The 57,671-nt window shown below is 40.0% G+C and carries 64 protein-coding genes and 1 pseudogene (2 of these 65 cut by a window edge); 18 read left to right on the forward strand and 47 right to left on the reverse strand.

Annotated elements, in window-relative coordinates:
- From F938_RS18200 to F938_RS18330, 28 genes and pseudogenes are all read right to left on the reverse strand, one after another.
- Positions 1–999 carry the 5' portion of a DNA-directed RNA polymerase subunit alpha gene (locus F938_RS18200; RefSeq protein ID WP_004650465.1) on the reverse strand. Its footprint begins 9 nt before the window's first position, so 999 of the gene's 1,008 nt are visible here — the first part of the coding sequence; it begins with the start codon at positions 997–999; the stop codon falls past the left edge of the window.
- 17 nt (positions 1,000–1,016) lie between these two features.
- Positions 1,017–1,640: a 30S ribosomal protein S4 gene (gene rpsD, locus F938_RS18205; RefSeq protein ID WP_004825175.1), complete on the reverse strand. Its 624-nt coding sequence runs from the start codon at positions 1,638–1,640 to the stop codon at positions 1,017–1,019.
- Between the two features lie 12 nt (positions 1,641–1,652).
- The gene (rpsK, locus tag F938_RS18210; protein ID WP_001040166.1) at positions 1,653–2,039 is read right to left on the reverse strand and encodes a 30S ribosomal protein S11; all 387 of its coding nucleotides are present in this window, start codon (positions 2,037–2,039) and stop codon (positions 1,653–1,655) included.
- A 19-nt stretch (positions 2,040–2,058) separates the two neighbouring features.
- The gene (gene rpsM / locus F938_RS18215) at positions 2,059–2,415 is read right to left on the reverse strand and encodes a 30S ribosomal protein S13 (RefSeq protein WP_004825176.1); all 357 of its coding nucleotides are present in this window, start codon (positions 2,413–2,415) and stop codon (positions 2,059–2,061) included.
- Between the two features lie 107 nt (positions 2,416–2,522).
- A complete protein-coding gene (rpmJ, locus tag F938_RS23975) occupies positions 2,523–2,639 on the reverse strand; it encodes a 50S ribosomal protein L36 (RefSeq protein WP_000867907.1) in 117 nt (38 codons plus the stop codon).
- Between the two features lie 21 nt (positions 2,640–2,660).
- Positions 2,661–3,980, reverse strand: coding sequence for a preprotein translocase subunit SecY (gene secY, locus F938_RS18220; RefSeq protein WP_171064902.1), 1,320 nt, complete (start codon positions 3,978–3,980; stop codon positions 2,661–2,663).
- Positions 3,981–4,025: 45 nt separating this feature from the next.
- Positions 4,026–4,466: a 50S ribosomal protein L15 gene (gene rplO, locus F938_RS18225; RefSeq protein WP_004825179.1), complete on the reverse strand. Its 441-nt coding sequence runs from the start codon at positions 4,464–4,466 to the stop codon at positions 4,026–4,028.
- Between the two features lie 3 nt (positions 4,467–4,469).
- Positions 4,470–4,646 (reverse strand): 50S ribosomal protein L30, encoded by a 177-nt coding sequence (gene rpmD / locus F938_RS18230; protein WP_004825182.1) that lies wholly within the window; start codon positions 4,644–4,646, stop codon positions 4,470–4,472.
- A 6-nt stretch (positions 4,647–4,652) separates the two neighbouring features.
- Complete coding sequence (gene rpsE / locus F938_RS18235; protein WP_004825184.1) at positions 4,653–5,150, reverse strand: 30S ribosomal protein S5; 498 nt, start codon at positions 5,148–5,150, stop codon at positions 4,653–4,655.
- A 2-nt stretch (positions 5,151–5,152) separates the two neighbouring features.
- On the reverse strand, positions 5,153–5,503 hold the full coding sequence (gene rplR / locus F938_RS18240; RefSeq protein WP_004725713.1) for a 50S ribosomal protein L18: 351 nt from the start codon (positions 5,501–5,503) through the stop codon (positions 5,153–5,155).
- Positions 5,504–5,517: 14 nt separating this feature from the next.
- Positions 5,518–6,051: a 50S ribosomal protein L6 gene (gene rplF, locus F938_RS18245; RefSeq protein ID WP_004725711.1), complete on the reverse strand. Its 534-nt coding sequence runs from the start codon at positions 6,049–6,051 to the stop codon at positions 5,518–5,520.
- 13 nt (positions 6,052–6,064) lie between these two features.
- A complete protein-coding gene (gene rpsH / locus F938_RS18250; protein ID WP_004725709.1) occupies positions 6,065–6,460 on the reverse strand; it encodes a 30S ribosomal protein S8 in 396 nt (131 codons plus the stop codon).
- Between the two features lie 13 nt (positions 6,461–6,473).
- Positions 6,474–6,779 carry a 30S ribosomal protein S14 gene (gene rpsN, locus F938_RS18255; protein ID WP_004825185.1) on the reverse strand — a complete coding sequence of 102 codons (306 nt, stop codon included), beginning with the start codon at positions 6,777–6,779 and terminating at the stop codon, positions 6,474–6,476.
- Between the two features lie 9 nt (positions 6,780–6,788).
- The gene (gene rplE, locus F938_RS18260; protein ID WP_004825186.1) at positions 6,789–7,325 is read right to left on the reverse strand and encodes a 50S ribosomal protein L5; all 537 of its coding nucleotides are present in this window, start codon (positions 7,323–7,325) and stop codon (positions 6,789–6,791) included.
- A gap of 16 nt (positions 7,326–7,341) precedes the next feature.
- Positions 7,342–7,659: a 50S ribosomal protein L24 gene (gene rplX, locus F938_RS18265; RefSeq protein WP_004825187.1), complete on the reverse strand. Its 318-nt coding sequence runs from the start codon at positions 7,657–7,659 to the stop codon at positions 7,342–7,344.
- An 11-nt stretch (positions 7,660–7,670) separates the two neighbouring features.
- On the reverse strand, positions 7,671–8,039 hold the full coding sequence (gene rplN, locus F938_RS18270; protein ID WP_004725701.1) for a 50S ribosomal protein L14: 369 nt from the start codon (positions 8,037–8,039) through the stop codon (positions 7,671–7,673).
- A 92-nt stretch (positions 8,040–8,131) separates the two neighbouring features.
- A complete protein-coding gene (gene rpsQ, locus F938_RS18275; RefSeq protein WP_004725698.1) occupies positions 8,132–8,389 on the reverse strand; it encodes a 30S ribosomal protein S17 in 258 nt (85 codons plus the stop codon).
- Complete coding sequence (rpmC, locus tag F938_RS18280; RefSeq protein ID WP_004825188.1) at positions 8,386–8,583, reverse strand: 50S ribosomal protein L29; 198 nt, start codon at positions 8,581–8,583, stop codon at positions 8,386–8,388. Before rpmC ends, rpsQ begins: the two co-directional genes overlap by 4 nt.
- Entirely contained in the window at positions 8,583–8,996 is a 414-nt protein-coding gene (gene rplP, locus F938_RS18285; protein ID WP_004825189.1) for a 50S ribosomal protein L16, read from the reverse strand. The genes rpmC and rplP overlap by 1 nt, the downstream gene beginning before the upstream one ends.
- A pseudogene (rpsC, locus tag F938_RS18290) lies at positions 8,936–9,752 on the reverse strand (30S ribosomal protein S3). Before rpsC ends, rplP begins: the two are co-directional and overlap by 61 nt.
- 1 nt (position 9,753) lies before the next feature.
- Complete coding sequence (rplV, locus tag F938_RS18295) at positions 9,754–10,083, reverse strand: 50S ribosomal protein L22 (protein WP_001982638.1); 330 nt, start codon at positions 10,081–10,083, stop codon at positions 9,754–9,756.
- 11 nt (positions 10,084–10,094) lie between these two features.
- Positions 10,095–10,370 (reverse strand): 30S ribosomal protein S19, encoded by a 276-nt coding sequence (gene rpsS, locus F938_RS18300; RefSeq protein ID WP_004281508.1) that lies wholly within the window; start codon positions 10,368–10,370, stop codon positions 10,095–10,097.
- 19 nt (positions 10,371–10,389) lie between these two features.
- Entirely contained in the window at positions 10,390–11,214 is an 825-nt protein-coding gene (gene rplB / locus F938_RS18305) for a 50S ribosomal protein L2 (RefSeq protein ID WP_004825191.1), read from the reverse strand.
- A gap of 11 nt (positions 11,215–11,225) precedes the next feature.
- Positions 11,226–11,546 carry a 50S ribosomal protein L23 gene (rplW, locus tag F938_RS18310; protein WP_004825192.1) on the reverse strand — a complete coding sequence of 107 codons (321 nt, stop codon included), beginning with the start codon at positions 11,544–11,546 and terminating at the stop codon, positions 11,226–11,228.
- Positions 11,543–12,145 (reverse strand): 50S ribosomal protein L4, encoded by a 603-nt coding sequence (gene rplD / locus F938_RS18315; RefSeq protein ID WP_004816870.1) that lies wholly within the window; start codon positions 12,143–12,145, stop codon positions 11,543–11,545. Before rplD ends, rplW begins: the two co-directional genes overlap by 4 nt.
- A gap of 11 nt (positions 12,146–12,156) precedes the next feature.
- Complete coding sequence (gene rplC, locus F938_RS18320; protein ID WP_005034134.1) at positions 12,157–12,795, reverse strand: 50S ribosomal protein L3; 639 nt, start codon at positions 12,793–12,795, stop codon at positions 12,157–12,159.
- Positions 12,796–12,854: 59 nt separating this feature from the next.
- Positions 12,855–13,166: a 30S ribosomal protein S10 gene (gene rpsJ / locus F938_RS18325; RefSeq protein WP_004725677.1), complete on the reverse strand. Its 312-nt coding sequence runs from the start codon at positions 13,164–13,166 to the stop codon at positions 12,855–12,857.
- A gap of 274 nt (positions 13,167–13,440) precedes the next feature.
- Positions 13,441–14,166 carry a type 1 glutamine amidotransferase gene (locus F938_RS18330; RefSeq protein WP_004825194.1) on the reverse strand — a complete coding sequence of 242 codons (726 nt, stop codon included), beginning with the start codon at positions 14,164–14,166 and terminating at the stop codon, positions 13,441–13,443.
- 180 nt (positions 14,167–14,346) lie between these two features.
- Here F938_RS18330 and F938_RS18335 point away from each other — a divergent pair, with 180 nt between their 5' ends.
- The 7 genes from F938_RS18335 (at position 14,347) to F938_RS18365 (ending at position 21,463) form a co-directional block, all read left to right on the forward strand.
- A complete protein-coding gene (locus F938_RS18335) occupies positions 14,347–15,537 on the forward strand; it encodes a PLP-dependent transferase (RefSeq protein WP_005034145.1) in 1,191 nt (396 codons plus the stop codon).
- Positions 15,538–15,728: 191 nt separating this feature from the next.
- Positions 15,729–17,288 carry a helicase HerA-like domain-containing protein gene (locus tag F938_RS18340; protein WP_005034147.1) on the forward strand — a complete coding sequence of 520 codons (1,560 nt, stop codon included), beginning with the start codon at positions 15,729–15,731 and terminating at the stop codon, positions 17,286–17,288.
- Positions 17,289–17,577: 289 nt separating this feature from the next.
- Positions 17,578–18,339, forward strand: a complete 762-nt coding sequence (locus F938_RS18345; protein WP_005034149.1) for a globin domain-containing protein — start codon at positions 17,578–17,580, stop codon at positions 18,337–18,339.
- A gap of 163 nt (positions 18,340–18,502) precedes the next feature.
- Complete coding sequence (locus F938_RS18350; protein WP_004825198.1) at positions 18,503–18,850, forward strand: hypothetical protein; 348 nt, start codon at positions 18,503–18,505, stop codon at positions 18,848–18,850.
- Between the two features lie 73 nt (positions 18,851–18,923).
- The gene (locus F938_RS18355; protein WP_004825199.1) at positions 18,924–19,364 is read left to right on the forward strand and encodes an RrF2 family transcriptional regulator; all 441 of its coding nucleotides are present in this window, start codon (positions 18,924–18,926) and stop codon (positions 19,362–19,364) included.
- A 155-nt stretch (positions 19,365–19,519) separates the two neighbouring features.
- Positions 19,520–20,374, forward strand: a complete 855-nt coding sequence (gene yihA / locus F938_RS18360; RefSeq protein ID WP_004825201.1) for a ribosome biogenesis GTP-binding protein YihA/YsxC — start codon at positions 19,520–19,522, stop codon at positions 20,372–20,374.
- Positions 20,375–20,515: 141 nt separating this feature from the next.
- Positions 20,516–21,463, forward strand: a complete 948-nt coding sequence (locus F938_RS18365) for a metal-dependent hydrolase (protein ID WP_004825204.1) — start codon at positions 20,516–20,518, stop codon at positions 21,461–21,463.
- A gap of 458 nt (positions 21,464–21,921) precedes the next feature.
- Here the strand turns inward: F938_RS18365 and F938_RS18370 are convergent, their stop codons facing one another.
- Positions 21,922–23,160: a dicarboxylate/amino acid:cation symporter gene (locus tag F938_RS18370; RefSeq protein WP_010590770.1), complete on the reverse strand. Its 1,239-nt coding sequence runs from the start codon at positions 23,158–23,160 to the stop codon at positions 21,922–21,924.
- Between the two features lie 156 nt (positions 23,161–23,316).
- Positions 23,317–24,192, reverse strand: coding sequence for an acyl-CoA thioesterase (locus tag F938_RS18375; RefSeq protein ID WP_005034152.1), 876 nt, complete (start codon positions 24,190–24,192; stop codon positions 23,317–23,319).
- A gap of 290 nt (positions 24,193–24,482) precedes the next feature.
- Here F938_RS18375 and plsB point away from each other — a divergent pair, with 290 nt between their 5' ends.
- The gene (plsB, locus tag F938_RS18380) at positions 24,483–27,068 is read left to right on the forward strand and encodes a glycerol-3-phosphate 1-O-acyltransferase PlsB (RefSeq protein ID WP_005034154.1); all 2,586 of its coding nucleotides are present in this window, start codon (positions 24,483–24,485) and stop codon (positions 27,066–27,068) included.
- A gap of 504 nt (positions 27,069–27,572) precedes the next feature.
- Here the strand turns inward: plsB and F938_RS18385 are convergent.
- Positions 27,573–28,349: an NAD(P)H-binding protein gene (locus F938_RS18385; protein ID WP_005034156.1), complete on the reverse strand. Its 777-nt coding sequence runs from the start codon at positions 28,347–28,349 to the stop codon at positions 27,573–27,575.
- Positions 28,350–28,395: 46 nt separating this feature from the next.
- On the opposite strand from F938_RS18385, the gene recG reads away from it, so the two are divergent.
- A complete protein-coding gene (gene recG, locus F938_RS18390) occupies positions 28,396–30,441 on the forward strand; it encodes an ATP-dependent DNA helicase RecG (protein ID WP_005034158.1) in 2,046 nt (681 codons plus the stop codon).
- Between the two features lie 175 nt (positions 30,442–30,616).
- Positions 30,617–31,258, forward strand: a complete 642-nt coding sequence (locus F938_RS18395; protein ID WP_005034159.1) for a ComF family protein — start codon at positions 30,617–30,619, stop codon at positions 31,256–31,258.
- A gap of 45 nt (positions 31,259–31,303) precedes the next feature.
- Here the strand turns inward: F938_RS18395 and F938_RS18400 are convergent, their stop codons facing one another.
- Both F938_RS18400 and F938_RS18405 read right to left on the reverse strand, forming a co-directional pair.
- Positions 31,304–31,699 carry an NUDIX hydrolase gene (locus F938_RS18400; protein WP_010590771.1) on the reverse strand — a complete coding sequence of 132 codons (396 nt, stop codon included), beginning with the start codon at positions 31,697–31,699 and terminating at the stop codon, positions 31,304–31,306.
- A 120-nt stretch (positions 31,700–31,819) separates the two neighbouring features.
- Positions 31,820–32,416 carry an LOG family protein gene (locus F938_RS18405; protein WP_005034160.1) on the reverse strand — a complete coding sequence of 199 codons (597 nt, stop codon included), beginning with the start codon at positions 32,414–32,416 and terminating at the stop codon, positions 31,820–31,822.
- Positions 32,417–32,574: 158 nt separating this feature from the next.
- Here F938_RS18405 and F938_RS18410 point away from each other — a divergent pair, with 158 nt between their 5' ends.
- Complete coding sequence (locus F938_RS18410) at positions 32,575–33,588, forward strand: magnesium and cobalt transport protein CorA (protein ID WP_004825220.1); 1,014 nt, start codon at positions 32,575–32,577, stop codon at positions 33,586–33,588.
- Between the two features lie 119 nt (positions 33,589–33,707).
- Here F938_RS18410 and F938_RS18415 read toward each other — a convergent pair whose 3' ends face one another.
- The 9 genes from F938_RS18415 to dxs form a co-directional block, all read right to left on the reverse strand.
- Positions 33,708–33,995, reverse strand: coding sequence for a hypothetical protein (locus tag F938_RS18415; protein WP_005034161.1), 288 nt, complete (start codon positions 33,993–33,995; stop codon positions 33,708–33,710).
- 34 nt (positions 33,996–34,029) lie between these two features.
- Positions 34,030–34,653: an MlaC/ttg2D family ABC transporter substrate-binding protein gene (locus F938_RS18420; protein ID WP_005034162.1), complete on the reverse strand. Its 624-nt coding sequence runs from the start codon at positions 34,651–34,653 to the stop codon at positions 34,030–34,032.
- A gap of 20 nt (positions 34,654–34,673) precedes the next feature.
- Positions 34,674–35,351 carry an outer membrane lipid asymmetry maintenance protein MlaD gene (gene mlaD / locus F938_RS18425; protein ID WP_005034163.1) on the reverse strand — a complete coding sequence of 226 codons (678 nt, stop codon included), beginning with the start codon at positions 35,349–35,351 and terminating at the stop codon, positions 34,674–34,676.
- Positions 35,351–36,130 carry a lipid asymmetry maintenance ABC transporter permease subunit MlaE gene (gene mlaE, locus F938_RS18430; protein WP_004725633.1) on the reverse strand — a complete coding sequence of 260 codons (780 nt, stop codon included), beginning with the start codon at positions 36,128–36,130 and terminating at the stop codon, positions 35,351–35,353. The genes mlaD and mlaE overlap by 1 nt, the downstream gene beginning before the upstream one ends.
- A complete protein-coding gene (locus tag F938_RS18435) occupies positions 36,127–36,945 on the reverse strand; it encodes an ABC transporter ATP-binding protein (protein WP_004825229.1) in 819 nt (272 codons plus the stop codon). Before F938_RS18435 ends, mlaE begins: the two co-directional genes overlap by 4 nt.
- 428 nt (positions 36,946–37,373) lie before the next feature.
- Positions 37,374–39,242: a DEAD/DEAH box helicase gene (locus F938_RS18440; RefSeq protein ID WP_005034166.1), complete on the reverse strand. Its 1,869-nt coding sequence runs from the start codon at positions 39,240–39,242 to the stop codon at positions 37,374–37,376.
- Positions 39,243–39,588: 346 nt separating this feature from the next.
- Positions 39,589–39,912: a hypothetical protein gene (locus tag F938_RS18445; protein WP_005034169.1), complete on the reverse strand. Its 324-nt coding sequence runs from the start codon at positions 39,910–39,912 to the stop codon at positions 39,589–39,591.
- A 250-nt stretch (positions 39,913–40,162) separates the two neighbouring features.
- On the reverse strand, positions 40,163–40,993 hold the full coding sequence (locus F938_RS18450) for an inositol monophosphatase family protein (RefSeq protein ID WP_004825232.1): 831 nt from the start codon (positions 40,991–40,993) through the stop codon (positions 40,163–40,165).
- A gap of 130 nt (positions 40,994–41,123) precedes the next feature.
- Positions 41,124–43,028, reverse strand: coding sequence for a 1-deoxy-D-xylulose-5-phosphate synthase (gene dxs / locus F938_RS18455; protein ID WP_005034172.1), 1,905 nt, complete (start codon positions 43,026–43,028; stop codon positions 41,124–41,126).
- Between the two features lie 317 nt (positions 43,029–43,345).
- On the opposite strand from dxs, the gene ribA reads away from it, so the two are divergent.
- Entirely contained in the window at positions 43,346–43,948 is a 603-nt protein-coding gene (gene ribA / locus F938_RS18460; RefSeq protein ID WP_010590772.1) for a GTP cyclohydrolase II, read from the forward strand.
- A gap of 193 nt (positions 43,949–44,141) precedes the next feature.
- On the opposite strand, the gene hemN is transcribed toward ribA, so the two are convergent.
- The gene (gene hemN, locus F938_RS18465; RefSeq protein WP_005034174.1) at positions 44,142–45,506 is read right to left on the reverse strand and encodes an oxygen-independent coproporphyrinogen III oxidase; all 1,365 of its coding nucleotides are present in this window, start codon (positions 45,504–45,506) and stop codon (positions 44,142–44,144) included.
- A 276-nt stretch (positions 45,507–45,782) separates the two neighbouring features.
- On the opposite strand from hemN, the gene hemF reads away from it, so the two are divergent.
- From hemF to aroE, 3 genes are all read left to right on the forward strand, one after another.
- The gene (hemF, locus tag F938_RS18470; protein ID WP_005034177.1) at positions 45,783–46,724 is read left to right on the forward strand and encodes an oxygen-dependent coproporphyrinogen oxidase; all 942 of its coding nucleotides are present in this window, start codon (positions 45,783–45,785) and stop codon (positions 46,722–46,724) included.
- A 238-nt stretch (positions 46,725–46,962) separates the two neighbouring features.
- Positions 46,963–47,169 (forward strand): hypothetical protein, encoded by a 207-nt coding sequence (locus tag F938_RS23980; protein WP_004825243.1) that lies wholly within the window; start codon positions 46,963–46,965, stop codon positions 47,167–47,169.
- A gap of 157 nt (positions 47,170–47,326) precedes the next feature.
- Complete coding sequence (gene aroE, locus F938_RS18475) at positions 47,327–48,115, forward strand: shikimate dehydrogenase (protein ID WP_005034179.1); 789 nt, start codon at positions 47,327–47,329, stop codon at positions 48,113–48,115.
- 105 nt (positions 48,116–48,220) lie between these two features.
- On the opposite strand, the gene F938_RS18480 is transcribed toward aroE, so the two are convergent.
- The gene (locus F938_RS18480) at positions 48,221–50,620 is read right to left on the reverse strand and encodes a hypothetical protein (protein WP_005034181.1); all 2,400 of its coding nucleotides are present in this window, start codon (positions 50,618–50,620) and stop codon (positions 48,221–48,223) included.
- 232 nt (positions 50,621–50,852) lie between these two features.
- On the opposite strand from F938_RS18480, the gene F938_RS18485 reads away from it, so the two are divergent.
- On the forward strand, positions 50,853–52,676 hold the full coding sequence (locus F938_RS18485; RefSeq protein WP_004825249.1) for an acyl-CoA dehydrogenase C-terminal domain-containing protein: 1,824 nt from the start codon (positions 50,853–50,855) through the stop codon (positions 52,674–52,676).
- 482 nt (positions 52,677–53,158) lie between these two features.
- On the opposite strand, the gene F938_RS18490 is transcribed toward F938_RS18485, so the two are convergent.
- The 3 genes from F938_RS18490 to hemW all read right to left on the reverse strand — a co-directional run bounded on the left by F938_RS18490 (position 53,159) and on the right by hemW (position 56,603).
- Positions 53,159–54,415 carry a transposase gene (locus F938_RS18490; protein ID WP_005034183.1) on the reverse strand — a complete coding sequence of 419 codons (1,257 nt, stop codon included), beginning with the start codon at positions 54,413–54,415 and terminating at the stop codon, positions 53,159–53,161.
- Positions 54,416–54,829: 414 nt separating this feature from the next.
- Positions 54,830–55,318: a hypothetical protein gene (locus tag F938_RS18495; RefSeq protein WP_005034185.1), complete on the reverse strand. Its 489-nt coding sequence runs from the start codon at positions 55,316–55,318 to the stop codon at positions 54,830–54,832.
- A gap of 88 nt (positions 55,319–55,406) precedes the next feature.
- A complete protein-coding gene (hemW, locus tag F938_RS18500) occupies positions 55,407–56,603 on the reverse strand; it encodes a radical SAM family heme chaperone HemW (RefSeq protein ID WP_005034189.1) in 1,197 nt (398 codons plus the stop codon).
- Positions 56,604–56,681: 78 nt separating this feature from the next.
- Between hemW and F938_RS18505 the strand changes: the two genes are divergently transcribed.
- Positions 56,682–57,143: a DMT family transporter gene (locus F938_RS18505; RefSeq protein ID WP_005034196.1), complete on the forward strand. Its 462-nt coding sequence runs from the start codon at positions 56,682–56,684 to the stop codon at positions 57,141–57,143.
- A 43-nt stretch (positions 57,144–57,186) separates the two neighbouring features.
- Positions 57,187–57,671, forward strand: partial view of an MATE family efflux transporter gene (locus F938_RS18510; protein WP_004825259.1) — the 5' end (the start) only. The gene runs 871 nt beyond the window's last position; the window shows 485 of its 1,356 coding nt (coding positions 1–485); it begins with the start codon at positions 57,187–57,189; the stop codon falls past the right edge of the window.

Genomic DNA, 57,671 nt, shown 5'->3' on the forward strand with positions numbered 1-57,671 from the left:
ACGATAGGCGAAACGATCGTCCATACGGAGACTAGCTGGTGGCCAGTTCTCTAAACGCATGCCGAGCTGTAAGCCCTTAGAAGCCAGAACATCTTTGATCTCAGTAAGCGATTTTTTACCAAGGTTAGGAGTTTTAAGCAACTCAACCTCAGTACGCTGTACTAGATCACCAATGTAGTAAATATTTTCTGCTTTCAAACAGTTAGCAGAACGAACAGTAAGCTCTAGATCATCAACTGGACGAAGCAAGATTGGATCAACTTCTTCACGTGGCTCTTGAGCAACTGGAGCTTGATCTTTCTGAAGATCAACAAAAATTGCAATTTGTTGTTGCAAGATTGTTGCCGCTTTGCGGATCGCTTCTTCAGGATCTACTGTTCCATTTGTTTCAAGATCAATGATCAGCTTATCAAGGTCAGTACGTTGTTCTACACGAGCGTTTTCAACTGTGTAAGACACACGTTTGATTGGGCTATAAGAAGCATCTAACTGTAGACGACCTACAGGACGCGTTTCACCTTCAGGGAAACGTGAGTCAGAAGTTTCATAACCACGACCTTGAGAAACTTTCAAGCGCATTTTTAATGAGCCTGAAGCACTTAAAGTACCGATCAAATGTTCAGGGTTAACCACTTCAACATTATGCGGTAAGCGAAGATCAGCAGCAGTTACATCGCCAGGACCTTGCTTTTCCAATGTTAAATATGCTTCGTTTTGATCGAACAGCTTAATAGACAATCCTTTTAGGTTCAGCAAGAGCTCGACGATGTCCTGCTGCAAGCCTTCTAAAGTACTGTACTCGTGCTCGACACCCTCTATTTCAACTTCTACCACAGCAGCGCCAGGTAAAGAAGACAATAGGATGCGACGTAAAGCATTACCAAGAGTATGACCGAAGCCACGCTCTAATGGTTCAAGAATCACTTTTGCCGAGGTCCCGCTTGCCGCTTCGACCTTGATCGCTTGCGGAGTTAGAAACTCGTTTGCAGTACGCGTCATTATTGCTACCTCAAGGATTATTTAGAATACAATTCTACAATCAAGCTTTCGTTGATTTCAGCAGGTAAATCAGAACGATCAGGTGCAGCTTTAAATGTACCTTCAAGTTTTGAATGATCTACGTCAATCCAAGCAGCTGTGCCACGTTGAGCAGCTAATTCAATTGCGTTTTTGATACGTAATTGTTGTTTAGCGCTTTCGTGAACTGCAATCACGTCACCCGCTTTAACTTGGATAGACGCGATGTTAACACGACGACCATTTAAAGTGATTGAACGGTGAGATACCAGCTGACGAGCTTCTGCACGTGTAGAACCAAAACCCATGCGATAAACAACGTTATCGAGGCGGCTTTCAAGCAATTTCAACAAGTTTTCACCAGTTGCGCCTTTAACACGAGCAGCTTCTTTGTAGTAATTACTAAATTGACGCTCTAAAACACCGTACATACGACGTACTTTTTGTTTTTCACGTAATTGTAGTGAATACTCAGATTGTTTAGCACGGCTTTGGCCATGTTGACCAGGAGCTTTAGCAGATTTTTTTGTTTTGACGTCAAAAGGTTTAACGCCAGATTTTAATTGCAGGTCTGTCCCTTCGCGGCGAGAGAGTTTGCATTTTGGACCAATATAACGAGCCATGAATGTTTCTCCTTACACGCGACGTTTTTTAGGTGGACGGCAACCGTTGTGCGGAATCGGAGTCACATCGGTAATGCTGTTAATTTTATAACCCACTGCACCTAATGCACGAACCGCAGATTCACGACCTGGACCAGGACCTTTAACAAGGACGTCCAAGTTTTTCAAACCGTAATCTAAAGCAGCTTTACCAGCAACTTCAGCAGCTACCTGAGCAGCAAACGGAGTTGATTTACGTGATCCACGGAAGCCTTGTCCACCTGAAGTAGCCCAAGCCAATGCATTACCTTGACGATCAGTAATCGTAACAATGGTGTTATTAAAAGAAGCGTGAATGTGTGCAACACCTTCAGAGACGGTACGAGTGACCTTCTTGCGTGTGCGAGTATCTTTAGCCATCTTTTAGCTTCCAGAAATCTTATTTCTTAATAGGTTTGCGCGGACCTTTACGGGTACGTGCGTTAGTTTTGGTGCGTTGTCCACGAACAGGCAAGCTGCGACGATGACGAAGACCGCGGTAGCAGCCTAAATCCATTAAACGTTTAATGTTCATGGAAATTTCGCGACGTAAGTCACCTTCGGTAGGAACCTTAGCAACTTCAGCACGAATCGCATCAAGCTGAGCGTCATCTAATTCACGGATTTTAGTCGTAGTTGCAATACCAGCAGCAGCTAAGATGCTCTTAGCAGTGTGGCGACCAATACCAAAAATATACGTGAGAGAGATAACAGCATGCTTGTTATCCGGAATGTTTACACCGGCAATACGAGCCATTCAAATTTCTCCAAAAAGGCAGTAGAGATAATCAACCGCCCCACAAAAATCTTGAGGGGCGGATAATAACCTAATTAGCCTACTGAAATCAACAGGTCTTAATTAAATTAACCTTGACGCTGCTTATGACGAGGTTCTGCGCTGCAAATTACGCGAATAACCCCATTACGACGGATAACTTTACAGCTACCACAAATTTTCTTTACAGAAGCTTGTACTTTCATGATGAAACCTTCTAAGTGCGCTTATCCCTTAGGATGAGCAGTCGTTTTTCTCATTAACGATTGATTGTCATATTGATGCGAAGTGAGATGGGCTTGAAGCTGAGCCATAAAGTCCATCACAACCACAACCACGATAAGCAATGAGGTACCACCCAAATGGAATGGAATACCGAAAGAGCTTTGTAAAATCATCGGCATTAAACAGATGACCGTGATATAGATTGCACCAATAAACGTCAAACGATTAAGAATATGATCTAAGTAACGAGCAGTTTGCTCACCTGGGCGAATACCAGGTACGTAAGCTCCACTGCGTTTCAAGTTCTCTGATACTTCTTTCGGGCTAAATACAAGCGCCGTATAGAAATAACAGAAAAAGATAATTAACGCACCGAAGAGCACTAAATACAACGGTTGTCCAGGCGATAATACCAATGCCAAATCTTGTAGGCTACGTTTTACAATTCCTGCATTTGGATCAGCACTGCCTAACCATTGTCCTAAACTTGCAGGGAACAACAATAACGAACTTGCGAAAATTGCTGGAATTACCCCTGCCATGTTGATTTTCAATGGCAAATGCGTTTGCTGTGCAGTAAATACACGACGACCTTGCTGTTTTTGTGCATAGTTTACAGGTATGCGACGTTGAGCTTTCTCAATAAACACAATTGCGGCTAAAACAGCAACTGATAGCAATCCAAATACAGCCAAACCAATAAGACTGGATTGACCATTATCTACCGAAGTAAATGCTTGAATCACTAAGTTCGGTAAACCAGCAACAATACCTGCAAAGATAATCATTGAGATACCATTACCGACACCACGTTCAGTAATCTGCTCACCTAACCACATCAGGAACATAGTACCTGCAACCAACGATGTTAGTGCTGGAACGTAAAAAGCCAGTCCTGAAGTCAAAGTAATCCCTTGACTAATCAGACCAGCACACATCCCGATACCTTGAACCAATGCAAGCAATAGAGTGCCGTAACGCGTATATTGATTGATCTTACGCTTACCTTGCTCGCCTTCTTTCTTCAATGCTTCTAACGAAGGAACCACTGTAGACATTAACTGCACAATAATGGATGCAGAAATGTATGGCATGATCCCCAACGCAAGAATGGACATTCGTTCTAATGCTCCACCCGAGAACATATTAAACAAACCTAAGAAAGTACCTTCATTAGCTTTGAAAAAACGTTCTAGAGCAACATTATCAATACCTGGCAGCGGAATATGCGCTCCTAGTCGAAAGACCACCAATGCGCCAATCAAGAACATTAATCGGCGAATAATTTCACGGTATTTCACGTGAAATGGCTGACCTTTCATCATGTTAACATGACCTGTAGAACTAGGAGACATAGTCACTCGCGATTACTCCTCGACTTTACCGCCAGCAGCTTCAACAGCAGCTTTAGCGCCTTTAGTCAATGCAACACCTTGAACAGTGAATGCACGAGTGATTTCACCAGAAAGAACGACACGAGCACGTATCATATCTTTACGTACTACATTCGCAGCTTTCAAAGTTTCAAGTGAAACGATATCACCTTCAACTTTAGCAAGTTCAGACAAACGTACTTCAGCAGTTTTCAAAGCCAATTGGCTTGTGAAACCGAATTTAGGTAAACGACGATATAACGCAGTTTGACCACCTTCAAAGCCTGGACGAACGCCACCGCTTTTACGTGATTTTTGACCTTTGACACCACGGCCACCAGTCTTACCAACGCCAGAACCGATACCACGGCCTAAACGACGGTTTTCACGTTTTGCACCTTCAGCAGGTGCAAGCTCATTTAAACGCAGAGTCATGGCTTATTCCTCTACACTAACCATATAGTAGACTTTGTTGATCATACCACGGTTAGAAGGAGTATCTACCACTTCTACTGTATGACCAATACGACGCAGACCTAAACCTTGTAGGCAAAGTTTGTGATTTTTCAAACGATGCGAAGAAGATTTAGTCTGGGTAACTTTAATCGTTTTCATGATTGATTACCCTAAAATTTGTTCTACTGAAAGACCACGTTTCGCAGCAACTTTCTCAGGAGAAGTCATATCACGCAAACCGTTAAAAGTCGCGTTTACAACGTTAGCTGCGTTAGTAGAACCATAGCACTTCGTCAATACGTTACGTACACCAGCAGCTTCTAAAACCGCACGCATAGAACCACCAGCGATTACGCCAGTACCTTCTGATGCAGGTTGCATGTAAACACGGCTAGCGCCATGACGAGCATTAATAGGATGTTGTACAGTACCATCAACAAGATCAACAGTGATCATGTTGCGGCGTGCAGCTTCAAGTGCTTTAGAAATAGCAGCTGGAACTTCACGCGCTTTACCGCGACCAAAACCTACACGACCATTACCATCACCCACAACAGTTAATGCTGTGAAAGAGAAGATACGACCACCCTTAACAACTTTGGCTACACGATCAACGGCAACCAGCTTTTCAACAAGACCTTCGTTTTGTTCAACTTTAGCCATGATTAGAACTCCAAGCCGTTTTCACGAGCAGCATCAGCCAAGGCTTTGATACGACCATGATATTTAAAACCAGAACGGTCAAATGCAACTTTAGTTACACCAGCAGCTTTTGCACGTTCTGCGATTAAAGCACCTACTTTAGTAGCTGAATCTACATTACCAGTAGTTCCGCTACGTAAAGATGCATCCAAAGTAGAAGCTTGCGCTAATACTTTGCCACCATCTGCAGAAATAACTTGAGCATAGATGTGACGCGGCGTGCGGTTTACACACAAACGAGTCGCACCCAATGCACGAATGTGCAAGCGTGTGCTTTTCGCACGACGCAAACGGGATTGTTTCTTTTCGTTCATAAGAACCTCGCGCCTTATTTCTTCTTAGCTTCTTTACGAAGTACAACTTCGTCAGAATAACGAACACCTTTACCTTTATAAGGCTCTGGCGGACGATAACCACGGATTTCTGCAGCAACTTGACCTAACAATTGCTTGTTAGCTGATTTCAAAATGATTTCAGTAGCAGTCGGAGTTTCAGCAGTTACACCTTCTGGAAGAGCGTAATCGATTGGATGAGAATAACCAAGGTTAAGGTTTACAACAGTACCTTTAACCGCAGCTTTATAACCAACACCGATCAGTTGTAACTTACGTTCGAAGCCTTCGTTAACACCTTTAACAAGGTTATTAAGAACAGCGCGAGCAGTACCAGCTTGCATCCAAGAATCACGAGATTCTTTAACTGGAGCAATATGAAGTTGACCTTCTTCCTGTTTAAGCTCGACCAGCGCATGCAGGTTGAAAGACAACGTACCTTTGCTGCCTTTCACTTCGACCTGCCGGCCGTTCTGAGTAACTGCTACACCGTTAGGTACAGTTACTGGGGCTTTAGCCACACGAGACATGAGGAATCACCTATTAAGAAACAAAAGCAATAACTTCACCACCAACGCCCGCAGCACGTGCAGCGCGATCAGTCATGATGCCTTTGCTTGTAGAAACAATTGCAATACCTAAACCTTGCTTAACGCTCGGAAGTGCATCTTTACCGCGATACTGACGTAGACCTGGACGGCTTACGCGCTTCACAGTTTCGATAACTGGTTTGCCTTCAAAATATTTTAAAGTAATTGTCAAAGTAGCTTTGCCTTCAAGATCAGCAACTTCTACATTTGAAATGTAACCTTCTTGTTGAAGTACGTTTGCAATTGCAACTTTCAACTTAGAATTAGGCATAGAAACAGTTTGTTTCTTTGCCATTTGTGCGTTACGAACACGAGTTAACATGTCGGCAACGGTATCTTGCATACTCATTTATAGTCGCTCCTTACCAGCTTGCCTTAACAACGCCCGGTACATCACCTTGCATTACTGTGTCACGTAATTTGTTACGGCTTAAACCGAACTTACGGAAGTAACCATGAGGACGACCAGTTAAACCACAACGGTTACGAAGACGTACTGGAGACGCATTACGTGGTAATGCTTGTAACTTCATCATCGCTTCGAAACGTTCTTCATCAGAAGCATTTACGTTTGCAATTGTTGCTTTTAATTCAGCACGTTTTGCAGCGTATTTAGCAACTGTAGCTTCGCGTTTCAATTCGCGATTAATCATACCTTTCTTAGCCATATCGACCTCTTATTTGAACGGGAAGCCGAATGCACGGATTAGCGCACGGCCTTCGTCATCGGTGCGAGCAGTCGTAGTGATAGTAATATCCATACCACGAATACGATCGATCTTATCAAAATCGATTTCAGGGAACATGATTTGTTCCTTGAGACCCATTGAGTAGTTACCACGACCATCGAATGATTTCGCAGAAAAACCGCGGAAGTCACGAATACGAGGAATCGCAATAGAGATCAAACGATCTAAGAATTCGTACATTTGTTCGCCGCGTAAAGTTACTTTACAACCAATCGGCCAACCATCACGGATTTTAAAACCAGCGATTGATTTACGCGCTAATGTAAGAACTGGTTTTTGACCAGCAATAGCTTGCATATCCGCCAAAGCGCCATCTAACAATTTCTTGTCAGCTGAAGCCGCACCAACACCCATGTTGATGGTGATTTTAGTGATGCGAGGAATCTCCATCACATTAGCCAAACCAAGTTCTTCTTTTAACTTAGCTCGGATTTCGTCGTTATAACGTGTTTTAAGTCTGGCCATAGCCTATTTCAACCTATTACTTCGCTACCGCCACTGATTCACCATTTGATTTGTAAACGCGAGTTTTCACGCCTTCAATCACTTGGTAACCAACACGGTCAGCCTTTTGGGTTGTAGCATTTAAAATTGCCACGTTTGAAATATGAAGCGAAGCTTCTTGTGTAACGATAGCGCCTTCAGCACCTGTTGCACGGTTCGGCTTTTGATGCTTCTTAACTAAATTAAGGCCTTCAACCTTAACTTGGTCATTTGAAACAGACAAAACAGTACCCTGTTTGCCTTTTTCTTTACCTGCGATCACAATTACTTGATCGCCTTTTCTAATCTTAGCCATGATTGCCTCTATTATAGAACTTCAGGAGCCAATGAAATGATTTTCATGAACTGTTCAGTACGAAGTTCACGAGTCACTGGTCCGAAAATACGAGTGGCAATCGGAGCCTTGTTGTTGTTCAAGATAACTGCAGCATTATCATCGAAACGGATCACAGAACCGTCTGGACGACGAATACCGAATTTAGTACGAACTACAACTGCATTCATCACGTCGCCTTTTTTAACACGACCACGCGGAATTGCTTCTTTTACAGTAACTTTAATAATGTCGCCAACAGAAGCATAACGACGATGTGAACCACCAAGTACTTTAATACATTGTACGCGGCGAGCACCACTGTTGTCTGCTACGTCTAGCATACTTTCGGTCTGAATCATTGCCCTACTCCAAAACCGAGCATCACCGGTCGCAATTTCGAAAGGCTCAAAGAGTACTCGAAATTGACCGATGATGCAACAAGAACGTCTAATTACTCAGCAGCTGCTTCAATAACTTCCACTAAAGTCCAAGCTTTAGTTTTTGAAATTGGGCGGCTTTCTTTAATGGTTACAACATCACCAGTTTTAGCAGTGTTGTTCTCATCATGAGCGTGTAATTTTGTTGAACGGCGGATTGATTTGCCATACAACGGGTGTTGAACGCGGCGTTCGATAAGTACAACAATAGACTTGTCCATTTTGTCACTTACTACTTTGCCTGTTAACGTGCGAACTGTTTGCTCACTCATTGTGCGTTCCCCTGTTTTTCGGTAAGGAGGGTCTTGATACGAGCAATAGTCTTACGAGTTAACGCAACTTCATGCGATTTACCCAATTGACCTGTTGCTTTCGCCATACGAAGACGGAATTGGTTCAACTGTTGCTCATCAAGCAAAGCTGTCAACTCTTCTACCGACTTTTCACGTAGATCTTTAGTTTTCATTACATCACCGTCTTAGTAACGATAGTGGTTTTAAATGGAAGCTTAGCAGCTGCAAGCGTAAACGCTTCGCGTGCCAATTCTTCACTAACACCATCCATTTCGTACAAGATCTTACCTGGTTTGATTTGGCAAACCCAGTATTCCACAGAACCTTTACCTTTACCCATACGAACTTCTAATGGTTTTTCAGTAATTGGTTTGTCTGGGAAAACACGGATAAAGATCTTACCACCACGTTTAACACGACGGCTAATTGTACGACGCGCAGCTTCAATTTGACGTGCAGTCATTTGACCACGTTCAATAGATTTAAGTGCGATTGTACCGAAAGATACTGTGCTACCACGATGCGCTAGACCAGTGTTACGGCCTTTTTGCACCTTACGGAATTTAGTACGTTTAGGTTGCAACATGGATTATTCTCCTTTTTCAGCAGAACGATCATTGCGACGACCACGACGCTCTTGACCTTCACCACGACCGCGACCGCGTTTAGCTGGACGTTCTTCAGCAGGAGCAGGGTTCATGACTTGTTTCATGCCACCTAAGATCTCACCACGGAAAATCCAAACTTTAACACCAATCGTACCGTAAGTAGTTTCAGCACGCATAGTTGCATAGTCGATATCAGCACGAAGTGTATGCAAAGGTACACGACCTTCACGATACCATTCAGTACGTGCAATCTCTGCACCGCCTAAACGACCAGAAACTTCAACTTTGATACCTTTAGCACCAGCACGCATCGTATTTTGAACCGCACGCTTCATAGCACGACGGAACATTACACGTTTCTCTAATTGAGAAGCGATTGCTTCAGCAACTAAACGAGCGTCTAAATCTGGGCGATCGATTTCGTTGATGCTTACTTGCGCTGGAACACCCATAATAGTGGTGAGTTCACGCTGTAATTTTTCAATGTCTTCGCCTTTTTTACCGATCACGATACCTGGACGAGCAGTGCTAATTGTTACTTTAGCAGCGCCTGTAGGACGTTCGATAAGAATATTGCTGATCATCGCGCTTTTAAGTTTTTTAGTTAAAAACTCACGAACTTGAAGATCTTTAAGCAAATATTCAGCGTATTGTTTCGGACTCGCATACCAGTTGGCGTTATGACGTTTTACAACACCAAGGCGGATACCGATTGGATGAACCTTCTGACCCATATCAAACCCCTACCTTAACGGTAATGTGACAAGTACGCTTAGTAATACGATCTGCACGGCCTTTAGCACGTGGCATAATACGTTTAAGGCTCATGCCTTCATCAACGTAAATCGTAGATACTTTAAGATCGTCAACATCTAAACTGTTATTGTGTTCAGCGTTTGCAATCGCAGATTCCAAAGCTTTTTTAACTAAAACTGCAGCTTTTTTGTTGCTGAAGTTCAAGATATTTAAAGCATGCGCAACAGATTTGCCGCGAATTAGGTCTGCAACCAAACGTGCTTTTTGTGCCGAGATAGCGGCACCGCGTAATTTAGCAGTTACTTCCATCATAGCACCTATTAACGTTTAGACTTCTTGTCAACACCGTGACCACGATAGGTACGAGTTGGCGCGAATTCACCTAATTTATGACCAACCATATGTTCAGATACGATCACTGGAACATGGTTACGGCCATTGTGTACAGAAATTGTTAAACCAACAAAATCCGGGAGGATCATCGAACGACGCGACCAAGTTTTGATCGGCTTACGGTTATTAGCCGCGATTGCCGCTTCAACCTTAGCGAACAAGTGCGCATCGACGAATGGGCCTTTTTTCAGAGAACGAGGCATTGTCAGATTCCTTTACTTGTTACTTAACGCGACGGTCGCGAATGATCATCTTAGTCGTACGCTTATTGGTACGAGTCTTGTACCCTTTAGCTTTTTGACCCCATGGGCTTACAGGTTGAATACCTTTGTTACGCCCTTCACCACCACCATGTGGATGGTCTACTGGGTTCATCGCCATACCACGAACGGTAGGACGAACGCCACGCCAGCGTGCAGCACCTGCTTTACCAAGTGAACGAAGGTTGCTTTCTGAGTTAGATACTTCACCTAACACAGCACGACATTCAACGTGTACTTTACGCATTTCGCCTGAACGAAGACGAATGATTGCGTAAGAACCGTCACGACCTAACAACTGAGCAGAAGTACCAGCTGAACGCACTAATTGTGCACCTTTACCGATTTTAAGCTCGATGTTATGTAGTGTAGAACCGATAGGCATGTTACGAAGTGGCAAGCAGTTACCTGGACGAATTGGAGCATCGTTACCAGACTGTACTTTATCACCAGCACGTAAACCTTTAGCAGCGATAATATAACGACGTTCACCGTCAGCATATTTCAATAAAGCAATATGAGATGTACGGTTAGGATCGTATTCAATACGCTCAACTACAGCAGGAATGCCATCTTTGTTACGTTTAAAGTCAACGATACGGTAGTGTTGTTTATGACCACCACCAACGTGACGAGTAGTAATGTGACCGTTGTTATTACGACCACCAGTACGTTTTTTAGCTTCAACCAACGGTGCATAAGGCGCGCCTTTGTGAAGGTGATCATGAACCACTTTCTCTACAAAGCGACGTCCTGGAGACGTTGGCTTACATTTTTGAATCGGCATAATTTTCGTCCTTATTCCGCTGCGCTTTCAGCGGTATCGCCCAAGTCAGCCATTTCAACATCTTGGCCAGCTTTCAGGGTGACGTATGCTTTCTTAACATCAGAACGACGTCCTAATGTACGACCAAAGCGCTTAGTCTTACCTTTAGTGATAGTCGTGTTAACTTTAACAACTTCCACACCAAATAATTGTTCTACTGCTTTTTTGATTTCAAGCTTGTTTGCATCAAGTGCAACTTTAAATACTTGAACACCAGCAGTTTCACCTAAAACTTGTGCTTTTTCTGAGAATACAGGTCCTTTTAGGACTTGATAGATACGTTCGTTGTTCATCCGAGTTCTACCTCAATTTTCTTAGCAGCAGCAACAGACATAACAACTTTATCGAACGCAATCAAACCAACAGGATCGATCCCAGCAGCATCAACCACATCAACGTGTGGAAGGTTACGTGCAGCTAAGTATAGATTTTCATCTACAGCTTCAGTAACGATTAATGCGCGAGTAGCGTTCAAGCCGTTTAGTTTTGCAAGCAATTCTTTAGTTTTTGGAGCTTCAACTGCAAACTCTTCAACCAATACAAGACGATCTTGGCGAACAAGTTCAGCTAAGATACATTGCATTGCACCGCGGTACATTTTACGGTTAACTTTTTGAGACCAATCTTGTGGACGAGCAGCAAAAGTTTTACCACCACCAACCCAGATTGGGCTACGAATAGAACCAGCACGAGCGCGGCCAGTACCTTTTTGACGGAATGGTTTTTTACCACCGCCAGAAACGTCTGCACGTGACTTCTGAGCTTTAGAACCTTGACGACCACCAGCTAAATAAGCTGTAACAACTTGGTGTACAAGAGCTTCATTAAATTCACGTCCGAAAGCAACTTCAGACAATTCAACAGCAGAGCCGGAAACAGTTTTTAAATTCACGTTATTTCCCCTCAGGCCTTGATCGTAGGACGAACGATAACGTCGCCACCAGTAGCACCAGGAACCGCACCTTTAACAACAAGAACTGAACGTTCTGCGTCAATAGATACAATCTCAAGACCTTGTACAGTTACGCGATCATCACCTAAGTGACCAGGCATTTTTTTACCTTTGAACACGCGACCAGGAGTCTGGTTTTGACCTGTAGAACCGATTACACGGTGAGATACAGAGTTACCATGTGTAGCATCTTGCGTACGGAAGTTCCAACGCTTAACACCACCTTGGAAACCTTTACCTTTTGATTGACCAGTAACATCAACAACTTGACCTACTGTGAACAAATCAACACCGATAGTTCCACCAACTTCACGACCTTCAAGATCAGCTTCTGCAACGCGGAATTCTTTAACCAAACGACCAGCAGCAACACCAGCTTTCGCAAAGTGACCTTTTTGAGCGTTAGTTACGCGAGATTCGCGACGTTCACCAGTAGTGATTTGAATCGCTTGATAACCATCAGTTTCAAGCGTTTTGATTTGAGTGATACGGTTAGGATCAACCTCAATCACTGTTACAGGCACAGAAACACCAGCATCTGTAAAGATACGTGTCATACCGCACTTGCGACCGACTAAACCAATAGCCATGTGCATAAACCTCTAAAAAAGCGGCTTAATTAACTTAGAGCGTTAATTAACCGAAAGCCTTAACCCAATGCGATCTGAACATCAACACCAGCTGCAAGATCCAACTTCATCAATGCATCTACAGTTTTGTCTGTAGGTTGAACGATGTCGATCAAACGTTTATATGTGCGGATTTCATATTGGTCACGCGCATCTTTGTTCACGTGTGGTGATGTCAAAACGTTAAAACGTTCGATGCGAGTAGGCATCGGAATTGGACCACAAACTTGTGCGCCAGTACGTTTTGCTGTTTCTACGATCTCTTGAGAAGATTGATCAATTAAACGATGATCAAAAGACTTAAGACGGATACGAATTCTCTGGTTAGACATACCAGTTAACTCCAAGCCAAATATATAAAGAATCACCCTTGACGCATCTCACCCCACTAAATAAGGCAAGTGTCAAAGGCAGTGAAAATCACTAAGGTCGTGATCGATGCCACGACTGTAACGATCTGAATGACTTTCTTCGCCATTCATCCCTTCATATCGAAGGGTCGCCCATTATAACGATTGTTTAACGCTTAAGCAAATAAATTTAGATTTTTTTCGCAGTATTCCAATATTGGTAAAGAAATAAAATGTTTAAGATTTAAACAAAGGTTTAAACCCTTAAAACATAGTCAATTGCATGATTCAGCAACTGGTTTCCAATGACATAATCTGCGTTTGGCGTTTTTTTCAAATTGGAGAGTGACTGATTATGTATATCGCTAAATACCATTCCTTCCTCTTCATGCTCGATAAATATGTTTAAGCTATGCGGTGTAATTTCTGGATGAAACTGGAAACCCAAAACATTTTTACCAATTTGATAGAGTTGATTTGGACATGCTTGATTTTCTGCCAAACGAATCGCACCTTTAGGAATATCAAAAGTCTCACTATGCCACTGCATGACACTGATTTGCTCAGGAAGTTGAAAGTATTCTGCTGGCACATGATCACTTTTGTTGACAAAAGTCCAGCCTAACTCTTGCACATTATTACGGCGCACATTTGCACCAAGTGCATTAGCAATTAACTGCCCACCCAAGCACAAGCCAATTGCCGGTTTCTCAGATGCCAAATAACGTCTAATCCAGCGTTTTTCCACTTTTAACCAAGGAAAGTTTGCTTCATCATTTACACTCATTTCCCCACCCATAATAATGAGCAAATCCACATCATTGACATGAGGTAATGCATCTATATCTAATGCTGAATCTGTCGGTAAAGCAAAAAACTCTGTTGCAGTAATTTCGGCACCCATTGCCTTTAAATATTCATAGCAACTACCAAAGCCTTCACCTGCAATATGTTGAAAATAATGCACTTTAAGTTTTTTCATGTTATCACCTATTCTTGTTGTATCGACTACGCTACAAATCAAAAAACACAGTTCAACAAATGCAAAAATGAAGCCAATATCAGTTTTATTTATTATTTTTCACAAATTATTGCTTTTCGTCACCGAGTGATTATGTTTTCCTTATTTTAGTCCTGATATTTACAAAATTTGAGTATTCTTGTGAAACTAAAACCACAAACAGCTTTAATTCATTCTCCAAGACAAGCGCCACAGTACATCCATACAGTTCAACCTCCCTTATTTCGTGCATCGACAATCATATTCGAAAATACCGATGCACTATTTAATCGCCATTGGACTGATGATTATGACTATAGTTATGGTACCCACGGCACTCCAACAACTTTCACGCTGGGTGACAACATTGCAAAAATAGAAGGTGGTCAATATTGCTTGCTTACTCCAAGTGGGTTATCAGCCATCAACCTTGTGAACTCATGTTTTTTAAGCCATGGTGATGAAGTTTGGGTTGCAGACAATATCTATGGTCCAAATATGGAACATTTGCGCAATCTTGAACAACGCTATGGGATCATCGTCAAAGTTTATGACCCTATTTGTGCTGACTCATTTCAACCGTCTGAACAAGCAAAATTAATCTGGCTCGAAGCCGCAGGTTCAGTCACGCTTGAATTCCCAGATTTGATTAATTTAGTGAAAAAAGCAAAAGCCAAAAATATACTGGTCGCTTTGGATAATACTTGGGGCGCAGGACTGGCATTTAATGCTTTTGATTTTAGCCAAGAACATTTAGCCGTTGATATCAGCATACATGCACTCACCAAATACCCTAGTGGTGGGGGCGATATTTTGATGGGTTCTGTGGTTACACAAGATCGGGCTTTACATCATCAGTTGTATCGTATGCATGCAATACAAGGAATCTCCATATCAGGTGATGATGCTGCCCAAGTACAACGTAGTCTAGCGTCAATGCAATTGCGTTATCAGCATCAATCTCAAAGTACCTTAAAACTCTTAAACTGGTTAAAACAACAAGCGGTCTTTGCACAGGTTTTACATCCAGCGGACCCAGACAATGTGAGTCACGCTTATTGGAAAGAAACTTGTGAAACTCAGCAAAGTGCTGGACTCGTCAGCGTGATCTTCAAATCCGAATTCGATCTCGCGGCAGTTCGTAAATTTTGCGATCAGCTTCAACTATTTAAGCTCGGATTTAGCTGGGGCGGTCCAGTAAGCCTTGTGATGTTGTATCAACTTGACCAGATGCGTCAGCTAGAACGTCCACATTTACAACAAGGAATCTTGGTGCGTTTTTGTATTGGATTAGAGGATCCAGAAGATTTAATCTATGATATTCAAACAGCTCTTCAAGCGATTTCAATTTAATTTATATCTGATATTTTTTTAATATAGCGCTTTAATGACTTCACGTATCGCTTTTGATACGTGAAAACTTTTTATCACTGAACACAGATTTACAACATCATCATTTTATGCAATTTTGTATAACAATAAGCATATAAATACCGAGTCAAATGAATAAGATTCGAACTTAGATCAAAGCTATAGGAATAACAATGGGCACACCAATCGTCATTGCAAAAAAGACCTCAGATTCCACTCAAGATATTGTTCTACACTCACAATTTGCCAATCGTCACGGACTCATTGCAGGTGCGACAGGTACTGGTAAAACCGTAACCCTAAAAGTGCTCGCTGAAAGTTTTTCCAGAATTGGTGTTCCAGTATTTCTTGCTGATGCCAAAGGTGATGTATCCAGTATTGCCAAAGCTGGCTCAAGCAATCCTAAATTCGATGAACGCATTAAAAGCTTAGGGATAGACAGTATCCCTTTTGCCGCATCACCAACCATTTTTTGGGATTTATTTGGTGAACAAGGACATCCAATTCGCACCACCATTTCAGAAATTGGTCCCTTATTGTTGGCACAAATGTTGAATTTAAATGATACCCAAGAAGGTGTGCTTTCAGCTGTGTTCCGTGTTGCAGACGACCAAGGTTTATTATTGATTGATTTTAAAGATTTAAAAGCCATGTTGACTTATGTCAGCGAAAATGCTGCTGACTTAAAAGCTGAATATGGCAATCTCTCTCCTGCCAGCTTAGGTGCAATCCAACGTAATTTATTGGCTTTAGGAGATCAAGGCGGACAGCGTTTTTTTGGTGAACCAAGCCTAGACATTATGGATTTTATTCAAACTGATTCAAATGGGCATGGCTACATCAACCTATTGGCTGCGGATAAGTTGATGAATACGCCAAAGCTTTATGCAACCTTTTTGCTGTGGATGCTTTCAGAGTTATTTGAGAAATTGCCTGAAGTCGGTGATTTAGACAAACCTAAATTGGTATTCTTTTTCGATGAAGCTCATTTATTATTCAATAATGCCAGTCCAACATTGCAAGAAAAAATCCAACAAGTGGTTCGTCTGATTCGTTCAAAAGGCGTGGGTATTTATTTCATCACTCAAAGCCCACTGGATATTCCTGAAAATGTATTAGGGCAATTGGGAAATCGAGTACAACATGCCTTACGTGCATTCACCCCCAAGGACCAAAAAGCAGTAAAAACAGCTGCAGATACTTTCCGTGCCAACCCTGAATTCAAAGTTGATCAAGCCATTACAGAGCTGGCAGTTGGTGAGGCATTAATTAGTTTTCTGGATGAGCAAGGCACCCCCCAAATTGTAGAGCGTGGTATGGTTATGCCACCCTACTCCTCTTTTAGCCCAATCACACCTGAAGAACGTAAAGCTCTGATGGCACAAAGTATTGTGGCGGGTGTTTATGACAATGAAGTGGATCGTGACAGTGCCTATGAAATGCTTCAACGTAAAGTGACCGACAACACACAGCAACAAGTTGCCTTTGAAGCTGCCGCACAACAAGCCAAACAATTGGAAGAACTCGCAAAACAGCAACAAGTCCTAGACAAACAACAAGCCAAAGAGCAAGAACGTTTACAAAAAGAAGAAGCCAAAGCCGCCGCTGCTCGTGCCAAACTGACGCAGGATGTCATTGGTACATTTGCCAAGAGTGCAGCCAGAACACTTGGCGGTCCAACAGGACAAAAACTGGTACGTGGCTTATTAGGTTCGTTATTTGGTGGACGTTAATTCTTTTAAACACATCTATGAGGAGCGTTAACGCTCCTTTTTATTTCCCATGCTTTAGCCACATATATTACTTATTTTGATATTTGCTTTTTTCTTATCATTTGCTCCGAACTCATATAAGAACTTTCAGAAAATCTAAAAATAAATTCATTTATTTCAAGCAATAAGGCTTAATCTTAAAATAAACCATAATTATTTTATGTCTTTTTCAAATAGATGTATTGCAAATATTTTTAATAAGATGTATTTTAAATACATCTTATAAAGCCAGATAAAAAAGGTCTAGCCAATGACTCCACAGCATATTGAACTTGTAAAATCTACAGTCCCTGTACTTCGTGAAAATGGTGTTGCATTAACCAGCTATTTTTATAAAAGAATGTTGGGTAATAATCCTGAGCTGAACAATATTTTCAACTTAGATAGTCAAAACTCAGGTCGCCAACCTCGTGCACTTGCAGCAGCAGTTTTGGCTTATGCTGAGAATATTGAAAATCCTGCTGTTTTAGCAAAAGCAGTTCAACACATTACGACCAAGCATGTTAGCTTAGATATTCAACCTGATCAGTATTCAATTGTCGGAGAGAATCTACTGCATTCTATTAGCGAAGTTTTAGATGTGCCGATGGACTCTGAATTGATTGCTGCATGGAAAGTGGCTTATCTACAATTGGCAGATATTTTGATTGGTGTTGAAAAGCAAAAATATGAAAACCTAGTTGCTCAAAATGGCGGTTGGGCAGGTTGGAGAGCATTTAAAATTATCGCGATTGAAGTATCTGAAAACGGTAAAATATTTACTGTACAGTCAGCAGATCAACAGACAGTTGCCCAGATTCATGGAGGCGAATTCATTTCAGTGAAAGTAAAAGTACCGCAAAAAAATATTGAGCAACCACATCAATACACTGTCCTTCAGGCGACTGAAAACACTTATCAATTTGCTGTAAAGCCTGAAGAAAATCACACTGAATATTCGGTATCCAATATATTATTGAATCACTATCAAGTGGGTGATCAAGTCAAATTGACTGCACCACAGGTAAAATAATACTCAATGATATTTCCCGTAATGTATGGTGTCTGATTAATCCATACATTACGATGCTTTGAATAGCTCAAAATCTCTACACTATCGTTGATCTTTTTGCGCTTTAACTTTTAAATCAATATTTATACACTGATACTTATATTGATGAACCAGAGTTCAGATCATGCAACGTATCATATTGATTCTCAGTCTAAGCATTAGTTTGTTATCTTTTTCAGTGGCTAGCCATGCAGCTGAAATAAAATCTTCTACGCAATGTAAAGATCAAGCAATCAAACAAGCCGCCAAACTTTTAGAGTTTCATTTTGGTCCAGATGATCGTATTGAAATTCAACCAGAGGTCAAAGCGCTTCCATCTATCGTCAACCCACGTAATAAAAAGCAAAGATTCGATGTATTAGAAGTCTGGGGCTACATATATAAAGGTCAGTATCGTATGCGCTTTGAGTATTATAGCCAAAGTGGTTGCATACTCATGGGACAAGAGATCCTCGAATATGCCAATTTGTAGACAACATATCTTTCATTGTCTATTCACGCTAAGATAAACATGCAATCTGTTCATGTCCAATTAATTTAAATCTATGCAACTTAATAAATTTACCGACTATGCCTTACGTATTTTGATGTACATCTCTCTTCCAAGAGATACACCTTATACGATTGCCGAAATTGCACAAGACTTGAATGTTTCACAGAATCATTTGGTTAAAATTGTGCATTTTATGGGAAAACAGGACTGGTTAATTACCACGCGTGGTAAAGGTGGAGGTTTACGCTTAAACCCTGTAATCCTTGAGTTTCGATTAGGGCATATCGTGCGCATCCTGCAAGGTGATGCACAAATCGTAGAATGCAATACCCCACCATGCGTCCTTCGCCCTCGTTGCGGTTTAAAAGGTATTCTAGATCAGGCAGTTGAACAGTTTTATCAGAGTTTAGACCAATATACGGTTGCCGATGTTTTAAATGCCCCACCACAAACTACCATTGTTAACTCTCCTATCCCAAACTTGAATGTTTAAGCATTTGGATCTCAATTGAACTGTTTTAAAATTATTTTAATGTCTGCATTTAAATAAGCGCCTCAATCCCGTTTGAATTATCTGTGTCAAAATTCGCTTGAATCTTCGACTTCCTTTATAATGTCCCTTGTTTATCCATTTATTGAAGTTGAAGTATGCATCGCAGCAGTGGAAAGTCTAAAAATAGTAAGGCATCACATGCCCCTAAACAGAAAATCAGTTATGAAAAAAAGGCTGATCCTGCGATTTCGGAATACTCAACCTCATCTTTAAACTGGTTACGTAAAGCTGAATTCTTGATGAGTGCGCCAAAACTGAATCTTTGTGTAGAAGATACAGGTTATGAAATCGCCTTTGCGGGTCGCTCAAATGCAGGGAAATCCAGCGCCATCAATGCACTAACCAATCAAAAACAATTGGCACGCGCATCTAAGAAACCTGGTCGCACCCAAATGATTAACTTCTTTAGCTTGGGAAATCCAGACCAACGTCTAGTCGACTTACCGGGTTATGGTTATGCCGCTGTCCCTGAAGCAATGAAAATCGTTTGGCAAAAAGAACTTGAAAATTATTTGATTCATCGAAAAAGTTTACAAGGCTTAGTTTTATTGATGGATATTCGCCATCCTCTGCAACATTTTGATGTCATGATGTTGGAATGGGCATATTCTCGTCATTTGTTTGTACACGTTCTACTCACTAAAGCAGATAAGCTCAATCGTGGTCCTGCCAATAAAGCATTGTTAGAAGTACAGCAACAACTCAAAAAGATGAAGCTGAACTTTTCGATTCAACTGTTCTCATCACTGAATAAACAAGGTTTAGAAGAACTCGCTTCTGTGATGGCAGGTCGTCTAAATTACACCTTAGATAAAACTTTAGGCTTTGATCTCGATGCGATTCCAGAACTCAGTGCTGACGACATCGAAGATGAGTTTATCGATCAAGATGCTGAAGCAGACCTTGATGTTGAAAATATTGATGGAAATATAAATGAAAAACCAGAGTAACAACTAAAAATCGTCTTGTCTGACAAAATTCATCACATATTGATACTTCAATGTCCTAAATTGCTAATAACTATTTAGGACATTTTTTTATACTTGAATAAATAAAGTGTGAAATCACCAAAGAAAAATTAGGACACTGTGATGAAGTTACTCGCTAAATTTAAAAACAGTCGGATTGGATCGTCTATTCAGTACCACATCAAACCACGTAAAGTGAAGTTTGAATGGCAAGACACACCAGTCGATTGGATTCCAAATCAGCCTTTTGTCAGCTACTTTATCAACGAGATCAACAATATTCTTCCTGCGGGTGAGTTTTGGTTCTGCCGTTTATACAACCGCGTTTTACCCAAAGTCACAGATGAAAAACTTGCAGAAGATGTTCGTGCTTTTATCCGCCAAGAAGCCATGCATGCACAAGCACATGTGTCAGCAAATAAAGAATACTTAACCGTTCGCCATATTGATATTCAAAGAAATCTTGAAATTATGGATTTCTTGTTTGGAAAGTTACTGGCAGATCAACCACTTGGTTTCAAAGTTCCTAAAGTTCTTGATCATCAATGGGATTTGTTCCGTTTAGGTATTGTGGCAACTGTTGAACATATGACCTGTGTATTGGGTAAATATGCACTTTATAATAAAAAGTGGGCTGAATTAGGCGCAGATCCAAACATGCTCGATTTGGTCAAATGGCATGGTGCAGAAGAGATTGAACATCGCACAGTTGCATTTGATCTATATCGTCACTTAGGTGGTGGTTATATTTCACGTTATTATCAAAGTGTGATCGTGATTGCTGCCGTATTAGGTTTATGGGTAGATGGTGCTGCACATATCATGGGACAAGACCCACGTTTTGCAGACAAAAAGCCAGCATTCTATAAACCTTGGATTTGGCGTGAATGGGCAAGTATTGCACAATCTGACAATCGTTTAATGCCACACCCTCTTTGGTTGGTTTCACAGCAGTTGGGGTATTTAATGCCATGGTACGACCCTGTACATGAAGCCAAAACTGAAGATGCAATTGCGTATTTAGATCAATCGCCTGCTGCAAAACGCGCTTTGCCTAGAGTTGCAGCATAGGGACTGCTCAAGCCTAAATAGTACTGAAATCAAAAAAGCAGGATTTTAAATCCTGCTTTTTTATGCTTAACACCTGATGTTACGCACTTGATTTAAATTAAGTAGGTGAAAAAGAAAAAGCTAAATTTACACGACGGAGACTTACATCCAAAGTTTAAATTTATGGAATAGCCTTCGGCTCGAGGTACTTTTGCTTTGGCATGAGGAGCAAAGCTCCGCAAGGGCAACCATCTTGTGCAGCGACATCGCTGCTCACCGCAGAACTCATTCACTATCGTCAAAATATTCAAAATTTCGCAGAAACTTTACTTATTAGAAGGAGTTCTGCCTCAAGCAATTGCGGATGACGTTTCCGCGTATCCACATTCTTCTAGCTCCAAAATTTAATTTTAGAGTTACTGCGTAACATCAGTTAACACTTTAAAATAAGTGCATAACGCTTCTGTCTACACCCTGTACTAAGATGAACTTTCCATATCTCGAGTATGTCGATCAACCACAACACTGATCATCATATCCCCTTGCACATTCACTACAGTACGCACCGTATCGAGAATTCGATCAATTGGTAATAAAATCGCAATCGCCTCAGCAGGCAAGCCCACAGACTGTAAGACCATAATCATGGTGACCATACCTGCGCTTGGGATTCCTGGGGCACCTAATGATGCAATCATCGCTGTCAAACACACAATAATTTGTTGGGTAATCGATAACTCCAATCCCATGAGGTTTGCAATAAATAATGCTGCTGCTGCTTCATAAAGTGCGGTCCCATCCATGTTTAACTGCGAACCGAATGGAACGACAAAACCTGCAATTTGTGGACGTACCCCTAAATTTTCTTGGGTACATTTCAGACTTAAAGGCATTGTTGCTGAACTTGAACTGGTCGCAAAGGCCGTGATTAATGCCGCACGCGTTCCTTTGAAAAAAGTGATGGGATCCATTTTCCCAAAAATCCATAACAACAGCGGTAGAACCACCACGCCATGAAATATGGTTGTCCCAGTAACCACAATCGCAAACTCAGCAAGACGGCTCAAAATAGAGATGTCTTCTGTTGCAATCAGCTTTGCCATTAAGGCAAAAATACCAATTGGCGCAACTTTCATTACCCAACCAACCAACATCATCATAATGTCAAAAAATTGACGTGCCAGTTGTTTGATTGAATTAAAACGTTCTCCGCCCTGCACCAATGCTAAACCCAATAACAATGCAAACAGCACAACCGCCAAAACATTGCCATCGCTAAAAGCTTTAAAAGGGTTAATTAAGGTATTTTGAATAAAATTGGTCAGAAATGAACTAGGCGTTAATGAATCAGGGCTTTTATGCTGACTCATAGCATCTTTAAACAAGTCAATATCCACACCCTGCCCGACATGGAAAAAGTGAGTGGAGGCCAAACCAAGAATCAGTGCCAAAGTGGTTGTCGTTACACAGCAAGCTAAGGTAATTTTCCAGACACGGCTTAACTGGCTACCTGCTTCTAAATTAGAAACCCCAACTAAAATTGAACTGAAAATTAGCGGTACCAACAGCATTTTGAGTAAACCAATAAAAATACTGCTGGCGATACTCAAAGTATAAATACTGCCGTCTAAAAACTGAGTATCAGGGAATTGGTTTAACAGAAATCCAAATGCCACACCAAGAATGGCGGCAATTAAAATTTGGGTATTTAAGCTCATCGTCATTGACTGTTATATATTTTCACATTTTAAACTATGCCATTGAAGTTATTTAGAATCGAGCATTTTTTTGTCACAAGCTCTGCTAAAAAATAGAAAAGCCATCAATGGTGATGGCTTAATTCTTTATGGTTTAATCCTGAATGGTTTATTCGTTTATTGTGTTTCGATTTCACGTACACGCATCAGACCTTCCTGAACAGTACTACACACCAATTCACCATTTTGCCACATCCGCCCAAAGTTTAGACCGCGTGAATTTGCACTGACCGTTGCATCCATGTCATACAGCATCCAATCATCTGCTTTGACAGGCTTATGAAAGTAGATCGCATGATCAATACTCGCACACTGCAAACTTGGCGAGAGATAGTTTAAACCGTGTGGACGCAATGCAGTCATCATCAAGGTATAATCTGAATAGAAGGCAACAATCGCCTGATTTAATGAAATATCATCTACCAATTCCGCGGCTAATGGCTCATGTGTACGCAAATAATGCGCATAGGATGGCGCTTCTGGCTGCGGTTGAAAAGGATTGGTTACGTTAATCGGACGAATTTCTACCTGACGTGGACGCATAAATGCAGCACGAATGTTTTCAGGAATAAAACTGATTAAATTTTCTTTTAATTCCTGTTCAGATTTTAATGATTCTGGATCTGGATATTCAGGTTCAGCAATTTGATAATTCAACCCCTCTTCAGGTGTTGCAAATGAAACCATTGCTGAAAAAATAGTACGCCCATGTTGAATGGCACGCACTTGACGACTTAAAAAGCTTTTACCATCACGCAAACGATCCACTTCATAAATAATCGGGGCATTAATATCCCCACCATATAAGAAGTAGGCATGCAATGAATGTACAGGACGGTCCGCAGTATATGATGCTGCTCGTAGCGCTTGCCCTAAAACCTGTCCACCAAAAACACGTTTGCCCACTAAGTTTCGGCTTTGACCACGGAAAATATGTTCTTCAAGTTTTTCTAGCGTTAAAAGCTCTACAAGCTCTTGGGTTAAAGCATTCATAAGTGACCTATCTATATACTGACTTTATTCAAATGGATAGAATAAAGTATTCATATTTTAGAGATTTAACTCTATTTTGCCATAAATCCAGAGTGATAAACTAAACTTTCATAAACTATGCTGTCACTTCTCTTGTCTAGCTGGATTGTTTAAAATACGATTTTTAACGATAAAATCTGACAAGAAATAGTGAATTTGTCAGAAAATGACATCCTGTTCTGTGCTTCAATTACAGAAACTTTTATTTTTATACGCTGTATTGCGTGATTCATCATTGGCTAGGAGTATTTATGTCCAAGAGTGGCTTTGGTCAAATGTATCGTCGACTTTCGAGTAAAATACTTGACCTTGTGGTAACCCCACATGTTCTTGGAGAGGTTCCTACAGAAACTCCAACGCTAGACCAGTCAACAGATCGCACTGAAAATAATACATCAACACCTCAGAAAGTAGTGTGTTATGTATTACAGAATTACTCTAGAAGTAATGCTTTGGTCGTTGATGGTGAAACACGTCGTTTACAACTTGCGCCAGCCCTTGATCCACTAGTGATTGGTGCGAACCGTGAAAAAGCGGCGATTCTGTTTTTACAGCATCAGGATGAAAATAATTATTTTAACCCTCCTGAGCATGCATTTCCGCCACGTTTACTCCGATTGATTGAGTCTCTGGATCAAGATTCGAACTTAGACATTGAGCTGATTCCTGTGACAGTATTATGGGGACGTTCACCTGATAAAGAAGATTCTTGGTTTAAACTTTTGTTTACCGACACTTGGGCGACACCAAGTAAAGTCAAACAATTGATGAATATCGGCTTACATGGTCGTCAGTCCTTCTTAGAATTTCATGAAGCACAATCACTGCGTGGCTTAGTTGAACATGCAAAAATCCATCATCCCAACATTTCTCCAGCAACCTATATTGTCAATCAACTCAATGACTTTCTAGATCGCCAGCGAGAAGTTATTCTTGGACCAGATTTATCTGATCGCCGTAATGTGATGCAATCTTTGATCAAAGCACCTGATGTCCAAGATGCGATTCGCAAAGAAAGTGTTCGCTCTAAAATCAGTATGATTGATGCTGAACGTCGTGCCATCGGTTTTGTCAACGAAATTGCATCGGATTATTCCGCTTCGGCTGTACGCTTTGCCGATATGGCATTAACCCGTCTATGGACGCAACTTTACGATGGTGTTGAAGTACATAACTTCAATACAGTACGTGAATTGGTCAAAGACTATGAAGTGATTTATACCCCATGTCATCGCAGTCATATTGACTACTTACTGTTGTCTTATGTGATTTATAAACGTGGTTTGATGGTGCCGTATATTGCCGCTGGTGATAACTTGAATATGCCATTTGTAGGGCAATTGCTTCGTGGTGGTGGTGCATTCTTTATTCGTCGCTCTTTCCGTGGTAATGCTTTATATACATCAGTGTTTAAAGAATATTTATTCAGCATTCTTTCTCGTAATACGCCACTTGAATACTTTATTGAAGGTGGGCGCTCTCGCACAGGACGCTTATTACCTCCTAAAACAGGGATGTTGGCAATGACGGTACATGGTCACTTACGTGGTCGTGCCAAACCGATTGTTTTCATTCCAACCTATGTGGGATATGAACGCTTGATGGAAGGCGCAACCTATGTGGGTGAAATGAATGGTAAACCCAAAGAGGCTGAATCCATTTGGGGGATTGTACAAACCCTGAAAAAAATTGAGCGTATTTTTGGTAAAGTACATGTTAACTTCGGCGAACCTGTGTTTTTAGACGACTTATTGAAACAGCATGGTGCAGATCAAATCCGCATTGAACACAATGATGCGCCGATCCCTCAAGAAGTATCCAATGCAGTCAACAGTTCTGCCAATGCCATTTTAGAAAATATTAACCGCGCTGTAGTGATCAATCCTGTTTCGCTGTTATCACTTATTTTATTGGCGACACCAAAACACACTTTGGATGAAGAAATCTGCATTAAACAACTGGATACTTATCGTAAGTTATTGACGGCAATTCCTTATGATCAACGCACTCAGGTGACACCACTTTCAGGTAAAGAAATCATTGCTTATGGCATGAAACTGAAATTGATTAAACGGGTTCAGCATGTACTGGGTGATATTATTGCGATTGAAGATAATCAAGCTATTTTACTGACCTACTTCCGCAATAATATTTTACACGCCTTTGTACTTCCATCATTGATTGCTGCTTTGGTCGAGCATAATGGTAAAATCAGCCAGAGCGATCTGCTCAATGTGATTCGCACACTATACCCATTCTTAAAAGCTGAATTGTTTTTAAAATGGAAAGATCATGAAATCAAAGCTCAAGTGACTGAATATGTCGATGCTTTGGCACAAGCAAATTTAATTTTTGTCGATGATGAAGGCTTTATCTTTAGCCCTGCACCAAACTCTGAAGACCACAATCAACTTGCTGTTTTAGCTGCACCTGTTCGTCAAAGTCTTGAACGTTATTACATGACGCTTGCGCTTATTACTCAGCGTGGCTCTGGAAATATCTCAATTCGCCAAGTTGAAGAATTAAGTCATTTGGTTGGACAACGTTTATCCGTATTGTACGAGTTCAATTCACCTGAGTTCTTTGATAAAGCTTTATTCCAAAGTTTTATGAAAGTGTTAATTGAACAAGGTTATATTAAAACCAACGAAGATCATGCAATCGTTTTTGATGAGCAGTTCAGAAATGTTGCGCAATATGCCAATTTGGTACTGGATGATGTGACCTTACAAATGCTTCACCACATTACCTCGTTTACCGATGAGGAGCTAAAAGAGGCGTTAGATGCTTTAGCCGCACAACAAGCCAAGAAGCGTTTAAAGCGCAAGAAAAAATAAATGTCACCCCCCTTCTTCCTTTAGGAGGAGGGGGATGATTAGCTACCTCTCTCCGATTAGGAAATGGGAAATTATAAAAATGTGAATATTTCTATCAAAGAATCTCTCTTTGTTCGGGTTACATTTATATTCATCACCTACTGATCATCTTTATTCTTAGGCTTTATAGCTATAGTCAAACCGCCTGATTATTCATACAAGTGATTTGGATGATTCATTTATTTTGTACTTTTGAATCATAAACAGTATTGCTATCACGAGGCGACATGGATGTCGCCATGTTGAGCGGGGGTATTAGGATGTACCCCTCGCTCAACGGAAGATTTTTGTTACTTTTCATCTCTGAAAAGTAAAGTATCGCCTACGCAAAACAATTTAAACTTTAGAGCTAAAGTGTGGCTGTGCAAGCTTTATATCATCAAACAATATATTGATCGCTTTAATTTTATTGATCAAGAGAAATGATATTCTACTGTATGAATTTTTCAACAGATTGACTATATCTTAATGCATTAATTTAAACCCACTTGCCAACACCCTCTCCGCAAAAATTTTCTTTCCCGACTCCCGATCACTTTCTAAAGCCAACTCGGATAAATTCAATTCGCGCTGAAGATTTAAAATTTTTTCATGCAAAGGTTGCGGCTTATTATTTGTACAAATATATGATTTTTCAGGATGTTCCACGTGAAGCAAATACGCTAAGAAATTGGCAAGATCATCAATATGGATTCGATTTGACCAATGAATATTTGGATAACTTCGAGTCGTTTCTGCAAGTTTTGCCATTCTCATTGTAGACATGCCATAAATTCCTGTCGGTCGAACAATCACACATTCAACAGGGTAAGCCTGTCTCCACAATTGTTCCATTTCTAGCAGTAAATGACCTTGTTCATCACTCGGAATAATTACAGAATCATCGGTGATTACTTCACCCTGATTTTCTCCATACACCCGTGTAGATGACACCACGATGATACGTTTCACTGGATGATTTCTCAGTGCCTTGACGATGGGTTGTACAGAATCTACATAGGTGTGCTGATACATGTCTAAGGCATTGAGCGAAGTATTTCGAGAAGGTGCGAGTGCGACATAGACCGCATCCACAGCTTGAATATGTGACAAGTCGAGTGCATGAATATCCTGCATCAAGTGCTGAGCAAAATCATCCGCTTTCGGGCTACGGCTAACTGTGGTAATTTGGTGATCTTGCTGAAATAATTGTTTAGCAACACGTTGTGATGTTTTACCATAACCTACAAATAGAATATGCATGACACGACCTATTCTTCAAAATCAATCAAACTTAAGCTGAGGGGACATGGCAGCAGTTCATCAATTACAAGGGGTTGGCAATGCCGCAGCTACCTTACTTGAAAAACTGAATATTTTCACAACAGATGACTTGCTGTTTCATTTGCCACGGGATTATGAGGATCGTAGCACGATCATTGCCATGAACCAATTACAGGTAGGTCGGAGTTACTTGTTAGAAGGTGTTGTTAAATCTATCGACATGCCACCTGGTAAACGTAAATCCATGGCGATTTTATTACAAGATGACTTTGGCAAAGTCACGCTACGCTTTTACCATGTTTATAAAGCTTTAACTGATCGAGCGAAAGCAGGCAATCGCTTAAGAATATTTGGTGAAGTGCGAGTCGGTGCGCGTGGCTTAGAACTTTATCACCCAGAAATACAACTGATTACCGAACATACACCGCTTCCTAAAACACAATTAACGGCAATCTATCCCGCTACAGAAGGTTTAACCCAGCCAAAATTACGTGAATATGTCAAACAGGCACTGAATCAACATGCAGATGAGCTTCCTGAATTATTGCCAGAAAAATTCACCAATGGTTTTGCGCTCAAAGAAGCACTGGAATATATCCATCACCCTCCCGTGAATGCCAACATGCTACAGCTTGCGCAAGGTGCTCATCCTGCTCAACAACGTCTGATTTTTGAAGAACTGGTTGCACACCAAATTAGTTTGCTCACTCGACGGGCATATATTCAACAAATTGCGGCCCCATCTTTTTCGCCAAGCAAAAAATTTGCCAAAGCCCTGTTGGCAAGTTTGCCCTTTGAAATGACCGATGCGCAAAAACGTGTATCGAATGAAATCGCCAAAGACCTGAAACAAAATAAACCGATGTTACGCCTTGTACAGGGTGATGTGGGTGCAGGTAAAACATTGGTTGCAGGTGTTGCTGCTTGTCATGCTTTGGAAGAAGGTTGGCAAGTTGCACTGATGGCACCGACTGAAATCCTAGCAGAACAGCATTATTTAAACTTTAAAAAGTGGTTTGAACCTTTAGGCTTAAATGTTTCTTGGCTCTCAGGCAAACAAAAAGGTAAAGCACGTACAGCAGCTGAGCAGACGATTAAGGATGGAACAGCCAATGTTATTGTAGGTACCCATGCCTTATTTCAGGACAATGTTGAATTTTCTAAACTTGGTCTAGTGATTATTGATGAGCAACATCGTTTTGGTGTAGATCAACGTCTGGCGCTACGCAATAAGGGCGTGGATAACACCACTCCTCATCAACTGGTCATGACAGCCACCCCGATCCCTCGCACACTGGCAATGTCTGCCTATGGTGATTTAGATACCTCTGTCATTGATGAACTTCCACCAGGACGAACACCGATTCAGACCGTCACGATTCCACTTGATCGACGTGAAGAAGTATTAACAAGAATTGCTACCAATTGTGCTGAGGGTAAACAGGCGTACTGGGTCTGTACACTGGTTGAACAATCTGAAACCTTGGATGCACAAGCAGCAGAAGCAACTTATCAAGAAATTAAACAACGCTTTCCAAACCTCAATATCGGTTTAGTGCATGGCAAAATGAAAGCTGACGACAAACAAACTGTAATGCAGCAATTCAAAGACAATGAATTACAACTTTTAATTGCCACTACAGTGATTGAAGTGGGTGTCGATGTGCCCAATGCATCGATTATGGTGATTGAAAATGCTGAACGGCTTGGGCTTTCACAACTCCATCAATTACGTGGACGTGTAGGACGTGGTGCAACAGCAAGTTTCTGTGCACTGCTTTATAAAAACCCACTGTCTCAAAATGGACAAGAACGGTTAAGAATTATGCGTGAAACCAATGATGGATTCATCATTGCCGAAAAAGATTTAGAAATCAGAGGTCCTGGAGAATTACTGGGAACAAAACAGACTGGAGATATGGGATTTAGGGTTGCCAAACTTGAACGAGATGACCATTTGCTCAATCAAGCGCATTATGTGGCTGCCCAAGTACTTAAAGATTTTCCAGAAAGTGCAGAAGCATTACTCAAACGTTGGCTCCCTGAAGCACCGCGATATGCTTATGTTTAACATAACGAAAATAGAATGATTTAGGCTTTCGACTACGCTAGGATTTTGCAATACAATTTTCACAATCGTGATGATTTATCGTCTTTATGGATGTCGTCGAATGAAAAGTTTTTATTTGAAATTGCTGATATGAATGGATCATCGCTGAAGTTTGATCAAATAAAGATTAGAAAATATGCTCCAATTTATCCATCAACTGCTCCATAAAGGCGTTCAATATATTTCTCCATGCTTACTGTGCGGCATTGACCAACAACAAGCTCACTCCTTATGTCAGGACTGTTGGAATCAACTCCCTTGGTACAAACAATCCATAGAGCGACATGAACAACAAATACTTTGCGCACATCACTATGATTTCCCAATTGATCGCATCATTCAAACTTATAAATATGAGCAACAATTACAATATCAAAACGTGCTTGCACATAGTTTATTAAACTTAAGATTTTCTAGAGTTCAAGCGATTGTTCCCATGCCCATTTCAACAGAGCGCCTTAAAGAACGGGGTTATAACCAAATGTTGATTGTGGCTAAAATTATGGCAAAACAATTAAAAATTCCTGTTTGGCAACCCGTGGTTCGACAAGCTCAACATTCACAAAAAGGCTTAAGTCGAGTTGAACGACTGGAAAACATTGAGCATCAATTTCGAACCATTCAATCCGAAAAGAGAAAATATAAAAAAGTATTGATTGTGGATGATGTGGTCACAACAGGAAGTTCAATTCATGCCCTCACCCAAGCTTTACAACGCTTGGGCTGTCAGCAGATTTCCAGTCTTTGTATTGCAGCAGCACATCCTTCTCTGAAATGATCATTGCAATAATTTAAAGAATAATGCTTTTTAAATTCATTTGACTTAGCTTAAAAAATTTTCCTTACACCAAGGGATCACCACTTCTCTTGTTAAGGGTGCCAATAACGTCTGTTGATCGTCTAAATCAATCCACTTCATTTCAGCAATTTCTGCATCAATTTTGGGTGCATCAGGTAAATTAACTTGATAGACATAACTCACCAACTGATGCCCTGCCTCATTCGCAGCTGAAGTTTCAAATCGACCAATATAGTGTTTAATCTCAGCTTGAACACCTATTTCCTCTGCGATTTCACGTAACATGGTCTGTTCAGGTGCTTCATTTGGTTCCAACTTCCCACCAACTTGCATAAAAAACTGTGTATTCTTTTTTCGTACCAGTAATAATTGATTTTGATTATTTAAAATCACAGCGGCAGCTACAGTAATTACATTCATCATTCTAAGGAACATTAAAAAACACAATATATTGTGACATTAATAAAATTAAAAACAATATATTGTGTTTTAAAAATTAGCGAAACAAACTGAATAAAGCACTAACCAGTAAATTAAGTTTTAATCTAATTTTACCAATTCTTCGCGCTCTTTAACGCCCCACTTTGGTTCTGGTGCTTGATAGGCTTTAAACTGAGCCAAAATATCCTCAATTGATCCAGAATGAATCAATTGATCTGTAAATCTTGCCTTAGAAAATCCTTTGTCTGTGGTCAACTGTATAAATTTCAACAAATCATCATAAAACCCTTCAACATTTAAAAATGCACATGGTTTTAAATGAATGCCGAGTTGCGCCCAAGTCCATTGTTCAAAAATTTCCTCAATCGTCCCTGCACCACCCGGTAATGCAATAAAGCCATCAGACAATTCAGACATTTTTGTTTTACGTTCATGCATATTTTTCACAATATGAAGTTCAGTGAGCCCGGGATGTGCCAGCTCACGATCCACAAGACCTTGAGGAATCACACCAATTACCTGACCACCTGCCGCCAATGCGCTGTCAGCGACGATCCCCATTAAGCCTGAACGTCCACCACCATAAACCAATGTTTGACCATGCTTGGCGATAGTTTCACCAGTCAGTTGTGCAACATCAGCAAAAATCTGATCTGTACCTAAAGATGAACCACAAAAAATAGCAATAGAATTCATAAATTTAACCTAATTTTAATTTAGTCATGCTAAAAATATAGACGAACAATAAAGATTTTTTTTACAAAAGAGCGTTGTAAGCAGTGTTTTTCCTAAAATCCTTGTCTAAAATACACACATCAAATTGACACCACACTGCGCAAGGGAGAAAAGACACAATGCTTGAAGCCTTTTACGCCACTGAGCGCGGTAGCTTAGAAGATGCAACCATTAATGGTGGATTCGACCTACATCCTGAATTGGTTTGGGTTGATCTTATTGCACCTTCACAAGAAGAACAAGAATGGGTTTTAGATGCCTATGAGCAAAACTTACCAACCCTCAAATCTTTAGAAGACATTTCATCTTCTGCACGATTTTACCGTGATGATGATGGTATTCTACATATCAGTACGTATTTTTTAACAAAAAATAAAAATTACCAAGTTGAGGGTGATCCAGAAGACACCTCGAATATGCTGGCGAATGTACAAACCGTTGCTTTTATCTTGCATAAAGAGCGTTTATTTACTTTGCGCGGAGAGAAACTGGTTGCCTTTCGCGCCTTCCGTGCACGTGCTCGACGTAATGATTATGAAATCGACTATAAAGATCCAACTTGGATTCTTCTCGGTTTACTCGAAGCGAAACTTGATGAGCTTGCGGATATCTTGGAAGATATCCACAGAGATTTAGAACTGTACTCTACTGAAGTCCTCAACGTACGTCATCGTGAGATGATTCTCGACCTTGATGACATGATTACACGTCTTGCACAGAAAGAGGACATGCTTGGAAAGGCACAGCTCTGTTTAATTGATTTACGCCGTGTTCTCACCTTCTTATCGCGTCCTCGTGCATTGGGTAGTCATATTTATGATGCTGATATCCGAGAGTTAAGCGAAGACGTACGTTCTCTTGTTGAACATGATGCCTTCCTGTTTCAAAAAGTCCGCTTCTTACTCGACACGACTTCTGGATTCATTAACACAGAACAGAACGATACGATTCGTCGATTCTCGATTTTACCCAGCATGCTTGCACCACCCATGTTGATCGCCAGCATCTATGGAATGAACACTGAAATTCTTCCTTTTGCGCATGGGCATTGGAGTTTCTACGTTGTTATTTCATTGTTGATCGCATTTTTTGTTGGTCCATTGGCTTACTTTAGATGGAAAAAATGGATCTAAAACTGGTGGGTTATATGACTTTTTCAGCATAAGCGATGAATATTTTAATCAGTATTTTAGGACACAAAGTTCAATTCAATAAAAAAGCACCTGATGGTGCTTTTTTATTGAGAAGTGATTTAAATCAATTTCAAATCATCTTGCAAATGACAAGCCTGAATGATTTTCATCATTTTTTCTGGCACTGCTTTAAATTGTAACCCTTGTAAATCAGGGGTTTGACGCAGCCATTGTACAAAGACAGACAGTGCAAGCGTACTACCATGTTCAAGCTGAGACAGATTTACCGTCAATGGAAAGTTTTTCTCACTTTGAATAACTTTCAAGCCATTTAAATAATAACTTTCCGCATTTTCATAAGCAACTTTACCACTGACATATAATTCCTGATTCTTAAATTCAATCACTTGCTTACACCTATCTTAGCTCAATGAGATACGCTTATTTTTTTACAGCAGCATCTGCATCTGGTTTAAATGTCGCAATGGCTTTATCGATATTACCGCCATTACGTTGCACATTTGCCGCAAATTGATTACGGAATTGCAAACCTAGATCAATACCAGACACATTTAAATTACGCACTTTCCATTGGCTACCTGCATCAGATAATTGGAAAGAAACTGGAATTTTTTCACCGTTGTTATTGAAATCAATCGTCACAACAGGGAATTTGCTATTGGTCGCTTTATAAGGACGCATTGTATAGGTCTGGTTTGAATACTTCGCAAAAGCACTACCATAGTTTTCAATCAAGGTATTACGGAAGTTTTGTTCAAATTGAGCACGTTGCGCTGGCGTACTGTTATTGGCATAAGTCCCCATCACGATACGTGTAAAAGCTTGACCATCTACAAACGGATCAAGATTCTGACGGACAATCGCTTTCACCGCAGCTGGATTATTTTGTAATTTACCATGCTCTGCTTTTAGGCGTGAAATCAAACCATCAGCAACACGTTTAACAAAGGCAGGCGGTGCTTCCGCTGGCGCAGCTTGAACAGCTGTAGCGACCATCGTAGCCAAAACACTTGCAGTCAAAGTTTGTTTTAATAACATATTCATTTCAATAACTCCTCTAATGCTTATTCAACGAATGAAGTTTGAGCATCAGTTGTTTCAGTGGATGCAGATGTGTCTTTAGCATCTGATGCGCCAGTCGATGTCTTTCCAGCACCACCCGTAATAAATTTGGTAATCAAATCTTCTAGATCCATCGTACCTTGTGTATTGGCAATACTTTCACCGCGTTTAATATAGTTAATGCCGCCACCAGAAACGATTTTCAAATATTTTTCGCCTAAAAGACCATTGGTTGCGACCATTATGTAAGCATCTTCATCAATATTTGTGATGGATTTCATGTTACTTAAAAGTTGTGTTTCCATTTCTTTTTGTTTCTCAGGCGTAGCTGCCTGATAATCTGCACTGTAATGCAAATCACCTAAAGCATTTTCTTTGACTTTTTTCAGCTGCTCAGCATTAAACGTCGTCAATGAACCATCTAAATCAAATTTAACTGTCGCTTGACGGGTCACTGGATCAAGTGTAATTGCATCAACTTGACCAATTTTAACACCACTCATTGTAACTTTTGCACGTGGTTTTAAACCATTCACATTGTCAAATGTTGCAGTCATTTCATAACTGTCTTTTAAGTTTGTGCCGACCAAGCCACTCACTTTCATTGCTAAAAAGAATAGAGCGATACCAAAGATGATGACAAAAACACCTACGGTCAACTCACTAGTACGTGATTTCATTAAACACCTCCGAACATGACCGCAGTCAACACGAAATCAAAACCTAAAACACATAGTGATGAATACACAACAGTACGTGTTGTAGATGTTGCGATTCCCTCAGATGTTGGTTCACAGGCATAGCCTTGATACACCGCAATCCAAGTACAAATTAAAGCAAAGACTAAACTTTTGATGATGGTGCCGTTAAAGACATCTTTCATAAACTGGGTGCTGCTTAAAATGCCACTCCAATACGAACCTTCGTCTGCACCTAGAAAATCCACACCAACCATTTTCCCGCCCATAATGCCGATTGCGGCGAAAATGACAGAAAGCATTGGTAAACTCACAATACCTGCCCATAAACGTGGTGAAATTACACGTTTCAAAGGATCAACACCGATCATTTCCATACTGGATAATTGTTCTGTAGCTTTCATCAAGCCTATTTCAGCAGTCAAAGCAGAACCTGCACGACCTGCAAAAAGTAAGGCAGCGACCACGGGTGCAAGCTCACGCAACAACGTCAAAGCTACAGCAGCGCCTAACATCGCCTCACTACCAAAAGTCACCAAAATGTTATACATCTGTAGACCTAGAACTGCACCGATAAATAAACCAGATACAGCAATAATCAACAAAGATAAAACACCGACACGATACATTTGATAAATGAACAGCTTTACGCCCAGTATTGTGGGAAGCGAAAATAAGATTCGCAACAACATCAGCATTGCTACACCAATGCCTTGAACACGTTCTAGAACGCGTCTACCTAATAAGGCAATAGCATTCATGAACTCACCTCATTGCTTAAATAAGCTTGATGGCTAAATTGATAATCCACAGGTCCTTCAACAGATCCTGTTAAAAATTGCTGCACAAATGGAGAAGCATGTTGTTTTAATTGCTCAGGCGTGCCTTCACCTTGTACTTTGCCTTCTGCCACCACATAAATATAGTCAGCGATAGACAATGTTTCATCCACATCATGTGAAACAATAATCGTGGTGAGATCTAGTGCTTCTCGTAATGAACGAATTAAACGCGTTAAAACGCCCATCACAATCGGATCTTGTCCGGCAAAAGGTTCATCATACATGATCAAATCTGGATCAAGCGCAATGGCGCGTGCCAGAGCAACACGTCGATTCATCCCACCTGAAAGCTCAGCAGGCATAAGTTTTTCAGCACCACGCAAACCGACTGACTCTAGTTTAAGCGCGACTAATTCTGCAATTAAATTTTCGGGTAAATGTGTATGTGCGCGAATTGGAAATGCGACATTTTCATAGACCGTCATATCTGTAAATAATGCACCACTTTGGAAAAGCATCCCCATACGTGCGCGAGCAGAAAAAAGCTCACTACGTGACATTGACGCAATGTTTTTTCCATCAAGTAATACTTGCCCCTCATCAGGGCTTAGCTGACCACCAATCAAACGCAATAAGGTCGTCTTACCCGTACCTGATGGACCCATGATTGCAGTAATTTGCCCACGACGAATTTTTAAATCCACGTTGTCGTAAATTACACGCTCACCACGGTTAAAACTTAAATTTTTGACTTCAATTAAAGCTTCAGCTTCGGAATGGCTTTGCTTATTCATAGCTGAACATTTTCCTGCATTTACCAGCTCAGATACTATACTCTGAAATATCTGTATTTTTTGTAATTAAAAGATAAAACTACGGCTTTAAACTCATATGTATTGTTTAAATAATATCATTTAAATCAAATGCATTGTTTTTTTACTTCTAAATTGCAGTGTTTTAATTGTACAACGCCAGCTTATTTGAAAATGAAGCTATAAAAGAAATAACCTACATTGGAAATCAATAAAGCTGAAAACATGTATAACATAATTGCCTCAAAAAAACTCATCGCCTTCATTTCAGACTCAATATCTCACAGAATAGAACAACCTAACTGTTTCATTAAATAAATTGAACTGCATCACATTTTATTTTACCAAATACTTTTCAACTTGCAATAAAAAACCAGCCGAATGGCTGGTTTTTTATTGCAAAGGCTTAATTAGTCATTGAATTTACGACGTGGACGGTCTGAGTTAAATTCACGCTTTGGACGATCTTCACCGCCAAAAGAACGTTTAGGACGGTCTGAATTAAACTCACGTTTTGGACGATCTTCACCACCAAAAGAACGTTTAGGACGGTCTTCAAAACCACCTTCACGGCGTGGACGATCTGAGTTAAATTCACGACGTGGACGATCTTCACCAAAAGAACGTTTAGGACGGTCACCGAAGCTACCTTCACGACGTGGTTTATAATCTACACTGTTGCCACGGTTGTCATCATTGAAACGCGGTTTATCATTAAAACCACCTTCACGACGTGGACGATCTCCGAAGCCACCTTCACGGCGTGGACGATCTGAATTAAATTCGCGACGTGGACGATCTTCACCACCGAAAGAACGCTTAGGACGGTCTTCAAAACTACCTTCACGACGTGGGCGATCCGAATTAAATTCGCGACGTGGACGGTCTTCACCACCGAAAGAACGCTTAGGACGATCTTCGCCATAAGATGGACGATCACCACGAGGTTTGTCATCGAAGCTACGACGTGGACGATCATCACCGCCTTCACGACGTTTGAAGTTTGATTCACCTTCAAAACGACGTCCGCCACCGAAACCACCACGACCGCCATCACGACGACCACCGCCGTTACGACCACGACCACCATCACGACCACCACGTGCAGGAGGTGGAGATGGCTCTAAACCTTCGATTTCAGAAACACTTAAACGCGCTTCCAAATAATCTTCTAAAGCACGAATTTTTCCGCGCTCACGGTAAGTCGCTAAAGTGATTGCTTTACCTGTACGACCTGCACGACCTGTACGACCGATACGGTGTACATAATCTTCGTTCTTCATTGGAAGACCAAAGTTAATTACGTGTGAGATTGTTGGTACGTCAAGACCACGTGCTGCTACATCTGTAGCAACAAGGATTTTTGCACGACCTTCACGGATACTACGTAAACGACGATTACGTACAGTTTGTGGCATAGCACCATGAAGCGCAACAACAGAAAGACCCGCTTCTGCAAGCTCTTCAGCCAACATATCTGTATCTTCTTGAGTTGATGCGAATACAACTGCTTGATCGACGTCTTCTTCATTTAACCAATGGGTAAGCAATTTTTTCTTATGCTCAAAACCATCAGTCCAATGTAAGGTTTGGGTAATGTCGGTATTGGTAGAATGACCTGTTTCAATTGCAATACGTTCTGGATCATTCATCATGCGTTCAGCAAGGTTAATGATACGTGGTGCAAATGTTGCAGAGAACATTAATGTTTGTTTACGATTTAAAGCCAAATCACTAATTGCTTCTAGGTCTTCAGAGAAACCTAAATCAAGCATACGGTCAGCTTCATCTACAATCAAAGCATCAACTGAATCAAGTTTGATTTGACGACGGTTCACAAGGTCAAGTAAACGACCTGGAGTTGCAACAACAACTTGTGCACCTTTTAATTGTTGGATTTGCTTACCAAAAGGCATACCACCCATAATCGCAGCAACACGTACACCTTTCATGTGACGTACAAATGCAATCGCATCTTGACATACTTGTTGTGCAAGTTCGCGAGTAGGTGAAATCACCAAAATATTCGGTTGAGTGACTGCTTTCATACGTTCTTTAAATGGTACAAATGTATCTTGACCAGCTAAAGCATTTAACGTTGGGAGTAAGAATGCAGCAGTTTTACCAGAACCAGTTTGGCTTGATACTAAAAGGTCTTTGCCTTCTAAAGCCGCTGGGATAGATAATTCTTGAACAGGAGTCGGTGTAGTAAAACCAAGACTCTCGAGTGCTTTCTGTAGCGACTCGTCTAATGAAAATTCAGCAAAAGTTTTGCTCATAGAGATATTCACCCTAATGTGGGTGCTCCATTAATATATGGTCTGATGGACATCGGCAAAAAGCGGCACAGCAATAATCGCTGAAAATATAGAATCAGCGGCGATCCGAGAACGACGATGCGTATAACGCACATTTGATAACAGCCGCAACCTGAAGGAATCGCTTAAGCGATTGGGTGGGGCGCGAAATATTGTCCTCTCTTTGGACCGGACGCGCATACACAATATAGAAGAGAATGTTCAGGTAATGAACGAAATTTAGTGCGTGCGCGGAGTATAGCAGAATTTATAATAATGTCACGAAGTTTTATTGTTTTTTCCTGTATCATTCACTTACTGTGGCTCTTTATATAATTAAATAAAAAATATCACCTAAATTGTCGTGGCTATCCTCAATCAGACTTTTAACACTAGCAACCAAACTATCAACAGTGAACTCATGAATGATTATGGTATTTGCTTGCCAATAAAATGCACCAAAAGAATTCTCACCTGTTTGACTGTATCTTTGAATTAAATATTGGATATTTGCAATCGTTGTTGCACTCCCCCAATAACTTTTACCTTCTGTTTTAATCCAAAAATCTATGTTTTGCTGAGTAATATCATTGTTGGGAATTTGATGATGTGTTTCTATACTGAATTTTTCATTTTGATAAATTGTTTTCATAAGGTTTAGATTGTCTCAACACCTGTTATGAGTAATATATTTTTCTTTGTTCTCTCAATAAAAGCTTTAAACCCAATATTTCTTATTCAATTACAACATATAATATCTCTATCAATATCCATGCAGAAACAAATAAAAAAACAAGGAAAAGCAGTGTTTTTTGCTTTAACTTGTGTTTTAAAAATAACATAAAAAAGCCTTCATTCACATGAAGGCTTTTTAAAACTCAATCTACACAAATAATTAAAAATTATTTCGCAGCTTCGCCCCATGCTGGAACAACTTGTTGCATCAATGGTTTTAACAACTTCATAGAACAAGCGATAACTTGACCATTTTCCATTGATTCTGAACCACCACGAGCATCAACAACTGTACCGCCCGCTTCTTTCACAATCAATTCACCTGCCGCAATATCCCAAGGCTTTAAACCAAGTTCAAAATAAGCATCTAAACGACCAGCAGCAACATAAGCCAAATCTAATGCAGCAGAACCTGCACGACGATATTGTGCGCCAGCTTCAGTGACATTTAACAAAGATTCAAAGTGATTTTTTGCATAAGAAACAATTTCACCGTTACGTTTTGCACGATAAGCATGTCCTACACCAACAAAAGTATTTTCAAGGCTGTCTTTAACATTTACGCGAATACGGCGTTGATTCAACATAGCACCGCGACCACGGCTTGCTGAGAATAACTCATCTTTTACAGGGTCATAAATAACACCGTGTTGAGTTACACCTTTATGTTGAACTGCAATAGATACACAGAAATGTGGAAAACCATTGATAAAGTTTAAAGTGCCATCAAGTGGATCGATCACCCAACACCAATCGGCATCGTGACCTTTACCTTCTTGTAGACCAAATTCTTCACCAAGGAAGCTGTGATTTTTATAACTTTTACGAAGTGTATCAATGGTAAGTTGCTCAATGTAACGGTCTACACGAGTCACAGGACCATCAATCCCTTTTTCTTCGACTTGTAGATCGAGTTTATGACGATTTTGATGCGCTTTTAAAAGCTCTTGACCAACTAATTGAGCCGCACGCGCAGCCATCACCACCATAGGTTCCATTGAACACCCACTACAAATTTGAAGATACTGATAAAGAATAATGCATAAAAGCGCAGGCATTTTAACAAATATCTGCGCTTTTTGGGAAATTTTGTTTCTAAAATTTTACATATTGAGTTTTTACAGTCATTTAAACATGTTGAACAAGTTTCAACCATGTCTGCTGAATTGAGTTTTTGATGCCATCCGCATCTAGACCACAGTCTTGAAGCATTTCAGTATGAGTTGCTTGAGCCAGAAACTCATCAGGTAAACCTAAGTTTAAAATCGGTTTTATGATTTGAGCATGTGCTAAAAATTCATTCACCGCACTTCCTGCACCTGCCATGACAGCGTGTTCTTCCACGGTAACAAATAAACTGGTTTTATCCACCAAATCACGAATGATCTGCTCATCTAGTGGTTTAACAAAACGCATATTCACCACACGAACGGCAATATCCAGTTGTTGAGCAAGCTGTTTAGCTGCCTCCAAGGCAGGCTGGACACGACTACCAAATGCTAAAATACTCATACCTTCATCATGTTCAGTATTGAGTTCTAATAATAATTCGGCTTGACCAATTTCAAGCTCAGTCAGTTGTTGCTGGATTTCAACCCCTAAACCATTTCCTCGTGGATAACGCACAGCCGTAGGACCTGGATATAAATAGGCAGTGTGCAACATCTGACGACATTCGTTTTCGTCTTTTGGTGCCATGATCACCATATTCGGTACTGTACGCATATAAGCATAATCATAAGCGCCAGCATGAGTCGGTCCATCTTCTCCAACCAATCCCGCACGATCAATACCAAAGGTTACATCGAGATTTTGCAAAGCAACATCATGTATCAATTGATCATAACCACGTTGCAAGAAGGTCGAATAAATTGCAACAACAGGTTTTAAGCCTTCACAAGCCATACCTGCTGCTAAAGTGACTGCATGTTGCTCTGCAATCGCGACATCAAAGTAGCGTTCTGGGAATTGTTTGGCAAACTGCACCATCCCCGAACCTTCACACATCGCTGGTGTGATCGCTAACAATCGTTGATCTTGTTTGGCTTCATCACATAACCATTGCCCAAATACATCTGAATATTTCGGCGCTGAATTTTTAGCAGGCGAAGCATGCGTTTTACCGATCGCATGATATTTGATTTGATCAGCTTCGGCAGGTGCAAAACCTTTACCTTTTACCGTATATACATGGATTAAACGTGGACCTTTACGTTTTTTCAATGCATTGAATACTTGTACCAACTGCTCAACATCGTGACCATCAAATGGACCAAAATAATCAAAGCCAATTGCTTTAAATAAATTATCGGCTGCATCTGTTGCTGACTGGTGTAAACGAGAATTGTAGTCCCACTCTGGACAGTCTTGAACAAAAGCTTGCCCCTCTTCATCAATATTGATGAATTGCCCTTGTTCCCAAATTGCAGCCAAATGCTTTGCAAAACCGCCTGTGCTACACGAAATAGACATATCATTGTCATTCAGTACCACAATCAAATCAGCATTGTGTGCAACAGCATCATTCATGGCTTCAAAAGCCATACCTGCCGTCATCGCACCATCCCCCACAATCGCCACGACTTCACAAGGATCTTTTTGATAACGACGTGCTAACGCCATACCTAAGCCCGCTGAAATCGCAGTTGAAGAGTGACCAACACCAAAAGTGTCAAACTCTGATTCTTCTCGTGCAGGGAAAGCAGCCAAACCATTTTTGGAACGAATCGTGGTTAATTGTTCACGACGACCAGTCAATGCTTTGTGTGGGTAAGCTTGATGCCCCACATCCCAAACTAGACGATCTTTAGGTGTTTCAAAGCAATAATGTAAAGCGACAGTGAGTTCAATAACGCCGAGGTTTGCCCCAAAATGCCCGCCACTTTGTCCAGCAGCATACAAAATGAATTGACGCAATTCGTCTGCGACCTGCACCAATTGGCTTTGCTCAAGCTGACGTAATTGTTGAGGATGGTCTACTTCATCCAACAATGGCGTAACAGGACGTTGATTAGGTATTTCGGTATACAACATATGTGGCAAAGCCTTCTAAAGCCTGGCAAATCTAAGCTAGGTACACGGGTTAGCATGATTGTGAAAACAAATCATATCACATTCGATCAGCCACATTTATAATGATGCGTCATTGGAGACTTCCAAGTCAGCAAGTGTGCTCTTGGTGTCAATTATCATGAATAATCTATCTATATATCAACTATTATCGTGCGCTTTATACAAAAAAGAATTTTTTATCGCAAAGTTATCTATAAAAACATGCTTTTCAATTCTACCAATGTCCAAGCATTACGCTATACTTTAGCTAATTTCTAAACAAATAGATGGAAGATTCTGTGTCAATAGAGTTTGTTGCCACTTCAAAATTACCCACCGCTTATGGTGATTTTAAAATTTCTGTATTTCAAGATCCGTTGACAGGCGAAGAGCATGTTGCTCTTTCTAAGGGTTTAGAAATCGCTCCCACACATCCTGTTTTAGTTCGCATTCATTCCGAATGCTTAACTGGTGATGCATTTGGCTCATTGAAATGTGACTGTGGTCCACAGTTACATAACACCATGAAAATGATGAATGAGGCAGGTCAAGGTGTAATTTTATATTTACGCCAAGAAGGTCGCGGAATTGGTTTAACCAATAAAATTCGTGCATATGCTTTACAAGACCAAGGTCATGATACTGTAGATGCCAATTTATTGTTAAACCTCCCTGCTGATGCTCGCCAATATGACATGTGTAGCATCATGTTGGATCATTTACAGGTTAAACAAGTCAAGTTAATCACCAATAATCCGTTAAAACTAAAAGCGCTAACAGATTTGGGTATAGACGTTGTTGATCGTGTTCCTTTAACTGTTGGCTTAAATAAATTCAATGAAGATTATTTAAAAACCAAACACGATCGTATGTCTCATATGTATGAGAAAGATGATTTTTAATCACTGATTCGTTGCAAGTATGTTTTTGAGAAATTGCTAAACGCAGTGATAAAAACCATCGTCTGCTTAATAGTCGGAGGTATGCACTATACCTCCTCTAACGTTTAAAGCCGTTTTAGCTCAGGATGTTTTAGCTCAGAATAGAGCCATCATAAAGATTGAGAATGATTAAAACAAAGGCATTAAGTTTTCATCAAATTGTCATTGAGAAAATCTGTGTTTCAGGCTTTCTTCGTTTTAAATGCAAATCAAAAGCCATACAAATATTACGAACAAAAGGCTTGCCTTGTTCAGTAATCACAATTCGATCTGTTTCAATTGTCAGCAAACCATCCTGTTGCATCTCGATAAGTTGCTCGATAACCTGAGCTCGTTCTGTGAAATCCATAGACGGCTCAGCCCATGATGTCTGAAAAGTACACATTAAATTTAAAATATGCTGACGAATTTTCAAGTCTTCAGCACTCAGTACATGACCTTTTACGACAGGAATTTCATCACGGTCTAGACACGCATAGTATGCTTCCAGGTCTTTTTCATTCTGAGCAAAGCTATACCAGCTATCACTGATCGAAGATATTCCAAGACCAATCATGAGTTGTGTTTTTGACGATGTATAGCCCATAAAGTTGCGATGCAGTGTACCCGCCTGAAAAGATTGATACATACCATCTTGTGCTAAGGCAAAATGATCCATGCCCATTTCATGATAACCATGCGCTAAGAGTTGCTTTTTACCCGCTTCATACAAGGTTCGCTTCACATCATCTTTTGGAACATCTTGATCTTTAAAACCACGCTGTCCATTCCCCTTAATCCAAGGTACATGCGCATAGCTATAAAAAGCCAAACGATCTGGCATAAGACTGTTGGTTAAATCAATTGTTTTCAAAACATCATTTAGATTTTGAAAAGGCAAACCAAAAACCAGATCATGTGAAATTGAACGATAGCCAATCTCACGCGCCCACTGTGTGACATTGGCAACCTGCTCAAAAGGTTGAATACGGTGAATGGCTTTTTGAACAGTATCGTTATAGTCTTGCACACCATAGCTTACGCGGCGGAATCCGAGATCATACAATGCTTGCAAATGCGCACGTGTTGTATTATTTGGATGTCCCTCAAAACTAAATTCATAGTCTTTCGCAATATCAGCTTTGGCTAAGACACCTTGAATAAGCTGTTGTAAATGCTCTATTGAAAAAAAAGTCGGTGTACCACCACCCAAATGAATTTCTTTAATGATGGGTTTTTCTTGAAGTAATTGACAATACAAATCCCACTCTTTTAAAACGGCTTGGATATAAGGTTGCTCCATTTCATGCCGTTTGGTCACTTTCTTATGACATCCACAGAAAGTACATAAACTCTCACAAAACGGTAAATGGATATATAAGCTAATGCCCTCACTTTGATTAGACTCGTCAAAAGAACGCTTTAGGGTCTGTTTCCATTGTTGCAATGAAAAAGAACTTTCATCCCAATACGGAACTGTTGGATAACTGGTATAACGTGGACCAGCCACATTATATTTCTGAATTAAAGAACAACTCATATTTACTGCTCAGTACCATATTAAGATTTACAAACCTATAAATGCACACGAGTGCCTCTATCCTCAATCCATTGTGCTGAGCTTAAACATAGATTTCAACCTAGCGAATTGCTCGGGATTTTTTGTAAAAGACTTGAAACAGTCAATAATATTCTTATGCATTGAATCCAGTAGCAAAAGTATTCAAAAAAACATCTTCTTTTTTCAATGGTTTTCTTTTTTAATGGTTTTATGCTTTGATGTATAAAATCATTTTGTGCGCCTTTGAGGATCGTCATGCAAAACCCAACCTCTGAAGATATTCAACGTGTTCGTACGTTTCTTGTCGATTTACAAGCGCGAATTTGTTCAGCTTTGGAACAACAAGAACAATTAGGTCAAGGGACTGCAAAATTTGAAGTAGATGACTGGCAACGACCTGAGGGTGGCGGTGGTCGTTCCCGCGTTTTACAGAATGGGACAGTAATCGAAAAAGGTGGTGTGATGTTCTCACACATCAATATTTCAAAACTACCTGCTTCTGCGACTGAGCGCCATCCTGCTATAGCAGGAGCTAAAGCTCAAGCATTAGGCGTATCCTTGGTGATTCATCCCAAAAATCCAAATGTTCCGACCTCTCATGCCAATGTTCGCTTATTCGTCGCTGAACCCGAAGGTCAAGAGCCAATTTGGTGGTTTGGAGGTGGTTTTGATCTGACACCATTTTATCCCAATCAAGAAGACGTATTGAGTTGGCATCAAAGCGCATTTGATTTATGCAAACCCTTTGGAGAAGAAGTCTATACAGAACATAAGCAATGGTGTGATGATTATTTCTATTTAAAACATCGAGATGAACAACGTGGTGTTGGTGGCTTGTTTTTTGATGATTTAAATCAGTGGGATTTTGAAAAATGCTTTGAATATATGCAAGCTGTGGGTAACGGTTATTTAAAAGCCATCTTGCCTATTTTTCAACGCAATCAAGATAAACCCTATACCGAAGCCCAACGAGATTTCCAGTTGTATCGTCGTGGTCGTTATGTTGAGTACAACCTCGTCTATGACCGAGGCACTTTATTTGGTTTACAAACGGGGGGGCGCATTGAATCTATTTTAGTCAGTATGCCACCGCTTGCGGCATGGTCTTATCGTCCTGAATGGGACGAACAGAGCCCAGAAAAACAATTAACCGAATATTATTTAAAACCTCATGATTGGTTATCTATACTCAAATGACCTAAAACAATTAAAAAAAGCTACCCAGTCACATGAGGTAGCTTTTTTATGCTTCATCAAAATAAGTTTTGAAAGATTTACTCACAATTAAGATGAGAATTATTCACAATAACGCAGCTTTTTTAATTTAAATTAACCTTAAACTCGGCTACTATAGCAGACTTAAAATTTCCTTAATTTTTTCGATAAATTTATATTGAATATCAGAAGATTATAGCAGTTAACGCGAGAGGTTGATATGAGGAATTTATTAGAAAATCATAAACTTACACTTTCAGTAGGCATTCTGTTTTTACTGGTGTGTTCTGTTTCAACCACAATCATCTCTACCAATGATTTATCGGATAGTATTTCAATTACTTCCAGTGTTGTTTTATCGATTGGTTTTGTTGTCGTTTTTGCGATGATTTTTCTCGATTTTCTAGAATCTGTATGTAATCCATAATTCAAAAATAATTTCTCTTTTTTTTTAAATCTTAACAATCAAAATATAACGATTTAATCCCAAAGTACGCCAAGATACTTTTTGTTGTCTTCAACGTTTTCCCGTATATTGTTGCCACGCCTTAAAAATCAATATTATCAATACTTGGACATTGGACATGAGCAAACAATTCGCAGTCATTGGCAATCCGATTGAACATTCTCGTTCTCCTGAGTTACATCATGCTTTTGCAAAGAAAACAGGTATTGATCTGAATTACAGCAGACGTCTAGCCCCACTAGATGGTTTTGAAAGCAGTGTGCATGAGTTTTTCTCTCAAAATGGCGTAGGAATCAATGTCACAGTTCCTTTTAAAGAACAAGCTTTTGCCATGTGCACGCAACTTACTGAACGCGCAAAAATTGCCAAAGCTGTAAACACGCTATGGATGGAAAATGGTGAGCTACATGGAGACAATACAGATGGTCAAGGTCTGGTCGATGCCATTAAAGCTTTGGATTGGGACTTAAAGGATGCAGACTTGCTGATTATTGGTGCAGGAGGTGCAACTCGAGGTGTGATCTATCCGTTGGTAAAAGCAGGGGTAAAAAAAATCGTGATCGCCAACCGTACACTTGCTCGTGCTGAACAATTGGTTGCAGACTTAGCAGACAGCGTGCCTGAAGCACAGCTGATGGCTTGTAGCTTAACAGCATTACAGGGGCAATTTGATCTTGTTATCAATGCGACCTCAGCAAGCCTAAGTGGTGACGCCCTTATACTCCCTGAAACATTAACATTTAATCATGCATATGAAATGGCATATGGCAAAGCATCAAGTTTTATTGAACAAGCCAAAGCACGTCAAGTTCCAAGCTCGGAAGGTTTTGGTATGTTGGTTGGGCAAGCAATAGAGGCATTTTATATCTGGAATGGTGTCCGTCCAAATCTAAAAGATTTTCTCTGAATGTATACTGATGTATAAGCTCTGTAGAATGCTTATCTAGGACAGAATAAGCATCAAAAAAAGAACCTCTATTGAGGTTCTTTTTTATCAATCGCTACAAGACAATTACTTTAACTTGGCATCACTCAATGCCTGATAAGCTTGCTTGAATAAGTCATAATCAATAAATTCATTAGAATCAACATTCAATGTCGATACGACTTGATCATTAAACTTATTATTTTTAAATGCAACATAAGATTTTGCTAAAACTTTTGCTGTTTTTATAAACTCTCCACGCTGAGACTTTTCAATCTCATTTTCTGCTTCAAACTTCTGCATGTAATATTGTGCAAACACAGCTTCGGTTGTTTTATATTTTTTAACTAAACCCTGCACCTCTAAAGTACTTTGTTTAGCTTTCCAGATTTTAGCAACAATCTCATCTACATCATTTCCAAGTTCATCATCATACTGATGATCATCTTCTAAATGATGCTTTTTCTGAAGTGCTTGAATTTGTTTTAAAGCCTGACCTTTTGGATTGTAGATCTCTTCATCAGAATATGCATATGCATAAATCGCAGCAATCTCTTGTAAATCTTGAACAGAATATTGCTTGATCAATTCAGGTTTTTGCGCAGTCAATTTTGCAATAAACACTGCTTTATAAGTTTTTTCATAAGACCCAGTTTGTGTAAATACTTGTTCTGCCAATAGCGCTAAACGTTCATCTAAACTTAAGTATTTTTGCTCATCACTACGTTCTGAACCTGCAATGCCTCCTACAGCTTGTTGCATAATGCTGCCTTTAAAGATCTCTTTAAAAGGTTTCGCCTGTTTGAGAACATTTTGATCAATCTTGCTTGCATTGCCATAATTAAGGAATTGCATGTCCATTTTAATGTTTAACTTACGATTTAAGGTATCTAAATCTAAGCCCATATCATAATCTGCTTTAACTGCTCGTCCTTTATTGTCCAATGACAAATCAACGATCAGTGGGTTACGTTTGTCTGGAGCTGGCAAACTGCTTTCAATCTCAGTGAGATGTTGATTCCACAATTGTTTAAATTGTTGCGCATCGACCAACTGATCTTTCGCATAGCCATTAAATGTGCTGACCAATGCAGTCTTATTTTTCTCTCTCAACGCAGTATCTGATGAGGATTCTTTTTGTTGCTCACCTTTTAAGACGTCTATTTCGTAATGATATTGACAATACTCCACATCACCAAAACGAGGATTTGTTTTAGCTTTGGACAAATCTTCACATTGTTGCTCAGTTAAGATTTTTGTCGTATTGCCGTCTGCTGCAGCTTCAACAGTCTCATTTTCAGAATCACGCTCTTGATCAGCAGTCGCATCGTCTCCGTCATCTTCTACAGCAGCACGTGCTGCTTGTTCCGCATCATATGCTGCTTGCGATGCATCCCCTGCTTCTACTTCTTCCTCTAAACTTTCATGAGACTTACGATTGACGGCATTGTAAAGTTCATACATTGCGCTTGATGCATCATTGGCACTATCATCACTCGATGTGATGCCTGCTACCGCTTCATCTGCAGCTTTCATCGCTTCCTGAGCAGCTTCATAAGCCTCATCACTTACCTGACTGTCGCTACTCGGTCCTAGGATTTTTGCAATATTAGATTGATTCAATCCAAACACTGAATTCATCAAATATTGACGATTCACTGTAGAGTATAATTGCCCTTGTAAGAACATTTCTTCTACTGATGTATTTAAGCGAATTTTTTCAACGATTCCTGCTTGCTTGTCCGCAGAACTCACTGCAAGATTTTGAATTTGATGAGGCGCGGCAATTAAATATGAAGTTGCACCCGACTGTTTAAGCAACTCGATCAAGGCTTTGCCATTCACCTTGTTAATATCATCTTTATATTTTGAAAAATCATAATACGCATATTTGTCTTGATCTTGAGAATTTGCCAAATAAGGCATGATCGAAAAAATATGGGTATAGAATTTATAATTATTCATATCCAAAACTGTAGGAATACGCATTTCCACAGATAAATTTGGCTTTTTGTATTGTGTTTCTAAATTAAACGATGCCATTTTTTGGCGATAATTCACTGTTCCGTCGTATCGAATTTGCAAATCATTGACAATATTTTGAACAACATCTGCTCCCATGCCGACAAAACGACTGATATAGTTTGAATCCTGTTTCGCAATCGCTTGATAAAGTTCTTTTTTCTGTATATCTGTCAGTTTAATTTTTTGATCTTTTAAATACTGATTGACCTTTTTTTCAATGGCAGGATCTAGTTGCTTTGAATCCGTAGACTTTAGATTTTGATCTTTCTGTGGGCGATCTAAATGAACTTGAAATTGCCCACGATAATCAAAATTAGGATATTCATACAGCGCATTAAACCCTTGAATTGCACGTTGAGGAGCGTCTTGATCTGCATTTAAAGCATTACTTTTAATCACATGTGTTGAACATGCCGACAAACTCAAACCTAAAAGACATAATGTTAATTTTTTTAAATGCATGAGAGATTGACTCACTTCAATATTATAAAGATACTAAAAATAGCAATGAAACTACAAAAACAAACTGTTCAATACTATCAAAAAACCAACAGATTCGCATGTACTTTTTCTACCAAATTCGCATTTCTGACAATTCTTTTAGAGAGTCTTATCAATGTATTTCTCATATGATTATGAATAATGAAACTATCGATTGAATATCCAAAACTATTTCTAAATTAGGATTAAATACATGCCAGCATATAAAGCGCCGCTCCGTGATATTCGTTTTTTAATCAACGAAGTTTTTGACTATTCTGGGCACTATAAAACATTATCAATTGGCGAAAATGCCGATGCTGATACGATTGATATGATTTTAGAAGGTGCAGCAGATTTTTGTGAAAATGTGCTCTCTCCTTTGAATCAGTCTGGCGATGAAGAAGGTTGCCACTTTAAAGAAGGTGAAGTCACTACACCAAAAGGATTTAAAGAAGCTTACGATCAATTCGTTCAAGGTGGTTGGCAAGGTTTGTCGTACCCAGAAGAGTTTGGTGGTCAGGGCTTACCAATGTCTTTAAATCTGATTAAATCGGAAATGATGGGAACTGCAAACTGGTCATTCACGATGTACCCAGGTTTAAGCATGGGCTGTATGAACACCATCATGCAATTTGGTACGGATGAACAAAAAGCAACCTACATGCCACATCTTACTGCTGGGACTTGGTCAGGTACGATGTGTTTGACTGAACCACAATGTGGTACAGACTTAGGACAAGTTAAAACCAAAGCAGAGCCAAAAGAAGATGGAACTTATGCCATCACTGGTACAAAAATCTTTATCTCTGCGGGTGAACATGATCTGACTGAAAATATCATTCATATCGTACTTGCGCGCTTACCAGATGCACCTGCTGGCACAAAAGGGATTTCATTATTTATCGTACCAAAATTTATCCCAACGGTAGATGGCGGTATTGGTGAACGCAACCCAGTGACTTGTGGTTCAATCGAACACAAAATGGGGATTCGTGCGTCAGCAACTGCGGTATTGAACTTTGATGCTGCAACAGGTTACTTGATCGGTGAAGTAAACAGAGGCTTACATGCCATGTTTACCTTCATGAACACTGCACGTATTGGTACTGCAGTTCAAGGTCTTGCACATGCTGAGTTAGCATTCCAAGGCGCACTGCCTTATGCAAAAGATCGTATGTCTATGCGTGCACTTTCAGGTAAAAAAGATCCAGAGAAAGTTGCCGATGCAATTATTCACCATGCTGATGTTCGTCGCATGTTATTGACCCAAAAGGCAATTGCTGAAGGTGGTCGTTCAATGATTTATCATGCTGCTCAATTGGCTGATAAGATGACTGATGCTTTGGCGCAAGGTGATCAAGCAAAATTTGATGAATATGACGATAAACTTGGTTTTTATACGCCAATTCTCAAGGGCTTCTTAACAGAAATGGGCTTAGAGGCTGCAAATCACGGGATGCAAGTCTTTGGTGGTCATGGTTATATTAAAGAACATGGCATGGAACAAATTGCACGTGATGCACGTATTTCAACCTTGTATGAAGGTACAACTGGCGTACAGGCACTTGATTTGATCGGGCGTAAAGTATTGCTTTCTTCTAAAGGTAAAGTGGTTCGTGAATACACCGCTGAAATCTTGAAGTTCTGTGGTCAACATGCACGTAATAAATATATGCGTCGCTTTGCATGGGATTTAACTAAAATCTGTGCGCAATGGAATGCTTTAACTGTTCGTATCATGCTTGCAGCACGTAAAGACCGTGACATCGTTTCTTCTGCTTCTGTAGATTTCTTGATGTTCTCTGGTTATGCAATGATGGCTTATTACTGGGCACAACAAGCAGCCGTGGCTTCTGAAAAATTGGCGTCAGGAAATGGTGCTGAAGTTCCTGAGTTCTATAAAGCAAAAATCAAAGTTGCTGATTTCTACTTTGAGCAATTGCTACCGCGTGCACAAGGGCATGCTGAGTCGATGGTCAACCCATCTAAGACCATGATGTCACTTGAAGCTGAACATTTTAGTTTTGACTACTAATATGTAGGTTTTCGCTAAGAAAAATAGAAAGAGCGCTTCGGCGCTCTTTTGTATTTTTAAGGAAAGTTAATTGAAATTCTGCCGGAATATGCGATAACTCATCCTCTTTTCTACTTGTTTATAACAATAGAAAGCTGATTTTTTCGCATTTTTAGTCACCCACCATGCACTAAAACATACTAAACAACGTGAATTCGATGCAATTAAATCTTCGACTCATTGAAAAATAATAAATCTATGTGGATTTTTTCTGGATTTTCATCCGATTTTGGATGAGTAGCGGAGCTTCGTAAGCGCCACCATCAATATAGTTTCATTGCTCTGATCAATAAAATGAAGGCGATCAATAGATTGTTTGATGATCTAAAGCTTGCACTGCCACGCTTTAATGCTAAAGTTTAAATTCTTTTGCGTAGGCGATGCCTCATATGCGCCGAGTTAAGCCATAATAACTCTTCAATTATTTGAATTTCATCATAAATTCATTTGATCATAAACTGTAATTTCCGCTTTCGCCTGCGTTCTGACAGGCTATAAAGTATATCCTCTGTAAATTCAGAGCGCATCGGAAACAATGCCATCAAACCTGCTTTAACTTGATTTTGTATTAGAGTGAGTGGTCGCCAAAGACTTAACGGACGTTCATTCCAAAACTCAAATAAAGTTGTATGCGGAAATTTTTGCACAATCAATTTTTCTAATAAGACCGCATAGAGTAACTTACCCAATAAATAAACCTCTGCAAGCATACTTCCTTTCTTAGCGCGTAACTTATCAATATTTAATATACTTTTCAGTCGTTTAAATGCTATTTCAATCTGCCAACGTGCTTGGTAAATATTCTTGATTTGTTCTGCCGAAAGACGTGTTGGTGGCAAAGTACTGATGATCAACATCCAATTAGCCAAATACAATGTGATCGCTTTTGGTGGGTTCTTTGCACACCTTTTACTGGATTGCCTCTTAATTTTTCGACGTACTTGCTCTGCGTCTGCTTCACTTCTAGGAAATGCATGAATATATACTTTGTAGTATTTTTGCTCTGTTTTCGTTCCTCCTATCATCCAAGCTTCTATCACTTGCGGTTGATTAGAATTTTGATTTAATTTTTCTTGCCAATCTATTTGTTTGAACTCTATATGATCGTTTTTTATTATTTTTTCATAAGTCAGCATCGAATTTGGGTTGTACCGAATCACTATTTCTACCCCCATATCAACAACAGGAAGGATGGTTTTTGTGCGACTGTAGCCACGATCGGCAATCACCACATCTCCTTTCTCAAACCTATGATGTTGTAAACTTTCTGCGACTTTACGAGTACTGAGTACAACTTCAAGTAAAGATAAATTCCATAAGTCCATTGCTGTATGTAAGCGATATGTCGCTCCATCTGCACCGCGTTCTTGGATGCTTGTACTATCAACGATTACAAAACGTAAGCTGTCGTCACTTTGTCGGTGTGTGATTTTAAACATATGAATTATGAGTGATTTAATCCAGTTTATGCTCTTACATAATCGTTCTTTAATCGCATCATCGGACAGACGACCATATGTTTGAGCAAACACGCCTGCACAGCTTTTCAATGATAAATCGTGTACACAATACAACATGATAATTTGAAAAAGTTCTTCAGGGCTTTTGATTTTTCTAATGCGTTGAAATGCTTCATGTTGGTAAGCGAGTTCGGAAAAATGAGTAGGAAGGGCTTGCATTAATTGTTCAAATACATTCATGATTGTGACTTAATGATGGTTGTTGGTAAATATTCACAGTAAGAGGTTAATATCTGCCACACCATCATCACAAATTTATTAATGTTTTCCAATGCTTTAACTCTTAACTCGGCGCATATGAGGCGATGCCTCACTTTTCAGAGATGAAAAGTGACAAAAATCTTTCTTTGAGCGAGGGGTACATCCTCATACCCCCGCTCAACATGGCGACATCCATGTCGCCTCACGATCGCAAGACCATCAATGATTCAAAAAGTACAAAATAAATGAATCATCCAAATCACTTGTATGAATAATCAGGCGGTTTGGCTGTATCATCTTTCATCAAGGATTTTTATCGAACTCAGGTTAAATAAATGCTAAGTTTTTAAAAAATTCTGTGCAGGAATCCAAAAAATCATCTCTTGTTTTGCCTTATTTTTGATTTTTTGACACGGGTTCAACGATGGTTTTAAACAATTTAAAGCCGTTTTTTTCAAGCACATAAAAACGTGTAGTCACTTGTTCCACGTCATAGTTTTGATCCATATGTTCTTCTTGTGTGACCAATAAACGACTATTCGCACGTGTTGCGATGACATCTTCTGTTCGTGCCTCGCCCCCAAAACCATCAGCTAACAGTTGCCCTGTACGTTTATTGACGAAAGAATACATTCTACAACTTGCACCACATCCCCACATGGTGGTGACATATTCACCAGCAAAATCTGGTTTTTCTTTCAAAGCATCTCTCAGTCGAGTACGAAACATATTGGCTCTTGGATCAGAAATATCCAGTTTGGCGGTCTTACCCGTATATACCGATTTCACAGGATAATCACGAAACTGGGGAACTGCACTTTTCGCATGAGCAATTGAGATTGCTGTTAGGGTAAAAAACAGACTGATGAGATATTTATTCATTGTTATAACCTAAAGATTTAAAATATTTATTTTCAGTCACAGCATAACAAAACTGGATATCTCCTGCTGTTTATTTTGAGCAATATATTTATAAAAATGCCTCTAAAACAGAGTTTAAAAATATATGCCCTTGCGCCGTACAGGACAAGCGTGTTGCATCATTGACCATTAAATGACGCTGTTTTAATGGGCTGATTCGCTCATTTAAATCCTCAAGATTCAAACCTGTACGTTCAGTATAGAGTTCAGCAACGACACCATCATTTAAACGCAAAGCATTCATCATAAATTCAAACGGCATCTCAACATCTTCGATACGTTTAAACTGCAAATGTTCAGCAGGCACTTTGGCTAAATAGTCTTTAGGCAAACGGGTCTTTTGATAGCGGTAAACACCATCAGTTTGAGTAACTTTGCCATGTGCTCCTGCACCAATTGCCAGATAATCACCAAATTGCCAGTAATTCAAATTATGCGCTGATGGTTGCTCTTTACGCCAAGCAGATACCTCATAATTGATAAAACCACTGGCTTTTAGATATTGCTCACCTTGTTCCTGTATCGCCTCTAAAACATCATCGACTGGCAAAATCGGTTGTGTACGGAAAAAAACTGTATTGGGTTCAATGGTTAATTGATACCAGGAAATATGTGTCGCACCATTTTCAACAGCCAGTTTTAAGTCGTATAACGCCTGTTCCAAGGTCTGTTCTGGTAATCCATGCATCAAGTCAACATTCACTCGTTGAAAACCTGCTTCTCGAGCATTTCGAATCGCTGAAACAGCATCATCATTGGAATGAATACGCCCTAATTTCTTTAAATGTTCGGTATTAAAACTTTGCACGCCTATGGATAATCGATTAATACCTGCAGCTAAATAACTTGCAAAAGGATCATGTTCAACTGTTCCCGGATTGGCTTCTAAAGTAATTTCACAATCCTGCTCAAAAGGCAGTAAGGCTTTTAATTGAGAAAATAACCATTGATAACCTTGAGCTGAAATAAGTGACGGCGTTCCTCCACCAATAAACACACTATGAATTTCTCGCCCTTGGGCAAATTCAATTTGCGTTTTAAAGTCTTCAACCAATGCCTGTAGATATTCCTGTTCCAAATCTAAAGACAATTTTCCGTCGGGTACAGCATGCGAATTAAAATCACAATATGGACACTTACGCACACACCACGGCATATGGATATAAAGCGATAATGGAATATTTTGAGGGATTAAAGCAGTCAAAGAAAAGCTCAAAGCAACTAACAGAATAATTAATTTTAACATGACTTCTAGCTTCTGATTAGAACAACTCATCAAATTGCTTTAGACTGGATATGCGCAATAAAAAGTAGATGAACAAGAATGATGAAATTATCCAGTCAATTGTTATTTCTTTTACCACTCACCATGGGCATTGGTATTGCTATGGCGTTTCAAACAGCCATCAATACGCAACTGCGTGAATATCTTTACTCCCCTTTACAAGCCGCGCTTTTATCTTTTTTGGTGGGTACACTATTGCTCGTAGTTTTGGTAATCTTCCAGTCTGAACAAAAACCAACACTACACAGTTTCGCTGTGATTCCTTGGTATCTCTGGCTAGGGGGTTGTCTTGGGGTTTATGCCATTAGTATTAGTATTTATACTGCCCCTAAACTTGGTTTCTTAACCCTTTCAGGGTTGATTATCTTCGGGCAGATCGCCACATCAATGATCATTGATCACTTTGGTGTATTGGGTACAGATAAAGTGCCAGTCAACTGGCAACGTCTTATAGGTGGCGTGGTGATTTTTATAGGTGTGCTTCTCACTCTACAACGCTAACCAGTTTATTTTTTCTTAAGCACATTTAAAACGAGTATTACCTGTGTCTGTATCAGTAAAAGCCACGACTACCCGCTTTGAATTAAAGCAACTTTTTCATTTGATGCTGCCGATTTTGATCACTCAATTTGCTGCCGCAGGCTTTGGATTGATTGATACCATCATGGCTGGGCATATGTCTGCCGAAGATCTCGCCGCAATTGCTGTTGGGGTTGGATTATGGATTCCAGTGATGTTGCTGTTCAGCGGTATCATGATTGCCACAACACCTTTGGTTGCTGAAGCCAACGGCGCACGTACGCCTGAAAAAATTCCTTCGATTGTTCGTCAATCGTTATGGGTTGCTTTCTTACTTGGCTTGATTGGAATGATGGTTTTGCAAATCATTCCATTGCTTTTGCCTCTTGTTGGTGTGCCTGAGTCTCTGCTTCCTAAAGCCAGCCTGTTTTTACATGCAATTGCTTTCGGTATGCCGGCTTTTACCATGTATTCAACTTTACGAGGATATTCTGAAGCTTTAGGTTATCC

This window comes from Acinetobacter bereziniae LMG 1003 = CIP 70.12 (assembly GCF_000368925.1).
In the GTDB taxonomy this organism is placed as follows: domain Bacteria; phylum Pseudomonadota; class Gammaproteobacteria; order Pseudomonadales; family Moraxellaceae; genus Acinetobacter; species Acinetobacter bereziniae.

Excerpts from the sequence above, each read along its gene's own strand:
- rpsD (WP_004825175.1), bottom strand. The coding sequence starts at position 1,640 with ATGGCTCGTTATATTGGTCCAAAATGCAAACTCTCTCGCCGCGAAGGG.
- rpsK (WP_001040166.1), bottom strand. The coding sequence starts at position 2,039 with ATGGCTAAAGATACTCGCACACGCAAGAAGGTCACTCGTACCGTCTCT.
- rpsM (WP_004825176.1), bottom strand. The coding sequence starts at position 2,415 with ATGGCTCGTATTGCCGGTGTAAACATTCCGGATAACAAGCATGCTGTT.
- rpmJ (WP_000867907.1), bottom strand. The coding sequence starts at position 2,639 with ATGAAAGTACAAGCTTCTGTAAAGAAAATTTGTGGTAGCTGTAAAGTT.
- secY (WP_171064902.1), bottom strand. The coding sequence starts at position 3,980 with ATGAAAGGTCAGCCATTTCACGTGAAATACCGTGAAATTATTCGCCGA.
- rplO (WP_004825179.1), bottom strand. The coding sequence starts at position 4,466 with ATGACTCTGCGTTTAAATGAGCTTGCACCTGCTGAAGGTGCAAAACGT.
- rpmD (WP_004825182.1), bottom strand. The coding sequence starts at position 4,646 with ATGAAAACGATTAAAGTTACCCAGACTAAATCTTCTTCGCATCGTTTG.
- rpsE (WP_004825184.1), bottom strand. The coding sequence starts at position 5,150 with ATGGCTAAAGTTGAACAAAACGAAGGTCTTGTTGAAAAGCTGGTTGCC.
- rplR (WP_004725713.1), bottom strand. The coding sequence starts at position 5,503 with ATGAACGAAAAGAAACAATCCCGTTTGCGTCGTGCGAAAAGCACACGC.
- rplF (WP_004725711.1), bottom strand. The coding sequence starts at position 6,051 with ATGTCTCGTGTGGCTAAAGCCCCAGTAACTGTACCTAACGGTGTAGCA.
- rpsH (WP_004725709.1), bottom strand. The coding sequence starts at position 6,460 with ATGAGTATGCAAGATACCGTTGCCGACATGTTAACTCGTGTTCGTAAC.
- rpsN (WP_004825185.1), bottom strand. The coding sequence starts at position 6,779 with ATGGCTAAGAAAGGTATGATTAATCGCGAATTGAAACGCGAAGCTACA.
- rplE (WP_004825186.1), bottom strand. The coding sequence starts at position 7,325 with ATGGCCAGACTTAAAACACGTTATAACGACGAAATCCGAGCTAAGTTA.
- rplX (WP_004825187.1), bottom strand. The coding sequence starts at position 7,659 with ATGGCTAAGATTAGAAAAGGCGATCAAGTAATTGTGATCGCAGGTAAA.
- rplN (WP_004725701.1), bottom strand. The coding sequence starts at position 8,039 with ATGATTCAGACCGAAAGTATGCTAGACGTAGCAGACAACAGTGGTGCT.
- rpsQ (WP_004725698.1), bottom strand. The coding sequence starts at position 8,389 with ATGAGTGAGCAAACAGTTCGCACGTTAACAGGCAAAGTAGTAAGTGAC.
- rpmC (WP_004825188.1), bottom strand. The coding sequence starts at position 8,583 with ATGAAAACTAAAGATCTACGTGAAAAGTCGGTAGAAGAGTTGACAGCT.
- rplP (WP_004825189.1), bottom strand. The coding sequence starts at position 8,996 with ATGTTGCAACCTAAACGTACTAAATTCCGTAAGGTGCAAAAAGGCCGT.
- rplV (WP_001982638.1), bottom strand. The coding sequence starts at position 10,083 with ATGGAAGTAACTGCTAAATTACGCGGTGCCGCTATCTCGGCACAAAAA.
- rpsS (WP_004281508.1), bottom strand. The coding sequence starts at position 10,370 with ATGCCTCGTTCTCTGAAAAAAGGCCCATTCGTCGATGCGCACTTGTTC.
- rplB (WP_004825191.1), bottom strand. The coding sequence starts at position 11,214 with ATGCCGATTCAAAAATGTAAGCCAACGTCTCCAGGACGTCGCTTTGTA.
- rplW (WP_004825192.1), bottom strand. The coding sequence starts at position 11,546 with ATGAACAACGAACGTATCTATCAAGTCCTAAAAGGACCTGTATTCTCA.
- rplC (WP_005034134.1), bottom strand. The coding sequence starts at position 12,795 with ATGGCTATTGGTTTAGTCGGTCGCAAGTGCGGTATGACACGTATCTTT.
- rpsJ (WP_004725677.1), bottom strand. The coding sequence starts at position 13,166 with ATGTCTAACCAGAGAATTCGTATCCGTCTTAAGTCTTTTGATCATCGT.
- F938_RS18330 (WP_004825194.1), bottom strand. The coding sequence starts at position 14,166 with ATGAAAAAACTTAAAGTGCATTATTTTCAACATATTGCAGGTGAAGGC.
- F938_RS18340 (WP_005034147.1), top strand. The coding sequence starts at position 15,729 with ATGGGCACACCAATCGTCATTGCAAAAAAGACCTCAGATTCCACTCAA.
- F938_RS18345 (WP_005034149.1), top strand. The coding sequence starts at position 17,578 with ATGACTCCACAGCATATTGAACTTGTAAAATCTACAGTCCCTGTACTT.
- F938_RS18350 (WP_004825198.1), top strand. The coding sequence starts at position 18,503 with ATGCAACGTATCATATTGATTCTCAGTCTAAGCATTAGTTTGTTATCT.
- F938_RS18355 (WP_004825199.1), top strand. The coding sequence starts at position 18,924 with ATGCAACTTAATAAATTTACCGACTATGCCTTACGTATTTTGATGTAC.
- yihA (WP_004825201.1), top strand. The coding sequence starts at position 19,520 with ATGCATCGCAGCAGTGGAAAGTCTAAAAATAGTAAGGCATCACATGCC.
- F938_RS18365 (WP_004825204.1), top strand. The coding sequence starts at position 20,516 with ATGAAGTTACTCGCTAAATTTAAAAACAGTCGGATTGGATCGTCTATT.
- F938_RS18370 (WP_010590770.1), bottom strand. The coding sequence starts at position 23,160 with ATGAGCTTAAATACCCAAATTTTAATTGCCGCCATTCTTGGTGTGGCA.
- F938_RS18375 (WP_005034152.1), bottom strand. The coding sequence starts at position 24,192 with ATGAATGCTTTAACCCAAGAGCTTGTAGAGCTTTTAACGCTAGAAAAA.
- plsB (WP_005034154.1), top strand. The coding sequence starts at position 24,483 with ATGTCCAAGAGTGGCTTTGGTCAAATGTATCGTCGACTTTCGAGTAAA.
- F938_RS18385 (WP_005034156.1), bottom strand. The coding sequence starts at position 28,349 with ATGCATATTCTATTTGTAGGTTATGGTAAAACATCACAACGTGTTGCT.
- recG (WP_005034158.1), top strand. The coding sequence starts at position 28,396 with ATGGCAGCAGTTCATCAATTACAAGGGGTTGGCAATGCCGCAGCTACC.
- F938_RS18395 (WP_005034159.1), top strand. The coding sequence starts at position 30,617 with ATGCTCCAATTTATCCATCAACTGCTCCATAAAGGCGTTCAATATATT.
- F938_RS18400 (WP_010590771.1), bottom strand. The coding sequence starts at position 31,699 with ATGAATGTAATTACTGTAGCTGCCGCTGTGATTTTAAATAATCAAAAT.
- F938_RS18405 (WP_005034160.1), bottom strand. The coding sequence starts at position 32,416 with ATGAATTCTATTGCTATTTTTTGTGGTTCATCTTTAGGTACAGATCAG.
- F938_RS18410 (WP_004825220.1), top strand. The coding sequence starts at position 32,575 with ATGCTTGAAGCCTTTTACGCCACTGAGCGCGGTAGCTTAGAAGATGCA.
- F938_RS18420 (WP_005034162.1), bottom strand. The coding sequence starts at position 34,653 with ATGAATATGTTATTAAAACAAACTTTGACTGCAAGTGTTTTGGCTACG.
- mlaD (WP_005034163.1), bottom strand. The coding sequence starts at position 35,351 with ATGAAATCACGTACTAGTGAGTTGACCGTAGGTGTTTTTGTCATCATC.
- mlaE (WP_004725633.1), bottom strand. The coding sequence starts at position 36,130 with ATGAATGCTATTGCCTTATTAGGTAGACGCGTTCTAGAACGTGTTCAA.
- F938_RS18435 (WP_004825229.1), bottom strand. The coding sequence starts at position 36,945 with ATGAATAAGCAAAGCCATTCCGAAGCTGAAGCTTTAATTGAAGTCAAA.
- F938_RS18440 (WP_005034166.1), bottom strand. The coding sequence starts at position 39,242 with ATGAGCAAAACTTTTGCTGAATTTTCATTAGACGAGTCGCTACAGAAA.
- F938_RS18445 (WP_005034169.1), bottom strand. The coding sequence starts at position 39,912 with ATGAAAACAATTTATCAAAATGAAAAATTCAGTATAGAAACACATCAT.
- F938_RS18450 (WP_004825232.1), bottom strand. The coding sequence starts at position 40,993 with ATGGAACCTATGGTGGTGATGGCTGCGCGTGCGGCTCAATTAGTTGGT.
- dxs (WP_005034172.1), bottom strand. The coding sequence starts at position 43,028 with ATGTTGTATACCGAAATACCTAATCAACGTCCTGTTACGCCATTGTTG.
- hemN (WP_005034174.1), bottom strand. The coding sequence starts at position 45,506 with ATGAGTTGTTCTTTAATTCAGAAATATAATGTGGCTGGTCCACGTTAT.
- hemF (WP_005034177.1), top strand. The coding sequence starts at position 45,783 with ATGCAAAACCCAACCTCTGAAGATATTCAACGTGTTCGTACGTTTCTT.
- F938_RS23980 (WP_004825243.1), top strand. The coding sequence starts at position 46,963 with ATGAGGAATTTATTAGAAAATCATAAACTTACACTTTCAGTAGGCATT.
- aroE (WP_005034179.1), top strand. The coding sequence starts at position 47,327 with ATGAGCAAACAATTCGCAGTCATTGGCAATCCGATTGAACATTCTCGT.
- F938_RS18480 (WP_005034181.1), bottom strand. The coding sequence starts at position 50,620 with ATGCATTTAAAAAAATTAACATTATGTCTTTTAGGTTTGAGTTTGTCG.
- F938_RS18485 (WP_004825249.1), top strand. The coding sequence starts at position 50,853 with ATGCCAGCATATAAAGCGCCGCTCCGTGATATTCGTTTTTTAATCAAC.
- F938_RS18490 (WP_005034183.1), bottom strand. The coding sequence starts at position 54,415 with ATGAATGTATTTGAACAATTAATGCAAGCCCTTCCTACTCATTTTTCC.
- F938_RS18495 (WP_005034185.1), bottom strand. The coding sequence starts at position 55,318 with ATGAATAAATATCTCATCAGTCTGTTTTTTACCCTAACAGCAATCTCA.
- hemW (WP_005034189.1), bottom strand. The coding sequence starts at position 56,603 with ATGTTAAAATTAATTATTCTGTTAGTTGCTTTGAGCTTTTCTTTGACT.
- F938_RS18505 (WP_005034196.1), top strand. The coding sequence starts at position 56,682 with ATGATGAAATTATCCAGTCAATTGTTATTTCTTTTACCACTCACCATG.